The 57,671-nt window shown below is 66.1% G+C and carries 36 protein-coding genes and 2 tRNA genes (1 of these 38 running past the window's edge); 14 read left to right on the top strand and 24 right to left on the bottom strand.

All coding sequences use genetic code 11. The features are described 5' to 3' along the window. Both GXY15_11415 and GXY15_11410 read left to right on the top strand, forming a co-directional pair. Positions 1–440, top strand: the 3' portion of a protein-coding gene (locus GXY15_11415) for an ABC transporter permease subunit (GenBank protein NLV41820.1). Its footprint begins 439 nt before the window's first position; 440 of the gene's 879 nt are visible here — the last part of the coding sequence; its start codon lies beyond the left edge, outside the window; its stop codon occupies positions 438–440. Between the two features lies 1 nt (position 441). Continuing rightward, complete coding sequence (locus GXY15_11410; GenBank protein NLV41819.1) at positions 442–1,818, top strand: hypothetical protein; 1,377 nt, start codon at positions 442–444, stop codon at positions 1,816–1,818. Positions 1,819–1,822: 4 nt separating this feature from the next. On the opposite strand, the gene pbpC is transcribed toward GXY15_11410, so the two are convergent. The 5 genes from pbpC to GXY15_11385 form a co-directional block, all read right to left on the bottom strand. Beyond that, positions 1,823–4,123 carry a penicillin-binding protein 1C gene (gene pbpC, locus GXY15_11405; protein ID NLV41818.1) on the bottom strand — a complete coding sequence of 767 codons (2,301 nt, stop codon included), beginning with the start codon at positions 4,121–4,123 and terminating at the stop codon, positions 1,823–1,825. Beyond that, the gene (locus GXY15_11400) at positions 4,120–9,948 is read right to left on the bottom strand and encodes a hypothetical protein (GenBank protein NLV41817.1); all 5,829 of its coding nucleotides are present in this window, start codon (positions 9,946–9,948) and stop codon (positions 4,120–4,122) included. Before GXY15_11400 ends, pbpC begins: the two co-directional genes overlap by 4 nt. Positions 9,949–10,159: 211 nt before the next feature. Then, positions 10,160–10,915, bottom strand: coding sequence for an HAD family phosphatase (locus tag GXY15_11395; protein NLV41816.1), 756 nt, complete (start codon positions 10,913–10,915; stop codon positions 10,160–10,162). 23 nt (positions 10,916–10,938) lie between these two features. Then, positions 10,939–11,013, bottom strand: a tRNA-Arg gene (locus tag GXY15_11390). A gap of 48 nt (positions 11,014–11,061) precedes the next feature. Further along, positions 11,062–12,384, bottom strand: coding sequence for a 3-deoxy-7-phosphoheptulonate synthase (locus GXY15_11385; protein ID NLV41815.1), 1,323 nt, complete (start codon positions 12,382–12,384; stop codon positions 11,062–11,064). A gap of 182 nt (positions 12,385–12,566) precedes the next feature. Here GXY15_11385 and GXY15_11380 point away from each other — a divergent pair. The 5 genes from GXY15_11380 to GXY15_11360 all read left to right on the top strand — a co-directional run bounded on the left by GXY15_11380 (position 12,567) and on the right by GXY15_11360 (position 18,013). After that, positions 12,567–12,642 (top strand) — tRNA-Asn (locus tag GXY15_11380). A gap of 234 nt (positions 12,643–12,876) precedes the next feature. Further along, the gene (locus tag GXY15_11375) at positions 12,877–13,476 is read left to right on the top strand and encodes a transcriptional regulator (protein ID NLV41814.1); all 600 of its coding nucleotides are present in this window, start codon (positions 12,877–12,879) and stop codon (positions 13,474–13,476) included. A gap of 35 nt (positions 13,477–13,511) precedes the next feature. Then, positions 13,512–14,387, top strand: a complete 876-nt coding sequence (locus GXY15_11370) for a nucleotidyl transferase AbiEii/AbiGii toxin family protein (protein ID NLV41813.1) — start codon at positions 13,512–13,514, stop codon at positions 14,385–14,387. A 290-nt stretch (positions 14,388–14,677) separates the two neighbouring features. Then, on the top strand, positions 14,678–16,027 hold the full coding sequence (locus GXY15_11365) for a hypothetical protein (GenBank protein NLV41812.1): 1,350 nt from the start codon (positions 14,678–14,680) through the stop codon (positions 16,025–16,027). A 210-nt stretch (positions 16,028–16,237) separates the two neighbouring features. Further along, the gene (locus GXY15_11360; protein ID NLV41811.1) at positions 16,238–18,013 is read left to right on the top strand and encodes a hypothetical protein; all 1,776 of its coding nucleotides are present in this window, start codon (positions 16,238–16,240) and stop codon (positions 18,011–18,013) included. Between the two features lie 23 nt (positions 18,014–18,036). Here the strand turns inward: GXY15_11360 and GXY15_11355 are convergent, their stop codons facing one another. Further along, positions 18,037–18,828, bottom strand: a complete 792-nt coding sequence (locus tag GXY15_11355; protein ID NLV41810.1) for a DUF1080 domain-containing protein — start codon at positions 18,826–18,828, stop codon at positions 18,037–18,039. Between the two features lie 59 nt (positions 18,829–18,887). After that, positions 18,888–19,679, bottom strand: a complete 792-nt coding sequence (locus GXY15_11350) for a TSUP family transporter (GenBank protein ID NLV41809.1) — start codon at positions 19,677–19,679, stop codon at positions 18,888–18,890. A 288-nt stretch (positions 19,680–19,967) separates the two neighbouring features. Between GXY15_11350 and GXY15_11345 the strand changes: the two genes are divergently transcribed. Beyond that, positions 19,968–20,981, top strand: a complete 1,014-nt coding sequence (locus GXY15_11345; protein ID NLV41808.1) for a DUF1559 domain-containing protein — start codon at positions 19,968–19,970, stop codon at positions 20,979–20,981. 27 nt (positions 20,982–21,008) lie between these two features. On the opposite strand, the gene GXY15_11340 is transcribed toward GXY15_11345, so the two are convergent. The 4 genes from GXY15_11340 to GXY15_11325 form a co-directional block, all read right to left on the bottom strand. Beyond that, the gene (locus GXY15_11340; protein NLV41807.1) at positions 21,009–23,438 is read right to left on the bottom strand and encodes a hypothetical protein; all 2,430 of its coding nucleotides are present in this window, start codon (positions 23,436–23,438) and stop codon (positions 21,009–21,011) included. Beyond that, positions 23,435–24,766, bottom strand: coding sequence for a DUF1501 domain-containing protein (locus GXY15_11335; GenBank protein NLV41806.1), 1,332 nt, complete (start codon positions 24,764–24,766; stop codon positions 23,435–23,437). The genes GXY15_11340 and GXY15_11335 overlap by 4 nt, the downstream gene beginning before the upstream one ends. Positions 24,767–24,791: 25 nt before the next feature. Continuing rightward, complete coding sequence (locus tag GXY15_11330) at positions 24,792–26,249, bottom strand: DUF1553 domain-containing protein (GenBank protein ID NLV41805.1); 1,458 nt, start codon at positions 26,247–26,249, stop codon at positions 24,792–24,794. Between the two features lie 172 nt (positions 26,250–26,421). Next, positions 26,422–28,548 carry a hypothetical protein gene (locus GXY15_11325; protein NLV41804.1) on the bottom strand — a complete coding sequence of 709 codons (2,127 nt, stop codon included), beginning with the start codon at positions 28,546–28,548 and terminating at the stop codon, positions 26,422–26,424. Positions 28,549–29,264: 716 nt separating this feature from the next. On the opposite strand from GXY15_11325, the gene GXY15_11320 reads away from it, so the two are divergent. Next, on the top strand, positions 29,265–30,257 hold the full coding sequence (locus GXY15_11320; GenBank protein NLV41803.1) for a deoxyguanosinetriphosphate triphosphohydrolase: 993 nt from the start codon (positions 29,265–29,267) through the stop codon (positions 30,255–30,257). Between the two features lie 67 nt (positions 30,258–30,324). Here GXY15_11320 and GXY15_11315 read toward each other — a convergent pair whose 3' ends face one another. From GXY15_11315 to GXY15_11265, 11 genes are all read right to left on the bottom strand, one after another. Then, entirely contained in the window at positions 30,325–31,614 is a 1,290-nt protein-coding gene (locus GXY15_11315; GenBank protein NLV41802.1) for a diphosphate--fructose-6-phosphate 1-phosphotransferase, read from the bottom strand. Positions 31,615–31,672: 58 nt separating this feature from the next. After that, the gene (locus GXY15_11310; GenBank protein ID NLV41801.1) at positions 31,673–32,332 is read right to left on the bottom strand and encodes a tetratricopeptide repeat protein; all 660 of its coding nucleotides are present in this window, start codon (positions 32,330–32,332) and stop codon (positions 31,673–31,675) included. A 13-nt stretch (positions 32,333–32,345) separates the two neighbouring features. Continuing rightward, on the bottom strand, positions 32,346–33,596 hold the full coding sequence (locus GXY15_11305; GenBank protein ID NLV41800.1) for a DUF2088 domain-containing protein: 1,251 nt from the start codon (positions 33,594–33,596) through the stop codon (positions 32,346–32,348). 26 nt (positions 33,597–33,622) lie between these two features. Beyond that, complete coding sequence (locus tag GXY15_11300) at positions 33,623–34,774, bottom strand: 4-phosphoerythronate dehydrogenase (protein NLV41799.1); 1,152 nt, start codon at positions 34,772–34,774, stop codon at positions 33,623–33,625. Positions 34,775–34,780: 6 nt separating this feature from the next. Further along, positions 34,781–35,686, bottom strand: a complete 906-nt coding sequence (locus tag GXY15_11295; protein NLV41798.1) for an HAD family hydrolase — start codon at positions 35,684–35,686, stop codon at positions 34,781–34,783. Between the two features lie 53 nt (positions 35,687–35,739). After that, the gene (locus tag GXY15_11290; protein ID NLV41797.1) at positions 35,740–36,570 is read right to left on the bottom strand and encodes an SDR family oxidoreductase; all 831 of its coding nucleotides are present in this window, start codon (positions 36,568–36,570) and stop codon (positions 35,740–35,742) included. A gap of 141 nt (positions 36,571–36,711) precedes the next feature. Continuing rightward, the gene (locus GXY15_11285) at positions 36,712–37,587 is read right to left on the bottom strand and encodes a DUF1559 domain-containing protein (GenBank protein NLV41796.1); all 876 of its coding nucleotides are present in this window, start codon (positions 37,585–37,587) and stop codon (positions 36,712–36,714) included. Between the two features lie 186 nt (positions 37,588–37,773). Continuing rightward, positions 37,774–39,663, bottom strand: a complete 1,890-nt coding sequence (locus tag GXY15_11280; protein NLV41795.1) for a right-handed parallel beta-helix repeat-containing protein — start codon at positions 39,661–39,663, stop codon at positions 37,774–37,776. A gap of 235 nt (positions 39,664–39,898) precedes the next feature. Further along, positions 39,899–42,742: a family 78 glycoside hydrolase catalytic domain gene (locus GXY15_11275; protein ID NLV41794.1), complete on the bottom strand. Its 2,844-nt coding sequence runs from the start codon at positions 42,740–42,742 to the stop codon at positions 39,899–39,901. A gap of 25 nt (positions 42,743–42,767) precedes the next feature. Next, on the bottom strand, positions 42,768–43,823 hold the full coding sequence (locus GXY15_11270) for an exo-alpha-sialidase (GenBank protein NLV41793.1): 1,056 nt from the start codon (positions 43,821–43,823) through the stop codon (positions 42,768–42,770). 141 nt (positions 43,824–43,964) lie between these two features. Continuing rightward, positions 43,965–45,335: a c-type cytochrome gene (locus GXY15_11265; protein ID NLV41792.1), complete on the bottom strand. Its 1,371-nt coding sequence runs from the start codon at positions 45,333–45,335 to the stop codon at positions 43,965–43,967. Between the two features lie 220 nt (positions 45,336–45,555). Between GXY15_11265 and GXY15_11260 the strand changes: the two genes are divergently transcribed. Then, on the top strand, positions 45,556–45,942 hold the full coding sequence (locus tag GXY15_11260) for a reactive intermediate/imine deaminase (GenBank protein NLV41791.1): 387 nt from the start codon (positions 45,556–45,558) through the stop codon (positions 45,940–45,942). A gap of 82 nt (positions 45,943–46,024) precedes the next feature. Further along, positions 46,025–47,194 carry a tetratricopeptide repeat protein gene (locus GXY15_11255; protein NLV41790.1) on the top strand — a complete coding sequence of 390 codons (1,170 nt, stop codon included), beginning with the start codon at positions 46,025–46,027 and terminating at the stop codon, positions 47,192–47,194. A gap of 8 nt (positions 47,195–47,202) precedes the next feature. Here the strand turns inward: GXY15_11255 and GXY15_11250 are convergent, their stop codons facing one another. Next, positions 47,203–48,582 (bottom strand): hypothetical protein, encoded by a 1,380-nt coding sequence (locus GXY15_11250; GenBank protein NLV41789.1) that lies wholly within the window; start codon positions 48,580–48,582, stop codon positions 47,203–47,205. 165 nt (positions 48,583–48,747) lie between these two features. Then, positions 48,748–50,301: an alginate export family protein gene (locus GXY15_11245; GenBank protein ID NLV41788.1), complete on the bottom strand. Its 1,554-nt coding sequence runs from the start codon at positions 50,299–50,301 to the stop codon at positions 48,748–48,750. A gap of 342 nt (positions 50,302–50,643) precedes the next feature. Here GXY15_11245 and GXY15_11240 point away from each other — a divergent pair, with 342 nt between their 5' ends. The 3 genes from GXY15_11240 (at position 50,644) to GXY15_11230 (ending at position 57,370) form a co-directional block, all read left to right on the top strand. Beyond that, on the top strand, positions 50,644–54,024 hold the full coding sequence (locus tag GXY15_11240; GenBank protein ID NLV41787.1) for an isoleucine--tRNA ligase: 3,381 nt from the start codon (positions 50,644–50,646) through the stop codon (positions 54,022–54,024). Positions 54,025–54,066: 42 nt separating this feature from the next. Further along, positions 54,067–55,767, top strand: coding sequence for an arginine--tRNA ligase (argS, locus tag GXY15_11235; protein NLV41786.1), 1,701 nt, complete (start codon positions 54,067–54,069; stop codon positions 55,765–55,767). Positions 55,768–55,831: 64 nt separating this feature from the next. Then, a complete protein-coding gene (locus GXY15_11230) occupies positions 55,832–57,370 on the top strand; it encodes a cellulase family glycosylhydrolase (GenBank protein NLV41785.1) in 1,539 nt (512 codons plus the stop codon). The last annotated feature ends 301 nt before the right edge of the window (positions 57,371–57,671 follow it).

The following is a 57,671-nucleotide window of genomic DNA, read 5'->3' as shown; positions in this document are numbered from 1 at the left end:
TCGCCAGCGCGACGCTTGCCAATTTGAAGATGACCGACCGGAACAACCTGGTCCTGCTGGCCCATTACCTTGGCGTTACCGCCGCCGCCCTGGCGGCCTATGGCGCGCTGGCGGTTTTCCTGGGCGCGTTCACGAAGCGGCCCATCGTCTACGGACTCCTGCTGCTCTACGGCTGGCAGAAAATCGCCACGGTGATCCCCGGCCTCGTGGACTTCCTGACCATCAAGAAGTATGTGGACGCCCTGTACCCCGTGCTGGCCACGCAGCGCGGCGTGGTGGAGGTGCAGACGGCCCTGGGCAGCTTCCAGAAGCAGGTGTTCATGGTCAGCGCGTCGCGGGCCGGGCTGGTCCTGGCCTGCGTGACGGCGGCCTTCCTGGTTGCCAGCATTATCGCGGTGCGGCGCAGGGAATACGTCTCCAACCGCGTCGCGGGGTCCTGACATGGCCCGCCGCCCCCCCATCAACCGCGCCGTGCGCCGGAACCTGCTGTTGCTGTGCCTGATTCCCCTCGCACTGGGGGGGCTTATCGCGGCGCTCGCCCTGTCCACCTCCGGGCCACCCGAGGCCATCCTCGGGGAGGAGGAATACACCCGCATTTCCGCGGAGCGGCTGCTGCCGGAGAACGGGGTCTACGCGCTCATGGAATTGGACGCCGCCGCGAGGGCGCTCGGGGATGTCCCCCCGTGCCTTCCGCAGGGGGAGGGCAAGGTCCAGATTCCCCAGCCCTTTGGACAGCCCGGTTCGTGGGAGGAGCGAATCCGGGTGTCGGCCTATGCCCGCGCCACCAGTTTCTGCGCAGACGACGACCCGGCGCTGGTTGCGTTTCTTGTGTCCGCGGAGGAGGTACTCGCCCGCCTTCCCGGCGTGCTGGAGAGTCCGGTGTATCTTGCCCCGCGTTCGGGGGGGGTCCGCGAGGAGAACACGGACGTTCGCATGTCCTATGGCAAGGCGGCCGCCCTCCTGGACATGCTGGTCCTGTTTCACGCCCACCGGGACGAGGGGCCGGACCGCTTTCTTGACCTCGCCGGGAGCCATCTCGCCCTCTCCCGCCGCGAGGCGGCCTCCTGCTCGATCGTTGGAACCGAGCCCCGCTATGACATTCAGATCACCCGGGAGCAGTTTTCCAGCTGGGGAGTCCGCACCGGCCCGCTGCGCCTTCTGCCGATTGTGGCGCGGCTGCGCGCCGGAAAGCCCGGCGAGCTGGAGCGGATCCAGGCCCTGCTGGACGGAGAGCGGGCCAAAGCCCAGGAGGACCGCCTGGCGGTGCTGCGGTCCTATTGCATGGCCGTGGACGACACGCTGCGGTATGTCGCCCCGGGAGACACCCCCTTTGACGTGCGGATCCGCCGCATGTTCTTTGACCGGCAGTGGCGGAAGGAGTCGGCATTCCTGCGGGAGCACCTGGAGACCATCCGGAGCATGCTGGCGGGGCCCTTCCCCCCGTTCGCAACCTTCATCCGCGAGAAGGGGCCGTTCGCGCGGTACCGCGGATGGCCGCCGCTTCTCAGCGTGCTGCGCAGCCAGGTGGAATGCGAGGCTTGGACGGACGCCGTGTGGCTGGCCGTGGCCGTGGAGCGTTACCGGGCGGAGAAGGGCGCGCCTCCGGCAGTCCTGGAGGACCTCGCGCCTGCGTATGTGCCGGAAATCCCGCGAAACCCCGTGGACGACTCGCCCTGGAAGTACGCGGTCATGCCGGACGGCTCCTATGTCATAGAGCCGATGGACCGGTACCAGTTCCGCGCCACCAACCCCTCCCGCCTGGTGGACATGCCGGGGGACGCCCCGCCCCCCGAAGAGGCCGCCGCGCCCGCGCAGTAGGGAACTACCCCCCGGTGACGTGGATGACGGACTTGGCCGTGTCGCCGGCGGGGGTCATGCAGGTGATCAGGCTGGTCCCCGCCGCGAGGTCCATGACCAGCGGGCTGCCGGGGCTGGATTCGCCGAGGTACTTCCCGTTCACATACCAGTGGAGGGGCGTGGCCTCCTGATGCGAGGCCTTCAGGGGAACCCGGTCGCCGCCCGGTGTGCCGGACAGGACAAACTCGGCGCGGTCCGCCGGGGAGGTGATGGCCAGCAGGCGGCGGACCCCCTCCCCGCCGTCCCCTTCGGCGGACGGGGCGCGGCGCGGCAGGCGCGCCAGGTCCCAGCGCACGGGAGAGGCGGGCCAGCATTCGATCCCCCCTTCCCTGCCGTCCAGGGCGGGCTGGTGCACGGCGCAGCGGCGGTGGAGATACTGCCCGCGCGGCAGGAGGACGGAGCGGGTGGCCGCGCAGCAGGGCGACGCGGGCAGGCCGGAGTCGGCGCAGACGGACACCGGGACAAGTTCGCCCGCGGCGTCGGGCCAGGCGGCGGTGTTTTTCGCCGGAAGGCCCCGGAAGACGCGCGCGGCCAGGGGCAGGGCGGCCTGGGCGCCCACGAGGTCCGGCGCTGCCTTGGCATCGTTGTTGCCCATCCACACGGCGACCAGGTAGTGGGCGTTGAACACGGCCGCCCACGCGTCGTGGAATCCGGCGGAGGTGCCGGTCTTCCAGCAGACGCGCGCGGGGGCCATGCCGGTGGACACCAGATTTCCGCCGAGTTCCCCGGGAAGGGGCTGCTCCAGCATGTCCCACAGGGCCAGCGCGGTGCCCCGCGAGATGAGCGGTTCCGCCCCCTCCCCCGCTGTCTTCCGCCGCCAGGTCAGGGGGCGGGCGTCGCCCAGCCGCGCGAGGGCCAGATACGCCCCCGCCAGGGACTCCAGCGTCACCTCGGCCCCACCCAGCACGAGGCCCAGGCCGTAGTCGTCCGGTCCGCGGGTGAGGGTGGTCATGCCCGCGCGGCGAAGGAAGGCCAGCAGTTCCCTCGTGCCGACGCGGTCCAGGGTCTGCACCGCCGGGATGTTGAGCGAGAGGCGCAGGGCCTCCTTCGCGGAGACAAGCCCGTTCATGCCGCCGTCGAAGTTCGAGGGCCGGTACTGGCCGAAGTCCAGGTCGTCGTCCAGCAGCATCTCGCTGGCGTAGAGGAGGTTTTTCTCCATGGCGAGGGCATAGGCGAAGGGCTTCAGCGTGGAGCCCGGCGACCGCGGGCGGGCGCAGAGGTCCACCTGTCCCGCGATGCGGTCGTTGAAGAACCCCGCCGAGCCCACGCGCGCGAGCATCGTGCCCCCGGCCACGTCGGCGACGATCACCGCCCCGTTCGTGATCCGGCCGTCAAAGCGGAGGAGGTGCTTGGCGACGGCGGCCTCGGCCTCGGCCTGGATGGCCGCGTCCAGCGTGGTCTCCACCCTGCCCTTCTGAAGGGCCTCCTCGGCCACCTGCGCGGCGAGGTGCGGGGCGAGCCGGGGAAAGTCGTGCCACGAGGCGCCCAGCGGCGCACCCAGCGCCTCCTCCGCCTCGGCGGCGGTGATGACCCCGGCCGCCGCCATGAGCCGCAGCACCTGGTTGCGCCGCAGGAGCGCGCGGTCGGGACGCGTGAGGGGGTCGTAGCCCGTGGGCGATTTCGGCAGGCCCGCCAGCAGCGCCGCCTCCGGGAGGCTGAGTTCCGCGGCGGGCTTTCCGAACCACCGGCGCGCGGCCGCCTCCACGCCTACCAGGTTGCGCCCGTAGGGGGCGTTGTTGAGATAGGCCTCCAGGATGCCGCGCTTCGAAGCGGCGCGCTCGAGGCGCAGGGCCGTGAGCGCCTGGACTGTCTTGGCGGTCCAGGACCGCGGGTGCTTCTCCGCGTTCTTGACGACCTGCATGGTCAGGGTGGACGCGCCGGAGGCGATGCGGCCCCGGGTCAGGTTCAGCCAGGCCGCCCGCGCGACGGCGTGCGGGTCCACGCCGGGATGCGACCAGAACCGCTTGTCCTCGGCGGCCAGCGTGGCCTCGACCACGCGGGAGCTGATCTGGTCGAGGGTCCGTGGAAAACGCCACTGCCCTTCCGCGTCCAGGAAACCGTGGAGCTGGCGCCCGGAGCGGTCCGTCATCTCCGCGCCCGGGGGCACGCGCAGCAGGACCTCCGCCGGGACCGGCGGCAACAGCCGCGCCGCCCCCCGCAGGCAGGCGGACGGCCAGGCCAGCGCGGCCCCGCCGGCTGCCGCCGCGAGCAGGAGGACGCAAAGCGCGGCGCGCTTCCGCCCGGACAGGAGCCGGAGGCGGTTCATTGGATGGTTACGGTCTTGTCCAGCGTCACGGCGCGGATTTCGGGGTTGTACATGCACTCGCCCTGGAGGGCGGGCTGGCGGAACGTGCCCGGCGTCACGGCGCGCACGACGTAGTAGAAGTGGTGGGTGCCCGCCTTCAGCTTTTCGAAGGCGACCACCAGCCGGTCGTCGCGGGCCTCCAGATACTGGGGCTGGACGCCCTCCTCCTTTTCGCGGCGGGCCTCCTCCGCCTCCGCGTCGCCGTTCCAGTCCTCCTCCGGATTCTCGGACTGGTCCTGCGCCTTGGTCTCCGCAATCTTGCCCATCTTGACCAGGGCGTTTCGGTCCAGCCGCGGATTCGCGATCTCCAGTCCGGCGGGGAGAATGTCGGAGAGGATGACGTTCTCCCGATCGGAAGGCACCTGGATGGCGAGGTCCACGAGATAGCTTCCCCCGTGGGTGAGCGGGGCGTCGGCTGCCAGAAGCGCGCCTTCCGCAGTGGAGACCGTGCGCGACAGCGTCATCCCCTCCGCCACCGGTTCAGTCCGGGGCAGTGTCGGAAGGCCCATGCAGGTGTGCGCGACATACAGGGGAGTTGCACCTGTGTTGGCCACGGTAAACGTCTTGCCCGGCCCCTTCGCCGCACCCTGCCAGGAACCGCCGGCCTGCACGTTCCCCACCCCGTCCGGGCCGGTGATGGTCCCCGCAGCGGCGGTCAAGTCCGTCGAGGCCCTCGAAAGGCAGGCATTGAGGGCGGTGATGACAAAGGCGGCCTCCTGCGTGGAGTAGTAGACGAGATTCTGGTCTATCCATTCCACGAGTCGGTTCACCAGCGGCTGGATTTCCGTGTCGGGCATGCCCGCCTGAACCGCCGCGAGCGCCTTCACCGAGACCTCGCGGATTTCGGAGTTAAGGTCGCCGGACCGCCAGGTGTCGGTGTAGGGTTTGGCCGGGGCCGTCTTGATGTATTCGGCGACCCGCGCGGGGTCGTTGGTGTTGCGCGCCAACGCGGCGGCCAGCAGCCATCTTCCGGATTCCGGCATGGTGACGCGGTCAAACCGCGAAATGGCCTCCACTGCGTCCAGTTGCCCGTCCAGCGCGAGCACATACAGCGCATAGGCGCGGGTGTAGAGGTCCCCGAACTCATAGCCGCCGTTGAAGTGCCCGTTCATCACCTTCCGGAGATAGTCCTGAAGAGAACGGAACGGCTTCTCGGGAACTTCCGCCGCGTTTTCAAGACGGGCGAGGGTGAGGAAGTGGGCGGCGTAAACCGACCCGTACACATAGGTCTCGCTGGACCCGGACCAGTAGCCCAGTCCACCGGACGGGGTCTGCATGCCCAGAAGCCGGGAGACTCCGGCGGCCACGTATCCGTTCAGCATCTCCAGGGTGACTTTGTTCGCCCCGGGAAGCACCCCCTCAAAGAGTTCTGTGTGGTGGCGCAGCAGCAGCAGGGGCATGGCGCCGGAGGTGGTCTGTTCCACGCATCCATAGGGGTAGTGAATCAGATAGGCCAGATTCCGCTGCAGCCGGTGGAGCGGGTTGGCGGACACCTTCAGCGTGTGCTCCAGGGTGTGGTCCCCGGCGAGCTGGGTGTTTTCAAAGGACCGGGTTTCGCCGGGATTCACGACATATTGTTTGACCTCCGACTGCCACGCGGCGGGGGCGCGCACGGGGATGGGGGCATCCTGGGCGAGGCGCTCCAGGGGGGCGCCTCCCGCCGCCGGGAGGATGTCGGCCTCCCAAAGGATGCGGCCCTGGCCCATGGCGGAGGCGGAGAACTCGAAGCGGTCCGACGCGGTGGCGCCGGGCGCCAGGGTCAGGGTTTTCTCCCCCGCCCCGGACAGGGTGCCCTCGGAGCGCCAGCGGATGACGGCCTGGCAGGGCTCCTGGGTGGTGTTGATCACCGAGGCCCCGCAGGCGAAGGTGTCGCCGGGCAGGGCAAAACGCGGCATGCTGGTCTGGAGGATGTAGGGCCGCCGGACGAAGATGCTGCCCGCCGTGGAACCGGTGGAACCGGGGGTCGCCGCCACGGCGACGAGGCGGAGCTGGCCGTTGAACTCGGGCAGGTCAAACCCGACGGTGGCGAGGCCGTTCGCGTCCGTGCGCACGGCACCGGACCACAGGGCGACGGGCTTGATCCAGTTGTCGCCGATCTGCGGCGCGCCTCCCAGGCGTTTGAGGATGGCGTCGCCGCCCACGTTGGCGGGGGTGAAGTCGTAGGCCACCTTGTCGTAGTAGTGGGCGTAGTTGAAGCGCGGCAGGCGCGGGCGCTGGAAAAAGGTGAAGGGGTCGGGGTTGGCGAACTCCAGAATGTTGTGGATGCCCTCGTCCACGGCCGCCAGGGTCACCTCGGAGGAAACAGGGACGCCCTTCGCGTCCTTTGTCTCCACGGTGAACTCCACATGCTGGGCGGGCCGCACCTCCGTCGGGAGGTTCGGCAGGGCCACCTCAATGCGGTTGGACGCGTCGCTCACCTTCAGCTCCGCCATGGCAAAGCTGCTGAACGGGTGCGCCTGCGCCGGGTTCGGGTCCGATTTGCGGACCACCGTGACCTCCAGCCAGGCGTTGGGGAAATGGTCGCGTGTGACCACGAAGGAAAGCAGCGCCTCGCCGTTGACCACGGGGACCACCTTCGCGTCGCGGAACCGGTCGTTCTGCACAGCGACAAAGGCCACGCCGTCATAGGGCGCCTGGATGTGCAGCTCGCAGGCGTCGCCGGGGGTGTGGACCTCCTTGTTCACCGAGAGGCGGATGAGGCTGGGGCTCGACGGGGCGTTCAGTTCCAACCGGTCCCAGCGGCTGAGGAAGGTGGCCGAGGCGTACAGGGGTGTTTCCTTGGAGACCACCCGCACCCGGAACCGCCCCCACTCTTCGCTGACGGGAAAACTTGTCGTCCCCCTGCCCGCCGTCAGGGGCACCTCGTTGGTCTGAACCGCCCGGAAGACCTTGACATACCAGGGCTCGTTGCGTCCAACGTACCGACGCACGTTGTAGACCCAGTCCTCCGACTCCAGCACAACGGAGACCGTGGCGAGTTCCGCGGGCTGCTGGTCTGCCTTGACGGCGGCCACGGAGACCTCCACGGTGCCGGTGTCTCCGGGGACGGATGCGAGTGCCACGCCCAGCGCCACCGGCGCGGGGAAGACGAGGGCCTGGGCGCTGCCGCGCACCTCCCTGCCCCCCATTTCATAGACCGATCCGAGGATGGTGGCCTCCAGGGGCATGGTGATGTTCTCGCGGCCCTTGTAGGTGTAGGAGAAGGCCGCCACCCCCTCGGGGTCCGTGGTTTTCTGGCCCAGTTTCTCCAGAATGGGGTCCATGACGGAGTCGTTGGTGAACGAAAACCCCGGCCACTGGTCGGGTTTAAACATGCCGGGGCGCAGGAGGACGAAGCCCTCGGCGTTGCGTCCCGCAGCGGGGCCGCCAAACAGGTTCTCGGCCGTGACCTTGATCTCCACGGGGGTGTCGGGGGTGATCAGCGGCGCGCCGACGGCGACGGTGGCCTTCATCCGGTTGGGCACAAACTCCTCCAGCGTGAAGACCGCCGTGCCGCAGGGGGCGTCCGCCCCGGGCACCCTCAGCTCCGCCGTATATTTTCCGGTGAGGTGGGACTTTTCCGTGACGATGTCCAGCCCGCCGGTGCCCAATTCGGACAGGGTGACCGGGGTGGACTGGATCACGCGCCCCTTGGGGTTCTGGAGCTGGAACAGCAGGGGGACGTTTGCGGCGGCCTCGGTGAACCGTGTCCGCACGATCCACCGGGCATGGACTGTCTCCCCGGGACGGTAGAGGTTCCGGTCGCAGTGGAGGAAGGCGTCGTAGCCGTCATAGTCGAAGGGGGTGAGGCCCGCCGACACCTGCGGCGTGTCCTGCTCGCGGTGCTCCAGCTTGAGGAAGGTGGCGTCCTTCGGTGTTTCCACCACGGCCACCACGGGGGTTCCCAGGCGGCTTTCCAAGGCGGAGAAATGCGCAATCCCGTCGCGGTCTGTCACGAGGGCGGCCATCTGCTGCGATTTGGACGACCAGACGGACACCGTCGCCCCGGCCACGGGGGCGAGCGTGTGCAGGTCGTGGACGAAGACCAGCACCTCGTCGTCCTTCCAGTGGCCCACCACGCCGAGATCGGTCCAGAGGACCATCTGCGTGTTCGCCCAGTCCGACGGCTGGGTGGAGAGGGTGAACACGCCGCGCCGGTCCGCGGGCAGAAGGGCGGCGATGTCCACAGGCACCCGCTGCATGACGTCCGGGTTCTCGGGAACGGCGATCTTCCTGGTGTTGAGAAGCTCGGCGAGCGTTTCATTCACGTAGGATCCGGTGGGGGTGTCCCCAAGCTCGTTCACGGCGCGGGCGATGTTGGAGGGGAAAACCCGGTGAACCGAAACCTCCGCCTCGGAGACATTCAGCGCGTTCAGCGCCAGGGGGCCGAAGACGTTGTTGGGAATGTAGCATTTTCCGCCGAAATCAAAGCCCGCAAAGGTGAATTTCGGCATCTCTTCCGTGACAAGGGTGACGGGATTGCCGAGCGTCCGGGTGCCGTCCGCGCTCTTGAGGCCCTCGGGGATGGTGAGGGTGTACACCATTCCGGTTTTGAACTGGGCCGACACGGCGACCGCGCCGCGCCCCCTGGCGGTGACGGTGATGTCGGCAACCTCCGGGGAGATGGTCAGCGACTGCTTGAGGGTCTCCAAGTCCGGAGGGGCGTTGAAGACGATCTGATGATAGGGGCCCCGGGCTCCGTTGTTTTCCCAGCTGTTCCAGTTGACGTTGAGGCTCTTGGTCTCTTGCGCCTCAGGCTCGGGCTGGTCCCATGTGGACGGAACGCGCTGAACGGTCTTGGAGAAGTCCTTTACCAACTTGTTGCCGTTTTCTCCGGGAACGGGCGCCTTTACGGTGACGCGCACAACACTGTCCGGCTCCAGAACGGAAATATCTGGAAACACCACATACCTGCCCCCGTATCCCGCGTTCAGTTGAAACGGCACCTGCGCGCCCGTTGCCTCCACGGTGAGCGTAAGGGCGCCCTTCAAGGCCTCAAGGTCCAGGGCTCGCGAAAAGGACAACTCGAGAAATTCCGCCTCCCGCCGTGTTATCCAGTTTACCGCCTCTGCTTTGATCCAGGGGTCCGGAATGGATCCGGACAGGACGTTCGCGAAGACTGCGGAGAGTTCGGAGGGGAGACTGTCTTTGGCTTTGCAGGCCATGGATACGGGGAAGGTTGTGGATTCGGGGAAAATGAGAAGCACGCTTCTGTCGGAACCGTTCCCGTCAGCAAATTGCGAGGTGATGGGTGACTGGGCCGCATCAATAAGCTCCAGGGTGAAATGCTCGAGGAACATCTGCCTGGAAACCGGAAGGAGCACCTTGTAGACGATGCGCCCCTCCTCAAGCACGGGGGTGCCGTCCAGAGAAATCCTTGGGAGGTCGAATCCCAGGGCGAAGTAGAACCCGTTGGGCGCTTCCGAAAACGTCGTCCCGTCGGCAGCCAGAAGCGTCGGCGACGGGGTGATCCGCAGGTAGGCAATATCTTTTAGTCTGGAGCTGTTGAACTGCGCGACCAGGGCGTTCCCCGACGTGAATGCCTTCGATGGGGCAATCTCCGGCTCGACAGTCATAAGACTCACAGGCGACGTGTTCTCAGGGAGCGCGGCGAGGTCCTTGTTGAAATAGAAGACGATGGTGTCCGTGAACGGCAGTTCGGACACGGGATAAACCCCCGTAATCCGGAGCGCGGACGGCGATGCTGCCGGCGTGTCCTGCGCCAATGACGGCGCGGACAGCAGCATGGCGAAAGCCAGGGCGGTTGGCAGGAGAGAACGTGTCAGGCGGGCGGCGTGGCGGTTCATGGACGGAACCCCTTCGAGTTGCTTGCCGTGGACCCCGGTGGGCGCACGCCCCTCGGGGCCACACCAAGATTATTCACGAACGGGGGAAAGAGTTCCAGAAAGGACGGAATTGGCTGCGGAAGTCAGACCGGTCAGACGGGTCCGACAGGTCGGACAAGTCGGACAGGTCGGACGTGTGCGGCGGGCGGGAACGGAGCCCCCCGAAACGAGGTCAGCCCATCCGGAGTTCGGGGCGCTCCAGAATGTCCAGAATCCCGGCGAGATCGTTGTGGGGGGAGACGTAGTCGGCCGCCTCGCGGAGTTGGGGGACGGCGTTGGCCGGGCAGGCGAAGAAGCCGACGGCCTCGCGGATGGACCAGTCGCCCATGGTGTCGCCGATGCCGGCGGCCTCGTCGCGGGCGATGCCGAGGCCGTCGAGCAGGAGTTTGATCGCCCCGCCCTTGGTGACGCCCGCGAGGTCTATGTTGAGGTAGTAGCGCGACGGCGAGATGTGGACGTTGAGTCCGGGGATGGCGGCGACCAGCGCCTGCACCCGCCGGGTGACGTCGGGGAAGATGTCCGGGTCTTCGCAGAAGAGGGACATCTGCGACTCCTTGCCGAACTGGTAGACCAGCTCGGGATACGCGGGGAAGACCTCGTCCTGGATGGCGGCGCGGAGTGCTTGGAGCTTGCGGATCTGGTCCGGCTGGATGGACGGGACGAAGAGGGACCGGTTGTCGCGGAGCGAGTAGAGCACGGCGCCGCCCTCGCAGATGGCGGGGAGCCGGATGTCCAGAATCTTCAGCAGCACCTCGACATAGGGCTGGGGGCGGCCGGTGCAGAGGGTCAGGGGGGGCAGCTGCCCCTCCCCCGCCGCCGCCGCACGGCACACGCGGACGAAGCGGCCGAACAGGGCCTCGTCCCAGGCCATGGACTCCTCGGGGGAGATGCAGCCGTCTATGTCGGAGAGGATGATTTTTACGGGCATGGGGGGACTCCGCAGGGGAAAAATGGTGCCCCGAACAAGAATCGAACTTGTGTCTAGCGCTTAGGAGGCGCTCGTTCTATCCACTGAACTATCGGGGCGACGGAATGGGCGAAAGGATACGCGATTGCGGGGGGGCTTGGCAAGTGTCAGCGCATGAAACGGGCAATCAGGAAGGCCATTTCAAGCGCCTGCGCCCCGTTCATGCGGGGGTCGCAGGCGGTCTGGTAACGGAGGCCCAGGTCCTCCTTCTCCACGCCGCCGGAGCCGCCGAGGCACTCCGTGACCGCCTCTCCCGTCATCTCGAAATGCACGCCTCCGAGCCGGGTGCCCACGGCCTCGTGGGCCTCGAAGGTCTGCTCGAGCTCGGCGAAAATGTCGGACATGCGGCGGGTCTTCCGTCCGTCGCCGGCGGGGCGCGTGTTGCCGTGCATGGGGTCGCAGCTCCACACCACCTGCCGCCGCGTGGCGGAGACGGCCTGAAGCAGGGGCGGCAGGCCGGACGCGGCGCGCTCCGCGCCGAACCGGGTGATGAGCGTCACCCGTCCGGGCTCCCGGTCCGGGTCCAGCACGTTGAGGATGCCCAGCAGGCGCTCGACATCGGTGCCGGGCCCCACCTTGACGCCCACGGGGTTGCGCACGCCGCGCAGATACTCCACATGGGCGCTGTCGGGCTGGGCCGTCCGGTAGCCGAGCCACAGAAAATGCGCGCTGCTGTTGAGCCAGCTTTCCCCCTCCCGGCGGGTCATGGCCTCCTCGTAGGGGAGCAGCAGCGCCTCATGGGAGGTGTGCATCGAGACCCGCTGAAGGGTCTCCGCAGCCCCGCCCACGGTCTCCATGAACGTGACGGCGTCGCGGATGGCGTCCACCACGCGGCGGTACTCGACGGAGTTCCGGCTCTGCTCGATGAACCCCAAATCCCACTGCTCCGGGTGGTGCAGGTCGGCGAAGCCGCCCTCGATGAGGGCGCGCAGGAAGTTCAGGCTGGCGGCGGAGTGGTAATAGCCGTCCAGGAGCCGGGCCGGATCGGCCCGGCGGGCCTCCGGCGCCGGGGTCACATCGTTGACCAGGTCGCCCCGGTACACGGGCAGGGCCGCGCCGTTCACGGTCTCGGTGTCGGCGCTGCGCGGTTTGGCATACTGCCCCGCGATGCGCCCGATGCGGATGACGGGCCGCCGGGTGGCGTAGGTGAGCACCAGGCTCATCTGAAGCAGCACCTGGAACTTGGCGGTGAGCGATTCCCGCGTGCAGTCGGCGAAGCGCTCGGCGCAGTCGCCGCCGTGCAGCACAAAACGGCGCCCCTCCGCGGCCAGGGCCAGCTCGGCGCGCAGCCGCTCCACCTCGCCCATCGCGACCAGCGGCGGTTTGGTGGACAGTTCCTTCACCGCGCGGTCGAGGGCGGCGGGATCGTCATACGCGGGCTGCTGCGCCGCCGCATGCGACCGCCAGGAAGTGGGGCTCCAATCGGGCATATTCTGGACTTTCTCGAATAACCGGTTTTGGTCGCTCCGGTCGTGCAAGGGCTTTCATTGCAGCAGGGAGACCGTGCCCAAGGGTAGCACAATCCTTCCCCGGAGCGCACTTCCGGCGCTCAAGCAACGGCCGAAAAGTTGAAGCATGCGGCGTTTGTCTGCTATTATCTTTGGACAATTCTTCCGCGATAGCTCAGTTGGTAGAGCGGGTGGCTGTTAACCACTAGGTCGCAGGTTCGAGTCCTGCTCGCGGAGCCAGAAATGTTTGCCGCCTTACGGCGGTTCGGATACGCCAGCGCGAAGGCCCGAGACCTTGTGTCTCGGGCCTTTGTCGTAAAGGCGGTTATGGCTGTTCTTGCGCGCCCCTTCCCCCATCCCCACGAGACATCGGGTCGGATTAGACAAACTGCTGCGAACTGGTCAAGAGCCTCATTTCTTACAATACCGCCGGACTTGACAGCAAGTCCAGTGATTAAGTAAAATCATGGTGCTATGACAACGCCCCTTGAAAAGCTCCTGCATCTGGCCGAGGCGAAAGGGCTGATTCGCGCCCGGGATCTGGCCGGACACGGAATCCCGCGCCAGTGTCTGTCGGTCGCATGCGGGCGCGGGCTGCTTGAACGTCTGGACCGGGGCCTCTACTCCCTTCCCGGCGCGGTCCAAACGGAACACCGCAGCCTGGTCGAAGTCTGCGCACTTGTGCCGCACGGGGTGATTTGCCTTCTTTCGGCGCTCCAGTTTCACGGCATGACCACCCAGAGTCCTTTTGAGGTCTGGCTTGCCATCGGCGAGTCCAAGGAGATCCCCCGGATCAGCCTTGTTCGGCTGCGCATCGCCCGCTTCTCCGCCGACTCGCTGAAGGACGGCGTGGAACGCCATGAGGTGAACGGGGCGGAGCTCCGGGTGTTTTCGGCCGCAAAAACCGTCGCGGACAGCTTCAAATACCGCAACAAGATCGGCGTGGATGTGGCCGCCGAAGCGCTAAGGGATTATCTGCGCCAGCGCAAGGGCACCATTGACGATCTCACGAGACACGCCAGGGTCTGCCGTGTCGAGCGTGTCATGCAGCCCTACCTGGAGGCGCTGCTTTGAGCACGCCCCGGTCTCATTCGATCCAGGCGAGACTGTTGAACTATTCGCGTGAACGCCGGGTGAACCACAGCCACACCCTGGTGCGGTATGGGGTCGAACGCCTGATGTACCGTCTCTCGCGTTCGTCCCACGCGGACAGGTTTGTTCTAAAGGGCGCGGTCCTGTTCTTTCTTTGGATGGGAGACGGGCACCGCCCCACACGGGATCTGGACCTGCTTGGTCTCGGCGATCTTTCGGCCGAAACCCTGCGAGGCATCTTCGAGGAGGCGTGCGCCGTGCCCGTCGAAGACGACGGAACCCAGTTCCTCAGTGCCGGAATCGAGATCGAGGAAATCCGGGAGACCGAGAACTATCAGGGACTGCGGGTCACGATTCCCGGACAGCTCGGAAACATTCAGCTGCGCGTCTCAGTGGATGTCGGATTCGGAGACGCCGTTGTGCCCGACCCACAGAAGGTTGCCTATCCTGTCCTGCTCGACCTCCCACATCCCGAAATGCATGCGTACCCCAGAGAGGCGGTTGTGGCGGAAAAGGTTGACGCCATGATCCTTCTTGGACTTCAGAACAGCCGCATGAAGGACTACTACGACCTGTGGGCGCTCGCGCGGGAGTTTCCGTTCGAGGCTGCCGCACTGGCCCGGGCCCTCGACGCCACTCTCAAACGGCGTGGCCGCGACCTGCCGCCGCGGCTGCCGTCCGGGCTTGAGGATGAGTTTGCCGCCAACCCAGCCAAGCAGACGCAGTGGAAGGCATTTCTGCGGCGCACGATTCCCGGCAAAACGGACCTTGACCTCGGGGAGGTTGTCTCGTCCCTTCGCGGGTTTCTCGCACCGGTCCTGGACTCCGTCCTCTCCGGCCATTCGCCCCGCCTCCATTGGACGCCAGGGCAGGGCTGGACGGAGACTGCATGACGGGAAACGGGGGTTACGAACTCCACGCCTGACGTTGCGTGTCCTTGTACGCGGCTTCCCTGATCGCCGGAGAAGGCATTGTGAGACCGGGGCCGGGGTGAGAGCGAGGGTGCTTCAGGCCCTGCGCGCAATGACGTGCCTACTCTTGAGTCTGTCCATGACGGTTTCTATCTGGCGTTTGGGGGCCATGTCCTCTTGAAACGGACCCTTTTGCAGGCTATACTCGCAGCGGCATACGCTTTGTTTGTCGCGCACTCTGCGCGCATGACAGCAAGGAGAGGAGTTTCGGAATGAGCATGCGGATTACGCGCCGGCAGGCGCTGGGAGTCATGGGGGGGGGCGCGCTGGCCCTGATGGCGGGGGGATGCCAAACTGCGGGACGCGGGGGGCGCGGCGGCGCGTGGTTCCGCGGCAACCTGCACATGCACACCTATTGGTCGGACGGCCGCGCCTTCCCGGAGCAGGCCGTTGACATCTACAAAAAGCTGGGCTACAACTTCCTCTCCCTGAGCGAACACAATGTTTTCGCGGACGACCCGAACCACTGGAAAAACGTCGAGAAGGAAGAATCCAAATGGCCGCCGGACGTCACGCCGCCCGTTTATGACGCGTACCTCCGCGACTACCCCCAGGAAGCCGAGACCCGGCAGTCCGGGGGCAAGACACAGGTGCGCCTGAAGACCTACGACGAGATGCGCAAGCGCTCCGAGGTTCCCGGAGAGTTTCTCCTGATGCCGGGCGTTGAAATGACCTCCGCCCGGGACGGGGTCAATGTCCACCTGAATTACATCAACCTGCCCGACGTGCTCCCCTTTGTGAAAGGCGGGCCGCTGGTCAAGGATTTCAAGGACAGCGGCCTCGACGAGACTGCGGTGATCCGCCAAACGGCCCGGGAGGCGGCTGCCATGGCCGCCGCGATGAAACGCCCCCACCTGCTGATGCTGAACCATCCGCAGTGGATTTACTGGGATGTTCAGCCCCGCTTCCTGATCGAGAACCCGGAGGTCCGGTTCTTCGAGGTCTGCAACGGCGGCTCCTCCTTCGCCCCGCATCCCGACGCCCAAAACGTGACGCTCGACTCCTTCTGGGATGCGGTCAACGCCTTCCGCTCGGTTCAGGGCGCGCCGCTGCTCTTTGGCGCCGGCTCCGATGACACGCACTATTACATCAACCGCACCCCGAACCAGCGCGTTGCCGATGCCTGGGTCATGGTGCGCGCGAACGAACTCAGCGCCGATGCCCTGCTGAAGGCCATGCACGCCGGCGATTTCTACGCCTCGACCGGCGTGTCATTGGATGACATCACGTTCAAGCCCCGCCGCCGGATCCTGCGCGTCAGCGTCCAGGCGGAGCCCGGCGTGAACTACCGCATCCGCTTCATCGCCACCAAGCGCGGCTTCGACCAGACTGTCCGGACCGTGGATGCCCCCGCCGTGAAAGGCCACACGGCGCGCACCATCCCCGTGTATTCCCCCGAAATCGGCCAAACAGTGGATATCGTGGAAGGCGTCGAGGCCTCCTACCGCATGGCGCACGACGACCTCTATGTCCGCGCGAAAATCGAATCGAGCGTGAACAGCGACTATAAATGCCATTTTCACCCCGAAGTCAAGGTCGCCTGGACCCAGCCCCACGCCTGAGCCAGACGATGAATCCCGCAGTTGAGGGGTGAGGTCTCCCCCAAGCCCGGAAAGAAATTGAGCGGACAGGTCGGGGTCGGCTACGCTGTGAACTCCGCGCCGGGCGGCGCGGGAACCTGGGAGGTCAATGCGATGGGTACGCGTGCCGGTGTGTGTGCTGGGACTCTTCTTCTTCTCTTTGTTTTGTTCCCTGCGGCGTTCGCCGCGCCCGTGGAAATCGGCGGGGTCGTCTATGACGTGGTGGACGAGGGGGAGCCGTTCGTGGAGATGACCGCGGCGCCGGGCAGGGACTGGGCGGCGCCGAAACCGTCCCGGGCGGAGTCCGGCGCGGGGCTGATCGCCTTCCAAACAGACGATCCGGGGGAGTATGTGCCCGACCGGGTGCCGAAGAAGGAGGAACGGGTGAAGGGGCTGGAGGCGGTTGTGACGCCCGGCGAGACCACCGCGGTATGGGTCGGGGTCCACGCGGTGAGGGACTTTCAGAAACTTTGCGCGGCGGTGGACACCAAGGACACGCCGGTGTCGGTGGAACTGCGGCACCTGCACTGCTGGCCGCAGCGGACCGGCTGGAAGTCCCGCCGGTGGACCATTGTGCCGGAGCTGCTGCTCCCCTTCTCCGGCGGAAACCGCACGGTTCCGGTGAAGGACGGGGTGCTGAAAGAGGAGCCTTTTGACCTCAAGAAAGGCGCCACGGCGGGCATCTGGCTGACGGTGTCGGCGCGCGCGGACGCGGCCCCAGGCCGTCACAAGGGCTCGCTTTCCCTGGGCGGAGTGGGGGGAAAGGCGCTGGTGCTTCCCCTCACGCTGGAGATACTCCCCTTCCGCCTGACGCATCCGGAGGATAAGCACTGGCTGTTGTACTGCGATGAGGGACGCTGGAGTTCGATGAGCGAGGAGCAGGTCATGGGCGACCTGCGGGACTTTGCCGCCCACGGGTTCAACGGCCTGGTGTCCGTGCCTTTCGGCGACCTGGACTTGTCGGGAATGGCGGACGGGCGCATCACGTTTGACGACACGCCCTACCGCACGCTGGTCGAGCGCTGCCAGACTGTCGGCATGACGGGGCCGCACGTGTGCTCCTTCAGCGGAATCCCCGCGCGGGTGCGCGAGGGGCTGGGCCTGGAATGCGACCTGTCGAAGGACGTCTGGCCGGAGGCGCTTAAAAAGGGCGTGACGGACGCGGCGCGGGTGATTGTCGAGACGACGAAGGACGCCGGGGCGCCGTGGTATTTCTACGGGGTGGACGAGCCCACGGGGGACAACACCTTCGCCATCCAGGAGTACCAGTGCTGGCACGCCGCCGGGGCGCTTACCTACGCCACCTTCTTCAACATCAACTTCCTGGAGAAGGCTGCGGAGTTCCTCACCGCCCCCTGTTTTGTCTCCGGACTGGTTTCGGAGGAGGCGCGGGCGCGGGAGGCCCGCGAGGCGTGCGAAAAGAGCGGCGCAGAGTTCTGGTGGTACGGCACGGGCTGCTACTCCAACCCGTACCCGCAGGAGTCCGGCCTGTTCTTCAACCGCTACGGGGCGGGGCTGTTCTTCTGGAAGACGGGCGCCAAGAGCCAGGTGACCTGGACCTTCAGCCGCCCGCACGCGGATCCCTTCAACGACTTCGACGGCGCGCCGGAGAACGATTCCGAGCCGAAGGACCAGACAACGGTCTACCCGCACCTGCTGCGTCCCAACGACTGGAGCAGCTATCAGGGCTCGATCCCGACAGTGGCGTGGGAGGCCCTGCGCGAGGGGTACAACGACTACCTGTACCTGCACACGCTGGCGGAGGCGGTAAGGACCGCCCGCGCCGGCGGAAGCCCCCGCCTTCAGAAGCGCGCGGACCGGGCGGAAAAAGAGATCGCCGCGCTGGTGGAGGCCCTTCCCTTCCACAACCCCATGAGCCGGCAACCCCGCGAAGACGAAGTCCTCCGCACCTCCACGCTGCAGAAGATCCGGCGCGCGGCGGCGGAGCACATCGCCGCACTTCAATAACAGTTCGGGCGCCGCGCAGGAGCCTACTTCTTGAGTTCCATGATCTCGATTCTGCGGAACTCGACGGGATGGCTTTCTGACTGGAGGGAGATGGTGCCGCCGGTCAGGATCTTCGGCGCGCCGGCGTCCAACAGCGCCTTGGCGTCCTTGTCGGAGGGGTCGAGCTGCGGCTCGCTGTACGCCAGGACCGTCTCGCCGTCAATAATGTGGCGGATGTTGCCGCCCTTGACCTCGATTTCCACCGTCACCCACTGGTCGCCGTGGTAGGTCTTCGAGGTGGAATCGGTGCAGTGGGCGGTGTGCAGCGCGCCGTTCATCACCACATTCGTCCCAGGCGTGCAGAGGTTGACCGTGTGGCGCTCGCCGGTGCCCTTGCCCCCGAGAAGCTGCACCTCGATGGACGCGGGGAAGTCCTGGTTGAGGCCCATGGTTTTCGGATCCTGCCCGCAGATCATGACGCCGCTGTTGCGGAAGGCCCAACCGGCCCCGCCCTCCACCTGCTCGCCGGTGAACCGGTATTCCACGCGCAGGCGGTAGTCCGTGAAGGGGGTCTTGTAAAACAGGTGGCCGAACTTCTCATCGAAGGCTTTGTACTGGTCGTAGCAGACCTTGATGACCCCGTCCTCCACGCGGAAGGTGTCGCCGTGGTTCTCGCCCAGGGGATACCCCTTGATTTTGGGCGTCCATCCCTCCAGGTCCTTCCCGTTGAACAGCGGCACATATTCCCCGCCGCCCTCTTCGGCATGGGCGGGGACGAGACAGGCAATGCACACGGCGGCAAGCGTTGCGGCAAGAATGAACGGTCTGCACGGCATGAAACGACCCTTTCCTGTTGGGAATCCAGTGTACACCAAGCGGGGCGGCGGGGTGCGTCTCACACGAGCCCCGACCCCAGCGCGACGGCGATGGCCACCAGAAGCCCCCCGGTCAGGGTCTGCACCGTTCCCATGGTCACCGCGTGAAGGTGGCGCTTGCCGAGCAGGACGCCCGCGAAGGCGCTCAGAGCCGCCACAAGGATCAGGGGCCATTCGCCGGGGGCGATGGGGCTGCCCTCCCCCGCCGCCAGAAACACCCAGGCGTAGACCGCGATGCGGACGGCATCCACCAGGAAGCCGATCACCGCGTTGGTGCCCACAAAAGCCCCGGTGGAAACGCCCACCTTCACGAGGAAGGCGGAGCGCAGAGCCCCCTGGTGTCCGGAGAACCCGCCAAAGAACCCCGAAAGCAGGCCGCCCAAGACAAGATACTTGCGGTCGAAGCGAAGCGCGCGCAGCCGGGGCAGAAGCTCAAACACGGCGAAGAACACCATGAGCCCCGCCATGGCCAGTTTGAGCGGTGTGACCACCGCCTCGCGCGGTCCGACACTGTACCGGACGATCTCGCCGAAATGGGAAACATACCCCATGGCGGCCGCGCCGGCGGCAGCCGCCGCGATGGCCGGCAGCCCGAAGCGAAGGACCAGTCCCCGGTCCGCCCTGGCGCCGACCAGTGCCAGTTTGAACACGTTATTGGCCCCGTGCACGAGGGCCGTCGCCGCGATGGCGGTCTCCGGGGGGAAGACGAGCGCGAACACCGGCAGAAGCACGGTGCCCAGCCCGAACCCGGAATACAGGGTGACGCCGGAGGTGAGCAGCGACACAAGGCAGACCACCAAGTACGCGGTCATGCGCGCCTCCTTTTCATTTGGAGCAGCCTCCATAACATCCCCTGCCCAGGCCGCATTCCCGGTGAAGAGGGCGCGCAAGCGGCCCCTTGCGGACGTTCGCCGTTGGCTTGAAGACGGCGCGAAGCCCCCTTCTGCCCGGCGATTCGGGAAGTCCTGGGACGGGGGTGTTGACAATTCCAAGCAGGAGGTCTATTCTATTGTGAAAACACACGGATCCTCGTCCGCAGTTTCCGTCTCATGGGAGGCGGGGATTCCGTCGGGGTAATGTGTGCCAGGAGGAGCACTATTATGCGAAGGACCGGTTTTACCCTGATCGAACTTCTTGTTGTCATCGCAATCATTGGAATTCTTGCGGCCATTCTTCTGCCGGCACTGGCGCGGGCGCGCGAGGCGGCGCGGCGCTCCAGCTGCCAAAACAACCTTAAGCAGTGGGGCATCATTTTCAAAATGTATGCCAACGAGGCAAAGGGCGGCTCCTTTCCACCGGTGGCGTCGTGGCCCTATGTCGCCTTTGCCGCCGACCCCTTTTCCACGTACCCTGAGTACCTGACAGACGTGGCGATTCTGATCTGCCCGTCGGATTCCCACGGCACGGTGGACATGCTGTACTGCTGCGACAATCCCGGCGACCAGACCTGGCACAGCAACTTTCTGGACCGCACCTATCAGAAGGGGGAAACGTGGATCCAGGCGCGGGCGTTCATGATGCAGGAGAGTTACGCCTATCTTGGGTGGGTGTTTGACCGCATGGACAGCCGCCCGGAATATGAGGCGCTGCTGAGCGCGTGCGCGCCGGCGTTTGCAAGCGCCGTGCCGGCGGCCTTTCCCGACATTGACCCGGCCCTTGTCTCGCGGGCCCTCGCCGAAAATGTTCCGGTGCAGCTTGCCCAGCTTTTCGAGTTCCTTCTCCCCAAACTTCTCCCGTCACTGCTTAACCCGGCAAACCGGCAGCTGGAGTCGCCCGCCCGGCAGGCCATGGATGACGACTACGAGGTGACGCCGCCGGCCGGCAACGGGGGCCAGACCACCATCCACCGCATCCGCGAGGGGATTGAGCGGTTCCTGATCACGGACATCAACAATCCGGGGGCCAGCGCCATGGCGCAGAGCACCCTGCCGATCATGGGCGACCTGATCGGTTCCGGGGCGGGCCTCAGCGTGTTCAACCACCTGCCGGGCGGGTGCAACGTCCTTTACATGGACGGGCACTGCGAGTTTGTTCGCTATCCAGGCACCGCGCCCGTCACGCCGGCCGTGGCGAACCTTCTCGGCCTGCTCGCGGCGGGCTTCGACGTGAGTTGAGGCCGCCAGACCGGACGGGCGCGCCTGCTACGACGCGTTGACAGCGGCGCCGCCGGGAGAGGCTGGCTGCGGTTCCACGACACGGATGGAGATTGCGGGAAGTACCCCCAGGAGTACTTCCCGCATTTCCTCTTTGCCCGCCTTGGTCTTGGTGTTCACCGTGGCCACGGCCTCCACAATGAGGTTCTCCTCATACCCGTTCGGGAGCGCGGCGCCCGCCAGGGATATCCGGAACCGGAATCCCCGTGGTGTCCGCTCGAATCCTTCCAGAGAGACCCCTTCTGGAGGCGCGTTGAGCTGGAGGCGCGTCTCCTGCGGAGGGAAGCCCCTGGGACAGAGCACTTCGACTTCGCACTTTCCTCCGGAACACAGGGAGACGGGTTCTCCGGCGGAAAGGCGCACCCGGCCGGGGAGGACTTTTCCGCGAACAGTTCCAACGAGGGTCTGCGCCGGAACCAGATGCCGGTAGAGAAAAGCCTGCATGACATCATCAGCGGGCCGGACGGGACGGCAGACGCGCGTTTCCCCAGACACCGCGCACCCCTCCAGTGTGAGCGGGAAAACGTCCCTGATGCCGCGCGCGGGCGCGGAAAGGGTCATGCGCACGGAATCGCAGCCTTGGGGAATGCGTCCGCCGGTCACCTGGAAGCCCGGCGGCGCGCCTGTCAGAGACACGTCAATCGGCCCGGCGAAGCCCTCGCGGCGCAGAGCGTGCACCGTGAAGACCGCGTCGCGGCCGGGGGGGATGGTAAGGGAGGACGGGGTCATGAACAGGGCGAAGTCAGGCGCCGGGGCGCTGATGCGGAGTCGGTAGGCGTGGTCCGTGCCCCCGTGACGGCGGGCGTCCGTCACCTCGACCCAGTAGTCGCCGTCCGTTGGGAGAACAGCCTCCAGAAATGGATCCGCGCCCTGTGTGAGTGTTCCCAGCCCCACATGGAGCTCCCCGCGCTTCTCCATGACATCGTCGTTAAACGCAATAGTGTCGCCGGCTTCGTTGCGCAGACGAATCAGGGCGTCCAGGGGCGACTGGAGGTTTCGGGCCGTGACCTCCACCACCACCGCCTCCCCGGCGTGTCCCCCTATCCTGAAGAGATCAGCATCACCCGGAAAGCCGATGCGTCCGTTCACTGTCACGGGAAGTTCTGCGGACTGCGCGCCGCCCACCGTGTCATTCGGTTCGGTTTCCAGCAATTCGGGGAGCGCCCCCACCTGATAGCAAATGCTGTTGGCGGGCCCGGTGGGGAAGGGAGGCGCAACGGCGAGAATGTCCCCCGGCTGACCGGCGGTGTCATAGGAAAGGGTGGGTGCGCCGCCGAGATTCCAGCCTGAGAGGGTCGCCGTGGCCTGTTCCCCCAGGCGCCCTCCGAGGGGAAAGGCCGCCGTGACACAGGGGAGCTCCCCCAGCGCGAGACGGTAGACAAAATCCTCGCGGCCCCGGTAGACGGCGTCCCGGATTTCCAGAACATACTCGCCGTCCTTCGGCAGGACATGGTGCAGCACGGGGTCTGCGGCGTCCCGGAAATCGTCCGCATAGGCCAATTCCGTGCCGTCCGGGCCAAACAGGCGCAGGGTGGGCTGGAACCAGCCCGGCACGGCGTCCGCCATGAAGGGCAGCAGGGCGCGGGCGGACACCATCGCGACGAGCCGCTGTCCGGCGGCGCCGCGGAAGCGGACCTGGTCCACATCGCCCGGCATGACCTGGCCGTTCACCACCACCGGTGTTTCCAGGGGCGGCTCCTCCGGAAGCGGGAACGGCAGGTTGGGATCGTTGGGTTCCCCCTCGCCCGCTTCGGGCAGGGTTCCGATCTGGAACCGCACGGGGTTGGAGATGCCGGCCGCCGTCACCACGCGAAGTTCGCGTTCCCCCGGCTCCGCGTTCTGGGCGACGGCAACGGCCACCAGGATCATCTCTCCGATTTGCGCGTTCGGTTGACGCCGGCGGAAGTTCGCGACCTCAAGATGCAGATGAAGCAGCTCCTTGAGGCTCTTGTCCGCGATGTTCTCGAACAGCGGATGGGGCGGCAGCCCCCCCTCCCCTGTCTGTTCCGTGATGACCTGAGGGGGGGCGGGGGCCTTCCCGCGCCAGGCAAGCTGGTTGCGGAGTCGGCGGGCCACGGGGTCTTCCGGGGGCATGCGGTCCAGATGCCTCGACAGGGCGGCGTTCATCTGCCGCGTCAGTTCCCGCCGCTGTTCCGCCTTCAAGTTCCTGATGGTGCGGTAGTGGGTCACCACCGCGGCCCCGACACCAGTCCCAGTGACATGCACCTCCGACGCCCCCTGAAGGTACTGTCCGCCGAGGAGCACATTGAAGGTCTCCCCCCGCTGGCCGCCGGCCGGGAAGGCGTAGCCCAAACGGGGCATGGGCCGCGTTGTTTGCGCCCGGGAGGCCGGGGACAGCAGGATGACCACCAGGAGAACGCAGCATGCGGACAGGCATCTCGTCGCGGTCTGGATCATGCTTTCACAATTTCCTTGAGCAGTCCCCCCCGTTTTTCGCCGGGCCCCGGCGCGGGCAGCACGTTCACCTCGATCCCCTTGCTGTTGGGCAGCGGCCCGTCCGGGTTGATCCCCAGCAGGGTGTACAGGGTGCCGATGAGGTCCGCGGGGTAAACCGGCCTTTCGGCGACCTCCTCGCCGTGCGCGTCCGACGCCCCCACCACGGCACCCCCGCGAAACCCTCCCCCTGCGACAACGGAGCAGAAGCAGTCGCCAAAATGGCCGCGCCCGCCGTTCCAGGGGGCCTCCCAGAGCACCTTGGGCGTCCGGCCAAACTCGCCGCCCCACCAGACGATGGTGCTCTCCAGCAGTCCTCTCTGGTGCAGGTCTTCCAGCAGGGCTGACATCCCCCGGTCCAGTTCGGGGAGTTTTCGTTTCATGGTCTCGAAGTGCTGCTTGTGCGTGTCCCATCCCTTGTAGTTGATGGTGACATAGGGCACGCCCCGCTCCACCAGGCGGCGTGCCGTCAGGCAGGACTGGCCGAAGGTGTTCTTTCCGTAGCGTTCGCGGACCTCATCCCCCTCCGTGGAAAGGTCGAAGAGGCTGCGCGCCTCGCCGAACATGAGGCCGTAGGCGTTTTCCTCGCTGCGGTCCAGGGCCTGGAAGGCGGGACTGTCCGGGTGGGCGCGGCCGAGCGTGTCCAGCGCGTGCAGAAAGTTTCTGCGGCTCCGCTGCCGGTCGTCCGAGATCCCCTCGGCCACAATGCCCTCCACGGCGAAGGGGGTTTTGGCGGGATCGCCCCCGGTGGCAAAGGGCTTGTAGCGCTGGCCCAGAAAGCCCGCCTCGGAGAAGCGTCCCTGGAGTTCCGTCAGGACAATGTAGGGCGGAACAATGCCGCTGTAACCGTGGTCGTAGCCCTTAAAGAGCGAGACAACGGCCCCGGCGGAGGGGAAAACAAGGCGGCCGGGCGCGCACCCGGTTTGCACCATGTAGGACGCCGTTTCGTGCGCATTGATGCGGTGGGTCATGCTGCGGAGGATGGCGTACTTGTCCGCGTGCCGGGCCAGCATCGGGAGCGCGGCGTTGATCTGAATGCCGGGGACATTGGTCTCGATGACCTGGTCCAGGGGGCCGCAGTAGTCGCGCCCCGCGTCCGGCTTCGGGTCGAAGGTGTCCAGATGGGACGGGCCGCCCCACATCCATATCTGGATGACGGCCTTGGCGCGCGGGGGCGCGGGGGCGGCGTGCGTCGGGCGATGACCCGCCGCCGCCAAGGCCGCCGTCCCCAGCAGGCACCGTTTGAGCGCCGTGCGGCGGGGGATGCTCCGGTCCGCTCCTTCAGCTTCCATGCATTTTCTGGCTCCGCGGATTGGGCTAATGCCGGTAAAGAAACTCTTTGGTGTTCACCAGGGCCCAGACCAAATCCTCCAACGCCTCCCGTCTTGAGAGCCCGGTCTCTTCCGCATGGGCGAGGGCGGCCGTCTGCTCTTCCGGTGTGGGGGGACGGGAGAGGATTTCGAGATAGGCCTGGCGCACGGCCTGGGCTGGCTTCTCGCGCGGCCTTCCGGACACCCTGCCGATCAGGGGCGCGGAGGCGAGACGGCGGCGCAGGGTGCTGGAGTTCAGCAGATGAAGGCGCTGGGCTTCCGTGGGCTCATTGTTGCGCTCCGAGAGGAGGCCCGTGTCCCGTGAAGGGCGGCCAAACAGCTCCAAGAACGGCGAGGAGACACTTCCATCTGCCAGGGAGACGGCGGGACGGTATTTCGGAATGTAGGTAAACGGTTCCGGGACGGCGCTCATATAATCCTCGCCCGGGCCGAGGAGGGTGCTGAACAGGTCGGCCAGCACTTCCGCGTCCAGACGCCGGGTTCCATAGCAGGCGAACCGGGCCTCGGCCTCCGGGTGGGGCGCTGCGGGGATGCAGGACTGCTGGTAGGTGGCGGAGTTCAGGATGACGCGCAGGAGGTGGCGGAGGTCATACCCGGAGGCGGTGAGCTGGCTTTCAAGATACGCGAGGAGCGCGGGGTTTACCGGAGGGTTGTCAGTCCGGAGGTCGTCAGCCTCATGGACAATGCCCCGGCCCAGGAGCCAGAACCAGACCCGGTTGGCCGCGGCCCGCGCGAACCACGGGTTGCCCGGTGCGGTCAGCCAGTCGGCGAAGACCCGGCGCGGGTCCATTTCCGGGGGAATCTCCACGGGCGCGCCGTCGGGGAAGACGGCGGCAATCGGTGTGGACCGGGCCGGGTCCGGCATCACAATTTCCTCTTTCCACTCGGCGGAGGGCTTGAAGACAAGGGCGGAGAAGAAGGCGGCGCACCCCTTCCGCTGGTCTTCGGCCCAGGAATCGGTCCGCGTTCCCATGAACGTGAGCGCGGCGGCCGCGGCGAGCCCCTCTGGCTTCCGGTTTTCCACGGCCCGGTAGAAGTTCACCGGGGGCACCCGAAAATTGCTCCCGCTGGAGGCGAGGAGTGTCCGTGCGAACTCATCGTAGGGCAGGTTGTCCCGGAGGGCGGCGCGGACCCATTCATGGTAGGCCTGGGCGCCGTTTGGCCAGAGGTTGATGGGGAACTCCGCCTTGACGCGGAGGATGTCGCACCATTTCATGGCCCAGTAGTCGGCGTATTCCGGCCGCTGCAGGAGGGCGTCAATCAGCGCGGCCCGCTTTCCGGGTTCTTTGGAGGAAAGGAAGGCAGTCACCTCCCTGGGATCGGGGCGGATTCCCAGGATGTCCAGATGGACCCGGCGGAAGAATACCGCGTCCGAACAGGGCAGCGCCGGGGTGATCCCGTGGGCGGAAAGGTCATCCCGGACAAAGCGGTCCAGCTCCGTCACGGTCTCCCGGGACCGTGCACTCTCAAAGGGGGACCGGGGCTGCGCATTCCCCCATGACGCGCAGGCAAGCCCGAGGAGGGCAAAGATGAGTCCCCAATGCGGTTTTGCTGTTGCGCTCATGCGTCCAAACCCATTGCGTCTTTCCACCGTGCTGAAAACCGGATGCCGCTGGTTAAACACCGGAGCCTCCGGGCGGTTCCACGCCCCAAGAAGCATTTTCTCCGCTACCTTCCTCCGCAGTGAACGAGATGCTGTCCGTGGGTCCGGAAACGGCGCAGAAGTGGCGGAGAATCACCTCGGCAAAAGCGCCGCCGCAGCCCTCAAAGTAGTCCTGTCCTCCTTTGAAAGCCTTGCGCACGGGGCGGGTCGGGGCGGGAATGTAGTGAGACTGGCCGTAAGGCCCCTCCTCCAGCACCGGTGACACCGCCCGGAGCATTTCCAGCGCCCGGTCCCGCCGCCCCCACCGGCTGAAAGCCTCGGCCACCTGCGCGGGCCAGGCGGTGTAGGATCCCGTGAACCCGTGGTCGGCGCGGAGCGAGTTGCCCGGCCAGCCGCTTTCCCACGAGGCCATGACCTCCGGGCGGGAAAGGGTGTCCCCGGCGGAGGGGTCCTCAATGGACAGGGCGCGGAGCCACTGGCCGGTCCACAGTTCGCGGTCCACGGAATCCATCATGCGCCCGCGGAGCCCCGGCGGGACGTCCTCCGCCATGCACGCGGCGACGGTCATGAAGTCCACGACGGAGCGCACCTCCTGCCGGCGTCCGTCCGGCATGAGGCAACTGAACCAGCCGTTGGCGTCGCTGCACAGGGAAAGCACGCGCCCCGCCAGCCCCCCCGCCTCCTCCTCAAGACGCGCGGCATCCTCCCCCCTGCCCCGCTCCCTCAGCATGCCCGCAAGCGTGCGCATCATCCACACGTTCGCGGCGTTGAACGATGGCACAACGTTCGTGTAGGTGGGCACGGTCTCCAGGAGGTTGTCCTTGGTGCCGTAGTCCGCCATGCCGAAGGGGTTGTCGGCGAGTTTCTTCCAGTGGGTGGCGAGGGATTCGAGGTGCTCCAGAATGGTCCGTCCGCCGACACGCTCCTCCAAGAACGCCCAGTCATCGTTCAAGCGCATGTAGGTCGTGAGCAACTGGAAAAGCGCGTAGTCGTTGGCGCTGTACCACGGCCCCACGCCTTTCAGCGTGAGGAAGTCCACGGCATAGCACGAATGAATGTCCGCAGCCAGGAAGAGCCGGAGCTGTTCCTTCAGTCCTGCCGGGTCCAGCAGCGCCCAGAGGGTGCCGTAGAACTGCGTGTCCCAGAAGTAGGTGAGCGTCGGGGCGTAGAACGGCGAGGCGGTCACAAAAACCCTGGGGTACTTCTCCGAAAGGCCGGTCCGCTCCATGCACAGCCAGCTCAGCACGCTGCCGTAATACACACGGTGGAGCGCCCGGTCGTCCGTAGCCAACAGGGGAAGATGCCCGCTGTACCTCCCGTTTCCCGGGGTGAAGGCGTCCTTGAAGCGCGTTTCCCATCCGGTCCGGGCCGTCTCCTGCTGGTCGTTGAATCCGTTCAGCCAACTGTGCGCCCGATGGAGCGTTTCCGCCCGGTCTGCGCCGAAGGCTACAGTGATCCGCACGGTGAGGTTGCCGCCGGGGGCCAGCCGCTCCTCCCAATGGAGACAGTCCTCCGCGTCCATGGAGCGCGGGGATGGCGTCATAACCATGGCGGTCACGGCGGGGGACTTGCTGTCGGCCCAAGTGACCGCGTCCTCCCCGTCCGGAACAGCGCGGTGGTCCTGTGCCTTGTCGTCCGGCCTCGGGGGCGCCCAGGCCCAGGTTCCTTCCTGGCGCCGGACAATGATTCGGGAGCTGAGGGAGATTACTGCGGCTGCGTCCGTGTCCGTGGGGTTTTCCACGGCGAAGGTCAGCAGGAGCCCGGCGTCTGAATCCGCCATGCGCGTGGTGGTGCGGACCTTGAGGGCGCCCGCAGCCCCCTCTCTCCGGATTTCATACGCCCGCCATTGGGAGGTTTCGGCGGCCACCGGCGCGCCGTTGACCGAAAGCGCCAGCGCCTCGCCGCCCTGCGACAGCGGGGGGAAGGTGGCCACCGTGACCGAAAGCACATTTCTTCCGGCGGCCACCGCCCCGTGCAGATTGGCCAATGCGGGCATGTGCTCCAAGGTCGCGCAGGTCTGAACACTTCCGCCGAGTTCATCCAGCGAGGCCGGGAACGGGAGGACGTCCTCTCCCCGGGCGGGCATCACCCAGAGGAGCGTCGCAACGACCGCCAAAAGACGCAGAGGTGTGTGTGTCACGGCTTGTTCTCCTGGGGGGGTGCCCGTGTGCCGCCGCATGCTTTTTGGGGAGGACAGGCATTCTTCTCCAACCCGCTTTTAGAAGCCTAGCATACTTAGGGCAATCGCGCTAAAATCCCCCCCCCTTCCTGAAAAAGCGTTTTTTTCGTTCCCTGTTCCTTGCCCTCTTGAACGCTGAAAGCGTTGCCGAATATAGCCCAGGCCAGGCCGCCGCCCGAAGGGCCAGGCCTGCCCTGGGGTGCCCGGACAGAAAGAATCATGTCCCAACGGGGCAGCCGAAATGGGGACGGGTACCCAAAGACAAGGCCGGCGGGACGCCAGCGGTACGGAAAGACCTGCCGGGCCTGGCTTCTTACCGCCGACGTCCCGCCGGCCTTGTCTTCTTCCCGGCGCGTCAATTTCGGCTGCCCTTTCAGGGCAAGTCTTTAGGGTGCATCCTCCCCAGGGCAGGCCTGGCCCTTCGGGCGGCGGCCTGGCCTGGGCTATATTCGGATGTCCCGCTGGGACAACAAAGACAGAATCACATAACCAAGGACCGTCCATACCGGGGACAGGCACTTCTTGAGGGGCATTTCAGTGCGATTACCCTGCTAGCATGCGCGGCCGTCCCATGTTCCACAAGGGGGGCGTGCTATACTTTTGGGGACTGCGGGGGCGCGTCAGGAGTCTTCACCGTGACGGAAACCATCCGAGAGCAACTGGAGAAGCGGGAGTCCATGACCCTGTGCCCCGGGGCGGCGCGGGCGGCCGAAACCCGCGGGCGGGAGCATCCGGAGACGGAGGACCCGCACCGGACCGCATTCCAGCGGGACCGGGACCGCATCCTGCACACGAAGGCTTTCCGGCGTCTGAAGCGGAAGACGCAGGTCTTTCTCGCCCCCGCCGGGGACCATTACCGGACCCGTCTGACACACACGCTGGAGGTCTCCCAGATCGCGCGCAGCATCTCGCGGGCCCTGTTTCTGAACGAGGATCTCACGGAGGCCATCGCGCTGGGCCACGACCTTGGCCACACGCCCTTTGGACATGCGGGGGAGCGCGTGCTGGACCGCGCGCTGGAGGGCGGTTTTCGCCACTACGAGCAGAGCCTGCGGGTGGTGCAGAAGCTGGAGAAGCGGCGCTCCGGGCCGGGGCTCAACCTGACATGGGAGGTGCGGGACGGCATTGTGAACCACTCCCGGGGCAAGGGCCTGCTCTATGGAAAGCCCCGAGGCGCGGAGGGGCCCGCCACACTGGAGGGGCTGGTGGTGGCCATCGCGGACGCCATCGGCTACATCAGCCACGACATAGACGACGCCCTGCGCGCGGAGGTGCTGCGGCCGGAGGACCTGCCCCGCGACGCCGTGGGGGTTCTGGGAAAGACCACGTCCGAACGCATCAACACGATGGTGGTCGGGGTGATCCACGGAAGCGCGGACGGGACCGTGGGCATTGTGCCGGAGGTGCGGGACGCCATGCTGACCCTGCGCACCTATCTGTATTCCACGGTGTACCCCTGCGCGGCCATAGACACGGAGATCAAGAAGGCGGAGCAGATGCTTGAAACGCTCCATGCGCACCTGTTGGCGCACCCGCTTCCGGACATACTGGAGGCGGATCCGGCGGACTCCCTGGCCCGCCGCACGGCGGATTTCGTGGCGGGCATGACGGACGAGTACGCCATGCAGCTCTACCGCGAGCTCATTCTCCCCTCCCCTTGGCGGGGCTGACTCCCACGCTAAACACACAACGGGCCGGGACCCGCCCCGTGCGGCGTCCCGGCCCTTGGTGTTTCGGTCATTTCTTGCGGAGGGCCTGCGGGAGGTACTCGGGGAGTTTCTTGTCCGCGAAGACGGGGGCCAGCCGCGCGAAGCGCTGGCGGCCGTTCACCACGGGGACGCTCGCCCAGTCCTCGCCGATGAGGGGTTTCGCGTAACGGACAAAGTCGTCCGTGACGTCCGTTTTGGACGGCGAAATCCACGCCTCGGGGAAAGTCCGCTCGGAGTTGGCGACCAGCTCCAGGGGGGCCTTGTCGTAGCGCACGTTGTAGATGGGGCCGGGTTCGCGCAGGATGGTGGACATCCAGCCATTCTCGCCGGAAACGGCAATCAGCACGGCCTGCTGGCCCACCTTGTAGGCCTCGTCCAGGTCCACCACGGAGGCGTAGGCCGCCGTGCTGCGCTGGTCGGTGCCGGAGACCTGCCCGCGGGCCTTGCCGGGCACCGGCAGCTTGTTCGCGTTGAGCAGGTTGACCACCTTCTGGGCGGCGGTGATCTGCGTCGCGCCGAAGTTCGTGTGGCCGAAGCTGTCCCGCACATCGCCGAGCTCGCCCACGTCAAAGCCCTCGCTCACCACGACCACGCAGCGGCCGTCGCGCAGGAGCTGCCGGTTGACGTTGTCGCAGAGCTCCTCCGCGGAGACCTTCGACTCGGCCATGTAGATCTGGAGGGGCATCTCGCGCTTCGGGTCGGCCAGCCGCGCCGCGGCGGGGATGTAGCCGATCTTGCGGCCCATGGCCTGAAGCACCAGCACGGGGTCCGCCGGGCAGGAGCCCCGGTTCTCCTCGTCGGCGTTCTGCACGATGCCCATCCAGTACCGCGCCACGCTGCCGTAGCCCGGCGTGTGGTCAATGAGCTTGAACTCCGCGTCGCCCACGTCGTTGTCAATGGTCTTGGGCACGCCGACGGCGACGAGGTCGAGGCCCTGCTCCCTGGCCAGCACGGCGATCTTGTGCGCCGTGTCCATGGAGTCGTTTCCGCCGTTGTAGAAGAAATAGCCGATGTCGTGGGCCTTGAAGACCTCCATGACCCGGGCGAAATCCTCCTGCTGGTCCTTCTTGAGCTTGTAGCGGCAGGTGCCCACGGCGCCGGCGGCGGGGGTGTACCGGAGCAGGGCGATCTCCTCGTCGCTCTGCGCCGACAGGTTCAGCAGCTCCTCGCGGAGCACGCCCTCAATGCCGTGCCATCCGCCGTACACCGTGCCGAAGGTGTCCGGGAACATCCCGCACGCCTCCACCACGCCGCGCAGGGAGCTGTTGATCACGGGGCTGGGTCCGCCCGACTGGGCCACAATCACATTCTTCGGCATGCGGTCTCTCCCTATGTGTGCTTCATTTCGGGCGGCGGACGGGGCGTCCGTGTCCTTCCTATCTGCCGGGCTCCTCGAGCCAGGTCATGACAAATCCGCGGTCCCCGTCCAGGATGCGCTGTTTCAGCTCCAGAGCGGGCTTGTAGTCGGGGTATTTTCCCAGAAGCGCGTTGAACGCCACAAGGCCGGCGCTGTCCCCCCGGTGCAGATAGACGGTCAGGGCGTGCATCAGCTCCTCCCGGGGCTTGGGGCGGTTTTCCGCGCGGGCCTCGAAGCCCGCCAGGCCGCGCGCATACGCCTCGCCGGCCTCGTCGCGGCGGCCCAGTTTCTCCAGCACAATCCCGCGCATGACGTGGGCCTCCGGATGGTCGTCCCACTGCTGCGCGACGTCGGAATAGGCTGCGGCAGCCTCCTCCAGCTTCCCGGACTGGGCGAGAATGACGGCGCGGGTGAGCGCGGCGTCCCCGTAGCCCGCGTCCTCCTTCAGGGCGGCGTCCACCAGCGTCAGGGCGCGCCCGAAATCCTTGGCGGCCGCGGCCGCGGCGGCGTCGCGGTGAAGTTCCAGGGCGCGGGTCTTGGGCACATAGACGGGCTCGCGGCCCGTTTCCGCGTAGCATCCCGCCAGCGCCAGGGGCGGCAGCGCAAGGGCGGCCGCCGCGCAAAGACGCAGGGCCTTGCGCGTCCGGGAATGGCCAGCTGTTTTCAGGGGGAGTGTCATGGGGGTCCGTCGCCTATTTCAGGCGGTAGAGAATCTCGCCGGCGTCCGGCACGAGTAACAGCCCCTCGTCCTCGCGGTCGCGCCAGTCGTCGGGGTTGATGCTGTCCGGGTCACGGTAGTTGAGGTTGATGGCGCGGCATTCCGCCTCGGGAATGGACGTGGCCAGGGTGACGGTGACGCGGGGCTTCTCGACGCCGTCCTCGTAGGTGCCCATGCCCCGGACGTGGGTGGAATGGGCGAGGATGCCGCCCGGAATGTCCGTGAAACGGTCCATCTGCTTCACGAAGTAGTCGCGGACATGGTAGCCAATCCGCGCGATGAGTTTTCCGTGGGTGACGCTGACCTCGTGGATGTGCTTTCCGTAGATGATCAGCTCGCCGCCGTCGGCGACCACGGGCTCCAGCTTGTACATGCACTTTCCGGCGACCCAAATCTCGTCGTACATGGGCGGGGCCATGGCCAGCACGCTCTTGAAGGGCCGGTCCTTGTAGACGATGTGCGTCTTCGCGCTCAGGTCCGCGGCGCGGTCCCAGGCCTCCTCCGGCGTGCCGAAGAAGACGGCCTTGGTGTCCTTCTTCACCTGCGTCAGGCAGAAGCACCGCTTCTCCACGGGGATCATGGCGGCCGCGCGGTCCACCACCGCGCGCACGGGCGTGTGCTTGGTGCCGTTGATGGCGTAGTTGGTGATGAGGGCGCCCAGCCAGTGGAAGAGGTTCAGGATGTCCTCCCCCGCAACGCCGGGGTAGAAGTATTTGTTGCCGCCGCTGAACCCGACCACCTCATGCGGGAAGACCGGCCCCACGATGCACACGAGGTCGTAGTCCAGCACGCGGCGGTTGAGGGTGACCTCCGCCCCCCGCCGGAGCAGGCCGCCGGAGAGTTCGGCGATGTCGTCCTCTGTGAAAGCCCCCACCCGGGTCAGCGCCTCAGGGTTCTTCCAGTCGTGGTTGAAGATGCCGATGTCGCCGAATTTCCCCGCGCGCTCCTCCGGTGTGATGCCGAGCAGTGTGTGGATCATGGCGTCCGTCATGGGCGGGTGGGTGCCCAGGGCGATGAGGTAGTCCATCTTCTTCGCCCGGCCGTGGACCGCGTCGTGCAGTGCGCGGAAGACAAGGGGCATGGGCATGCTGCGGGTCTGGTCGGGGATGATGAACAGCACCGACTTGCCGTCGAGGGCCAGGGTGCCGCAGGCCTCGGCGACAAAGGCGCGGATTTCGTCCGCACTCAAGTACCCCTGTTCTGCGATCTTTTCAAGCACCGCCATGGGTGTTCTCCCTCATGGGCCGACCGTCACTTCGCCGCATTGGTCACGGCGAAGCCGAGGCCCCCCAGCTTTCCTGCCATCCCGGCGTCGGGCACGGCCATTTGGACCCGCGTGTTGAAGAATTCGCGGCGGCGCGGGTATTCCTTGCGGAGACGGTCAAACCAGGCCGCCTGGGCCTCCCTCCCCTCCTGTGCCAGAATGCCGCGCATCCGCGCATCGTCTGCCGAAATGTCGTAGACCGCATTGACCGCCCCGAACAGCGCCCCGGGTACGCGGGGGTCCACCGTCAGCTCCGGGCAGTCGGGGGGCGGCAGGAGCGGCATCGGATCCCATTCGGGGAGCAGCCCCCGGGCGCGGCAGAGCGCCTCGTAGACTTGGCGGGTGCCGTTGACTTTGCCGTCGAAGGAGTATCCGGCGATGTGGGGCGTGGCGATGGCCGCCGCCGCCACGAGCTCGAGATCGGGGGCGGGCTCCCCCTCCCACACGTCCAGAACGGCGGCGCGCACGCGGCCGTCCGCCAGGGCGGCCTTGAGGGCCGCGTTGTCCACCACCGGCCCGCGCGATGAATTGAGCACGATGACGCCGGGCTTCATGGCCGCGAGGAGGCGCTTGTCACAGAGATGGAAGGTCGGGTGTGCCCCCGCCTTTTCCAGCGGCACGTGGAAAGTGATGATGTCACAGGCGAGGATGTCGGACAGGGGGCGGAAAGCGTCGCCGCCCTCCCGTTCCTGGCGGGGCGGGTCGTTCAGCACGCAGGTCATGCCGAGGGCGGAGGCTTTGGCCGCGACTTTCGTCCCGACATTGCCGACGCCAACGACGCCCAGGCTCATGGAGGACAGGTCCAGCCCGAGGCGCTGCTCGAGGGTGAGCAGGGCGGCGGTGATGTAGTCCCCGACACTGTTGGCGTTGCAGCCCGGGGCGCTGCTGAAGGCCACGCCGTTCGCCGCGAGCCACGCCTTGTCCACATGATCCTCGCCGATGGTGCAGGTGCCGACAAAGCGGACGGGGGTGCCTTCGAGCAGGTCCGCGTTCACCTTGGTGATGCTGCGCACCACGAGGGCGTCCACGTCCGCCAGCATGCCGCGGCAGATGGCGCGTCCGTGGGCGGTGACCACCCCGCCCAGGGTGCCAAAGGCCTCGCGCCCGTAGGGGACGTTCTCGTCAACCAGAATGCGCATGGCGGGTCAGTGGCTCCGCTTCCACGGCGGGACTTCGGGAAGGTACTTGTCAAACTCGGCGATGAGGGACGCCTCGTAGTCGCCGGCGTAGGTGCCCGCGAAGAAGCGGCCGAGCCCCTCGTCGTACAGTCGCTTCCAGGAGGCCTCCTCGTCGCCCGGATTGATGGGGAAGAAGAGGGCGTCGTTCTTGCGGGCCGCCTTGAGGTCGCCGTTGGCGTCGCCGATCATGAGAATCTTCGTCTTGTCGTAGCGGCCTTCGGACGCGTGCTGGATGTGCTCGCCCTTCGTGCCGACCTCCTGGCCGTTGATGGCGAAAACGTACTTCGCCATGTCCTGCTCGGCCCACTCGCGCTCGAGGGCCTCGCCGGGCGTCTGGGAGCAGACCATCATGTCGGCGGCGCCCATCGCCTTTTCCAGGCACTCGCGGACATAGGGGAACGGCGGCAGGCCGCCCTGCACGATGTCCTCCACCGAGCGGTTGACCGCCAGCGACCACTCCAGGGCGGTGTGCATGTCCGGCTCGTCCCCGGCGGAGTGGGCGGCGCAGTAGGCCTTGAGCGCCGGATTGCCCAGCTTGGTCTCGTTCTCCACCCAGCGGCGAAGGTTGGGCATGGCGGGCAGGGCGATGCCGCGGGCCATCGGGGCGTCCCACTCGGCCAGCAGGTCAACCGTCATGAGCAGGGCCGGAAAGCGGTTGACGCCGCGCCATTTGGAGTAGAGGTTCACAAACTCGGCGGCGGCGCGGGCGTACTTGGAAACGGCCTGAAGCCCCCAGTGCTTGATGATGTTGGGGATGAAGCACTCCTTGTGTTTGATTTCCATGGTGTCGAACGCGCACCCGTCGGAGTCTATGGCGATGAGAAACTCATTCCGGGGCTTCCACTCCTTCAACGCGGCAACAGGATCACTCATGTCAGCACCTTTCTTAAGGGGTTGCGGCTGTTCTTGCGGGTCGGCGGCAAAACTCAGACGCCCGAGAAGGCGGAAAATCCGCCGTCCACGGGCAGAACAATTCCGGTGACAAAGCGCGACGCGTCGCTGGCGAGCCAGACCGCCGCGCCGACCAGGTCTTCCGGCGCGCCGTAATGGCCCATGGGGGTGTGCGCCATGATGGTCTCGCCGCGCGGCGTGGGCTTGCCGGTCTCCTTGTCCACGAGGAGGAACCGGTTCTGGTCGGTCAGGAAAAAGCCCGGGGCGATGGCGTTCACCCGGAGCTTCTGGTTGTATTCCTGCGCCAGATGGACGGCCAGCCACTGGGTGAAATTGCTCACCGCCGCCTTGGCAGCGCTGTACCCGGGAATCCGGGTCAGGGGGCGGAAGGCGTTCATGGACGAGATGTTGATGATGACCGCGCCGTCGGCGTTGTCGCGCATGGCCTGGAGGAACACCTGGGAGGGAACAATGGTCCCGCCCACAAGATTGAGGTCGAAAACCTTGCGCAGGGCGTCCTCGGGCAGGTCGAAGAAGCTCTGCTCGGCGGAGGTGGTGGCCCCCTTCATGTTCCCGCCGACGCCGTTGACCAGGATGTCCACGCGCCCAAAGTCGCGGACCACCGCATCCCGGCAGGCCTCGATGGTGGCCCGGTCAAACACGTTCAACAGGTAGCCCTTCGCCGTGCCGCCGGCGCCGGTGACGCGCTTCGCGCAGGCGTCCGCCATGTCGGGAAGCAGGTCGGCCACGGCGACCGTGGCGCCCGCCCCGGCCAGTCCCTCGGCGATTGCGCCGCCCAAAACCCCGCCCCCGCCGGTCACGACGGCCACTTTGCCTTTCAATGAGAACAGTTCCAGCGTGTCCATGGGATTCTCCAGTTCCTTTCCCGACGTGTCTCGTGGATGGATGGAAATGGTAGCACACGCCCCCCCCGTGTTCCAAAAGCGCAATGAAAACGCCGTCCGGCGGTGGACGCCGGACGGCGGGGAAACGCGGAGTGGAGGAACCTAGAAGAGGAACGACAGGTACATGCCCAGCCGGTCAATGGGGAACTCGCTGGGCCAGCGCAGGAACTCGCAGTGGCCGTCCATGTACAGCACGTTTCCGCCCCCGGGCACGTGGTTGTAGGTGGTCGGCGCCCCGTAGACCGCCGTCTCGTCCCACATGACGGCCAGCTCGCTGGCGGCCTTGGCCGCCGCGCCGGGGTTGTTGATGTCCGTGATCAGGAAGCGCTCAATCCCAATGCGCAGCCGGGGCGCCGGACCAAAGTCTGCCAGTTTTTGGTCGGGCCGTATCTTTCCGCCCTGCGTCAGCACGATTGGAATGGCCGCCTGCAACAGTTCCGGGGCAATAAAGTTCAGGAGCTGGGTGAAGTTGCCCTCATTGATTGTGGTGATGTCCTGGGGAATCGGAACGCCGGGAATGGTGAGGTTCTGAACGCTGAACGCCCACCCGAGGTAGTAGTAGCTCCCCCGCGCCAGCGCGCACGGCCGCACCGGCTTCTCCAGGACGTTGTCCTCATGAAACGCCCGGCGCACGGTGTCCGCGTCGCTGTCCGACGGGCACACGAGGACGTTAACATCGCTCAGATACTCGGGGTACACCATCGGGCCGTCAAAGGAGGCGTCCCTCGCCCAGTGCGCCGAATTGGCCGGGTCTTTCCCGTCGCAGTTGAAAATCTTCATGGGCGGGAACGTGTCCCGGGCCTCGTTGGCGTACATGTTGAAGACCAGACCCATCTGTTTGAGGTTGTTCTGGCAGGAGGAGCGCCGGGCCGCCTCGCGCGCCCGCGCCAGCGCGGGCAACAGGATGGCCGCCAGAATGCCGATAATGGCGATCACAACCAGCAGCTCGATCAGGGTAAACCCGCCTCTTCTTCTCATGGCGCGAATCCTTTCGTTTCGAAACCAGAACCGAAAAGGGCCTGAACAGGACGTCCCGTCTGTGAGAAATATACCACTTCATGACGAAAATCAGCAGACGTGGGGGAGGCATCGGGGATGTTGCCGCGGCCCGCGCGCCGGATGCAGAATCCGCAGGCGCGCATCAAGCCGGGATCCCTCCGAGCATTATTCCTTCCGCTGCAACCCGATCTTTTCGAAAGGAATGCGCTCAAAACCCGGAATCTGCCGGAACACCTCCGAATCGTCCCGCAATTCAAAATTCATGGCGGCGGCATCCACAAACCCCGGGTCCGTCTCTGTCGTGAAATTGTTCTCCTGCTCCCAGTCGCCGTCCAGCAGCATGGGGCACCGCACCACGACATTTCTTGCCGAATAGTTGGTCCGCTTCTCGCCGTGGAAATCTAGGAAGCCGGCCAATTCAGGATAGCGTTCCTTGTAGGGTGTCCGGGATATGTCCACGTCTTTCAGCAGCCACTCCTTCCACAGGTCGCCGTTGATCCATTCGGCCCAGGCGGCATCATCCCATCGCACATGGCGCATGGCGGCCTTGCAGTCCACAAAAATGTTGTTGAAAACCCGGTTGTTGTGGCCGCCGTGGACGAAAACAGCGCCGAAGTTCCCGCCCGCCGCGCGGAGGAACACGTTGCCGTGCACCGTCTGCCCGCCTGAACCGTCGTCGAAGTACACGGCGCAGCTGCCATGGGACCGGGGGCCGCCCGTGTCCCGCCAGAAATTGTACCGGAGGATGGTTCCCCTTTCCGATGGGTTGCGCCCCATGTAAAAGGCGCCGCAATCGTCGGATTCCTGGCAGATGTCGAATACTTCGTTGAACTCGATGATGTGGTCGTTGCCGCCGAGGCCGATGGCCTGGTGGGGCGCGCTGTGGATGCGGTTGTGCGCAAGCCGCACGCCCACCCCGCCCATGTGCACGTTGTAGGCGTGGGTGCGCTTCCTCCGGCCCGGATTCCAGATGTCGTTGTTCTCGGCGACATGGCCGCAGGGCGTGAGCGTCTTGCGGTCGCCCCCCTCCATGACCAGTCCGCCCGTGCCTGTGTCCGACAGGTCGCACGCCGCGACGAAATGGTTGGCGCCGCCCCTCACCACCACCCCGTCGAGCCCGGTGTTGCGCACCACGCAGGCCTCAACACGGACATTCGCACCGCCTTCCACCTGAATGGCGGACCCGGCGCAGCAGGACACGGTCAATCCAGACAGGGTGATATTGGCGGCGTCCCGGACCTGAACAACAGGCTCCTTTAGCAGCGAAAGTACCGTGTTGTCACCGGTGGCGGGAGTCGGCGGCCAGAAATACAGGCGCCCATGCTCCCGGTCAATGTAATACTCCCCGGGGGTGTCCAGTTCCTCCAGCAGGTTCAGGGCGCAGAAGCGGCGTTCCGCCTTGTTCCCGGAGCCGATGCCGTAGACATGGGGGCTGGAAAGCGTGATCCGGTGCTGTGCCGGGTCAAGCGACTTGACAGCGATGATTTCGCTGGCCCAGTCAAAGCACCAGTAGCCATAGAGCCAGACGGCGGGGGCGGTCGCCCAGCGGGCCGGGCGGTCCCCGGAATACTCAAACGTGCCCGTGTCCTGGGATTCATGATTGCGCCACGGCGCCGGACCGCTGTCCACCACTTTTGCCACCGTCGCCCACTCCCCGCCATTGGGCCAGCGCGCCAGCGCCATGCGCGACCCGTTGAAGAACAGCTCAGGCAGGGCGGGCGGCGTCGAGAAAGCGTTTGGGAACACGCCAAGGTCTGCGATCCCCTGCGGGGGCAGGTCCACCCAAAGTATCGAAGCGCGCGCGGCCGGATCAATGCGCTTCAACACGGCATCGTCCGTCACCTGTGTGAACGCCTCACGCGGCAGTGTCTTGCCGCCGATAATGGACGGGGTTTCACCCGGGACGGCCCGATAGATGACGGGTCCTTCCGGGGAGCCCCCATCGCGGGATTCCAGAACAAACGGCGCCGTCTGCTCGTACACCCCGCCGTGGATCCATATCGTTGCGCCCTCCGCCGCCGATTCGGGATTCTGCGCGCGCGCTTCACGGAGCATGTCCCTGGCCCCTGCAAGGGAAGCCAGCGGCGCTTCCGCCGAACCCGGGCCGTCATCCCGGCCCTGCGGGGACACATGCAGCTCGACGGCAGCGCCGGGGAGATGAAAAAGCAGCAGGATGAACATTGAAGAAACCAGTGTCTTCACGGGCGGAAGCCTCCTCCTCGCATGCTCGCATGCCTTGTTGTGCAGGGGCGCGCCGGCGCCGGGAAAGAACGTGGAAAGCGAACGGCGACTATTCGCCGGCGATGAAGACCGGCGCGCCCGGCTCCACACGCTGGAACAGTTCGATCACGTCGTCGTTCAGGAGTCGCACGCAGCCGTGGGACGCGGGGGTGCCGATGAGCGCCTCGCCGTTGGTCCCGTGGATGTAGATGTGGCGCGCCTTGGAGTCCACCGCCCTCCCCTGCGCGTCCTTTCCGAGGTTGAGGCCGGCTTCCGTGCCTTCCAGCCACAGAATCCGCGTAAGCACAAGGTCTTCCTCGGTCTTGTCGCCCGGCAGCCAGCGCTTTGATGTGGCGGCGCGGGACTGGAAGATGCGGCCCCACGGGGCGCCGTCGCCGAGCTTTTCGGCTATCTGGTGCCATCCCGAGGGGGTCATGCCGCTGCCCTCAAGAAATCCCACACCGGCTTTGGCGGTGGAGCAGTCCGCCGTCCAGACGGGCGCGCCGGCCGTGATGAGCCACAGGCGCTGCAGGGGAACCGACACCAGGATGCCCGTCCCCTCCCCCACCTTTTCACTCCAGCCGCACTGCGCCATCAGGCGGTCCAGTTCGGGCTCCGGGTTGACAGGGCTGAGAGATCGGCGTTCGCGGCTCGTCACGTTGTCCCCTTCCGACTCATGGGGAAGACCGGTGGGAAGGTCCACGAGATACCCCCTTTCAGGAAAATGACGCACTGTGATGGTCCGGCCTTCCGGCAGGGGCGCCTTCAGGAAGAACTCGGGAAGCCCCGCCAATGCCGGCGGGGCAATCCGGACGCGTTTCCAACCGGGTTCGACCGGGGACAGCCCGGCCACCCTTTCGGGCCAGAGGAACAGGGGGCTGCTGCTCCACGGGTGGCACCAGCTCATGTTTTTCTTGTCGTTGGGGCTCCAGGCCTCGAGGCAGGCGGTGGCCCCGTGGCGCAGCATTTCCCGCCAGGACCGTTGGTCGTTGGAGGCGAGCAGCTCGTAGCCCAGTTCCGGCACCCCGTTGTTGAAGCAGGCCTCGATGACATAGGGGGCCATGTACACCCCGCAGGCCAGGCGCTTCCGGCGGATGAAGTCCAGCATGGCCACCTTGTCGGCCCCGGCATGCAGCCCGAAGGCCAGCGGAACCGCATTGGCATGCAGTGAGCTGTGCTTGGAGCCGGGCGCATCAAGGTAAAGGCCTGTCGCGGGATCAGCGAGGCGCGCGGCAAACCCCGCCGCCACCCGGTCCGCGCGGCGGTCGAAGTCCGCGGCATCCGTCCCAAGAAGTCGCGCAAGTTCCGCCGCAGAACGCAGGGCGCCGTAGTAGAAGCCGTTGACCACGGCGTTGGCTTTTGCCTCGCCGTAGTCGTAGTCGAAGTCATCCCGCATTTCGGCGGGCCAGTCAATGAGCACCCACTTCTCCTGGGGGCGTGTAACACCCTCCACAAGCCCGTCGGCGTTCTCAAACCGCCGGAAATAGTCAAAAAGCGGCGCAAACGACCGGCTCATGAGGTCCCGGGTGAACGCCTCATCACCGGTGTTCTTACAAAACTGAAGGAGCATCAGGGGATACTGGAGGGAATACTCGGTGATCTCCTGCATGAAACTCCCCGGCGCCACGGCCATCATTCCAGGGCAAATCTGCTGGGAGAGGACGAAGTCGTGGAGGGCCTTGCGGGTCAGGGTGGGGTCCGCCGTGAGCCAGAAATGGGACCGGGAGGTGATGACCGCGTCCCCGAGATACTGCCCTTTTTCCCGCGTGGGACAGTCCAAAAACCCGCCCTGGGAACCCATGACCACCCCGTTGCGGCAGATGTCCCAGACCTGCTCCAGTTCCCTGTCCGCGCATTCGAAGGCGCTGCGGGACGGGTCAAAGGGGTGGTGGCGGACCTCCACCCAGACCTCGGGCGTGCCGGGCGCATCAAGAAGCTCCAAATAGCGGAAGCCCCGGTAGTCGAAGAATTCCACCAGGTCATCGCCGCCCGAGAGGGTGACCGTTTCCTCATACTTGCTGCTGGCGCGCATGTCGAAGCGCACCTCTTTGGGGCCGGACAGCTCTTCGCCGTGGTGGACGACCACCCGCTGTCCGGGTTCCCCTTGGAGCCTCAGACGGGTATGTCCGACGATTTCGGCGCCGAAATCATAGAACCATCGCCCCTTTGGAAGGGCTTCGGACGTTTTCGGCAGGACCTTCCGGGTTTCGAGGGGCGGGGTGAGCTGGCGGACGAAGACGTGGTCCTGGGGATCGTTCACCGGGGCGCTCCAGGCGCTGTCATCAAACCCCGCCTCCCGCCATCCCGCCGGAACAAGGCGCATGTCAATGTTCTCCAGGAACTGCGTCTTGTAGCCGATGGTCTCGCCGGTGGGAAAGGCCTCCAGGGGGAAGCACTTCCAGGATTCATCGGAGACGATGCTTTGGGAGACGGCGCCGGCCGCGTCCAGCAGGTCACACTGGAGCCGCAGCCCGGACCGGTTGTCGCCGCTGTCCCACACACGGTTGCGAAGCCCCTGATAGTAGAGGTGCACCGCCAGCACATTTGCCCCCGGCCGCAAGAAGGGGGTGACATCGGCCTCCAGGCAGGGATGGGCGAGGGGATAGCCGGACTCCGGCCCCTGAAAGACCTTTTCCCCATTGAGGAAGACGATGGCGTAGTCGTCCGCCGTGAAGGTGATCCGCGCCGCGGCAGGCAGCCCGTCCAGCAAGAACTCCCTCCGCAGAAGGGTGTGCAGGTTTTGGGGCCCTTTGGGATCAGAGGGCTTTTCCCCTTCCTTCTTGTAGTGGTCCATCACGGGGTGGCCGACGGCCCGGGGATCGCGTATCCACTGGGCCTGGGGGCTGAAGAGTTCCGGAGGGGCCGCGATGGACATCCACGCCCCGAGGGCCGCGCAAAGAAACGTTGCAGTCATGGGTGATCCTGTTGTGAGCCGCGGCCTATTCCAGCGCGGACAGCGGGATGTGCCACACGCGCACCAGGTCCCGGTTGTAGGTGTAACTGACGCCGACACCCTCCTTCGTGCGGATGATCGCCGGATAGGAGTACTCGCTGTCGGGATCGGGGTCGTTTTCCAAGTGCGCGATGGCGGAAAAGGTTTTCCCATTGTCCGTGGAGACCGCCAAATCCAAGGGTGTCCGGGGGCCCCAGTTCTTGTCCACCGGGTTGTAGACGAGGAGCAGGCGGCCATCCTCCAGCAGGAGCGCGTCCAGTCCGCTGTTGTTGTTCGGGAGGCGGGTCGCATGCACGGGCGACCAGGTTTTTCCGTAGTCCTCCGAGTCGGCGCGCCACACCCTGCCGGCGGCGGTTCGCAGGAGGGCGTGCACCTTTCCGGGGGAGGATTCCCACAGGGTGGGCTGGATGGCCCCCTCCCCCTTCAAGGTGGCTTTGTCTATCGCAAAGTCGGCGGACCGGGTCCAAGTGGCACCGTTATCCTCCGACCGGTCCACAAAGGGCTTCCAACCGCCGTGCTCCGTGGAGGCGGGGGCCAGCCAGGAGCCGTCTGAAAGGATGATGGGCTTGTTCTTGACGGGGCCGCGTCCGCCCGCATCGCCGGCGACCAGCTCGCGGGGCTCGGACCAGGTGGTACCGTTGTCCCCCGTGGTCATGCAGTAGGTGCGCCAGAAGGGGATTTCCGGCCCCACCTTGAAGAACAGATGCGTCTTTCCCTGGGCGTCGGTGAAAAGCACGGGGTTCCAGTGGGCCGAGTCCTCGATCTTGGCGGTCTTCACCGGGGCGGTCCACGCCCCGCTCACGCGGCGCGCGGTCCAAATGGCCACATCGTCGTCCTTTTCCTTGGTTCCGCCGAACCAGGCGGCGATGAAGGTGCCGTCCTGGGTGCGGGCGACCGTGGACGCATGGCACTGGGGAAAGGGCCGGTCCGCGCCGAAGGCGAATTCAACAAACCCGCCCGCCTGGACCGTTTTACTCTCGAAGTCCTCTGAGGAGAGGCACACCCGTTTTGCCGTTCCGCTTGTGGCGCACGCCGACAGCATGCCCGCCAGGCCAACCAGTCCGATGCTCACAGCCAGTCGCATGAAGTGTTCTCCTTTGGGCGCGTGGTGAGGCGCGCCGCGCCGCCGTGCCCGGGGCGCGTGCGGCGGCGTGGCAGAATGTCTGCCGGGGCGCGCTCTTGGTTACTGAAGTTTCTTCCCGTCGTGCTCGCCGGTCAGGGATTCGAGGAAGGCGACGATCAGGTCGCGGTCCCGCGCGGACAGCGTGGTGCCCGACTGGTACTTGGCCATGGTTTCCACGGCTTTTCCGAGGTCCGATGTGGACCCGTCATGGAAGTACGGATGGGTCACCTCGATGTTGCGCAGCGTGGGCACCTTCAGCCGGAATCGGTCGGCCTCATTCTTGGTCGCGTTGAACCGGCCAAAATCGGGGGTGTGGGGGTTGCCGCGGTCCGCGTAGTAATCGCGCCGGAGGCCCATGACCTCGAAACTTGCCCCGCCGAGGATGACGCCACTGTGGCAGGTTGCGCAGCCAAGCTCCTTGAAAACCTGGTATCCCTGCTTCTGCTCCGCGGACAGGGCACCCTGATCGCCCCGGAGATACTTGTCAAAGGCGGCCGGCGTGAGCAGGGTGCGCTCGTATTCCGCAATCGCGTTGACGAGGGTCTCCTTCTTGTAGCCTTCCGGATACACGGCGGTGAAGGCCTGGGTGAACTCGGCATCCTGCGAGAGCTTCCCCGCGATTTCCTCCCAGTTCGAGGCCATCTCAATGGGGTTGTTCGGCGGGCCGTCGGCCTGCTCTTCCAGGTTTGCCGCCCGGCCGTCCCAGAACTGCATGATGTTGAAGGCGGAGTTGAAGACGGTGGGGGCGTTGATGTCGCCGACCTGTCCGGCGACACCGGTGGAGAACTGGGCCTGATCGGTGCCCCCCTTGGCCAGGTCATGGCAGGAAGCGCAGGAAATGGTGTTGTCCTTGGAGAGGCGGCCGTCATTGTAGAGTTTGTCGCCGAGAGCCACCTTGGCGGGATTGGTCTCGATCTTTTCGGGAAGCGGCCGGACGGCCTGCTTCAGCAGTTCCGGCTCGACCCCGGCCACCGCGTAGCGTTTGGCCCGCTCCGCCTGGATCCAGGCGAAAATCGCCTCCTTCTCGGCGGCGCTCAGGAGGTGGTTCCAGTGCATGATGAGGTACTGGGCCGGCGGCATGCTGTTCCGCTCGGTGGTGTATTCAATCTTGGCCAGGGTGGCCTCGGACACTGTTCCCGGGGTCAGCTCGAGGATTTCCCGCGTCATGTTGACGTGTTTTGCCCCCGTGGCCACGTCATGAGCCATCAGCTGCTTGGCCACGGGAAGCATGGCATAGAACGGCATGGGGGCATCCAGGGAGTGGCAAACAACGCATTTTTCCGCCAGAATCGCCGCGACGTCGCCCAGCGGGGGCTGGGAAATGTATCCGGTAAGCTGGTTGGCGGGCAAATGCACAAACAGGTTATATACCGGCAACGCCAGGCCAAGGATGACCAGAACGAACAGTGCCAGCGCGATTTTCTTTTTCATGACCCGTCCTTTTGTTTCCGGGCGCCGCACCGGCGCATTCCGGACCGTCTCCATTATCGGTTGGCCTATGATACAATAATTTCCATTCAAATGAAACCTTCGGAAGGCGGTGCGGGCGGGTTGTCGCCCTGACCGCGCCCGGGTTCGTTAGGTTAGCACGACTTTGGCCCCCCGGTTGGGGCGCGGCTGGCGTCTCCGCCGGGGAATGAAAGGGTTCCGCATGGAAAAAGAGTGCATTTTCGCCAAGAACGGCCCCCCCGCAGCCGGACCGTATTCCCATGCGGTGGCCGCCGGCCCCTTCCTGTATGTCTCGGGGCAGGGGCCCATGCGGCCCGATGGGAGCGGGGTTCTCCGGGGCAGTCTGGAAGAGGAGGCCCGGCAGACCTTCGAGAACCTGAAGGCGGTGCTGGAGGACGCCGGCAGCTCGCTGGACCGGGTGGTGAAGGTCAATGTCTACCTGGCGGACATGGAGATGTTTGCCCGGTTCAACGCCGTCTACAAGGAATATTTCACCGACAGCTTCCCCGCCCGGACCTGCATTCAGGCCGGCGGCCTGCCCTTGGACATCCAGGTGGAAATCGAGGCGGTGGCCCTGCGTGATGCGTAGGCGCCCTTTCCCCCTTCCACTTCTGGCCGCGACTGCGGCGCTGGTTCTCGTATTCTGCTTTTCTGCGGCGTCCCAGTCCGCGGTGGACCTGAACAACGCGGGGACGGAGTCCTACAACCGGGGCGACTTCCTGCGGGCAACCACGCTGCTGGAAACGGCCCTGGACATTGCCCCGGAGAATCCGGTTGTCCGCCGCAACCTGTGCAACGCGCGGCAAAGTCTCGCGGATCAGCACGCGAAGCAGGGGGATGTGCGCACAGCCGTCCGGCTGGCCGAGGCGGCCATTGCGGCCGACCCGGACAACGCATCCCCGCTGATCCAGACGGGGGCCTACTACCTCCGGCTGGACGATGTGGGCAAGGCCATAGACCGTCTGGAGAAGGCCATTGTGACGAGGCCGGGCGATCTGGACGCCCATGACCTGCTGGGGCAGGCCTATTACCGCGACAACGACCTCTCCTCCGCGCGCGCCCAGTGGGACTATGTGCTGGAGATGGACCCGGCGCGCCCCTCGCTGCGGGAACGCTATGACAAGGCGTTCCGCGAGGAGGCCGTGGAGTCCGACTTCAACAAGTGGAAATCCCGGCATTTCCGGGTGAGTTACCCCGACGACATTCCGGACCGGCTCCGCGGCCGGGTGGTCTCCATTCTGGACAAGGCCTATGTGGATGTCGGCCGCGCGCTGGGAGGGGTTTTCCCCCCGCCGCCGATCCAGACCATCCTTTACACGGCGGCGCAGTTTTCCGAGGCCACGCAGCTCGGCGGGCATGTGGGGGCGGTTTATGACGGCAAGATCCGGGCGCCGATGACCGACCCTTCAGGCAACTGGCTCCCGGACGAGGAACTCCGGCGGCGGCTGGCGCATGAGTACGTTCATGTGGTGGTGCGGAACATCACGGGGGACAAGGTGCCCTGGTGGGTGAACGAGGGGATCGCGGAGACCCTGTCACACCCCCTGGACCAGCAGGACAGGGAGCGGCTGCTCGAGCTTTTCGCGAACGGGCGCGACTTCCGGCTTTCCTCCCTTTCCTCCCCCCAACTCGCGGGCAAGCTCTCCCCGGACCGCCTGAAGGAGGCCTATTTGCAGGCCCATGCCACCATGGAACTCCTCATCACACGCCACGGCAAAGGGAAGGTAAATCTTCTGTTGACGCGTTTCTCGTCCGGGGACACGGAAGACCAGGCCCTGCGCCAGATATACCGGAAGAGCGTGGCTGTTCTGGAGGAGGATGTCCGGGCGGCCTATCGCTGAGGAGGTCCTCAGCCCGCCGAACCGGTAATCTCCACGGGATTGGCGTACACCCAGGGAACCCACTCGTCCAGAATGCGCAACTCCGCCTCCACGCGGTACTTGCCGGGGAGTTCGGGGACAAACTCCATGGAGGCCCCCTCGGTCCGGTACACCTCCTCGCCGTGCCGCTTCACGATGAACCGGCACACATGCGGGGAGGCCCCCACAAGTTTGAGGCCGGGGGACAGCGGGATGCTCTCCCCCATGACGGCCTGGGCGTCCGCGGTCTTGGCCATCCACACGAACCCCGTGCTGTCGGCGATCATGTCGAAACCGACAAACGCGCGGCCGTCCATGATCGCGCCGAGGATTTCCTCCTCTGTCAGGTCTTTTGCAAGGACGTGGGTGCACACATGGCGGGTCATCCGCTCGTAGGGGTCAATCTGGAGGCGGAACGCCTCCTTCCCGGGCTCCAGGGGGCCGCAGAACAGCCGCAGCAGGCCCCGGGTGAGGAAATTGAGCGGGTAGGTCTTGATGTCCTCCCCCTCGGCGTGCCGCAGGCGGAGCGAGCCGTCCGCCTGGTAGATGCCGTAGACGCCGACGTTCTGGTGGGTGTCGTTGCCGCCGAACCCGCCGATGTCGCGGGAGATGTTCAGCTCGTCCCAGGTGTTCATGACCTGAACCGGGGGGTCAAAGGAGAGCCGGAAGCACTGGTCCGGGTAGGCGCGCAGGTTCACCAGCACGTTGGTGACAAGCCGCAGGAGGCGCTTGCCCTTCAGCTCTTCCATGAAATCCGGGTGGATATTGTAGATTTCCATGGCGGAAATCTGGGAAAGGTGCCACGGCCGCTTCTGCTCGGCGTGGATGATGAAGACCGTTCCCCCGGCCTCCTCGATCTTCGCCGCAAGCGCCTCCGGCTCGTCCTTGCAGCTGAGGACCGTGCCCTCCGGCAGGCCGACGGGCATGAACCCGTCCTGCATTTCAAAGCCCTGCATGAACAGCACGCCGTCGTGGATGCCCTTCCACTGGAGCCCGTAGAGGTTGTTGTCCCCCTCCTGGCAGTGGTCGCTCATGATGATGAAGTCGCGGCCCGTGTCCTTCATCGTCTTGAGGATGTGCTCAAAGGGGACCTCGCTGTCGTGGGAAATCTCCGAGTGGTTGTGGATGGCCCCCTTGTACTCGTTCCACCCGGTGAAAAAGGGGACGGGAATGCGGTTTTGCCGGATGGTCTTCCAGGCCGCCTCCTGCTTGGGAAAGGCCACAAAGCGGTTGTACAGCGCGCCGCGGAAAACAAGGAACAGCGCGAGCACCACGATGAACACCACAAGCAGGACTCCGCGGAACACCCACTTGAACGCCGTTCTGAAGATGCCCCCGCCGCCGGTTGTGCCCTGGGTGGAATGTGTCACGAATACAGCCTTTCATTGTGTCTTCATGTGGGGTCGCTTCGACGCGTTCCGGCCGAGGCGGCGACAGTATACCGCTTCCGGAGCGCCAAAGTCCCCCGAAAGAACAACGGGAGCCGGCCCGGTATTTCGGGCGGCTCCCGGAGGAGGGTCGGGGGAGTCGGGGAACTAGAACTTAAGGACGGCCATCCAGAAAACATAACCGGCGTTGGTGTCGTCGGTACCGGCGGTGATTTCCGTCCCGTTGAACTGGGAGAAGGCGCCCCGGGTCAGGCCGTCGCCCGCGAGGAGGTAGTTGCCGTAGAAGAGGAACCACAGGTCCGCAGAATACTGGTAGCGGATCCAGGCGGCCACTTCCCAGCCCAGGTCGTCGCTGCCGTCCTCGGTCCAGAAACTGAGCATCGGCGCGACGGGCACATAGGTGTCCCCGATTTTCCATGAGACGGGCGGATCAAACGCCGCGACGGCCCAGTCTTTGGCGACATGCGCGTGGAGGCGCACCTTTTCGGTCGCCTGGAGTTCCACGCCAAGCTGTATCTGGGCGACGTTGGACAGCCAGCCGTTGTCGTTGATGGTGGGCATGTAGTTCAGGTCCGAGAAGAGGCGGTTGAACGAGGTGCTCGCATCCGGCCGGTAGAACGGGTTGAGCCACTCCCCGAAGGAGATGTCGCGCTCGTCGTGTCCCTGGAAATAGACGCCCATGACGTAGGGACGGGGCGCCCATTTCACGTCCTTGAAGGTGTATCCGACGTTGAGCTCGGCGCCCCAGTTGCCGTAGTCCGCGTCCTGGTCGCCGTAGAGGCCGCCCACGGGCAGGAAGGTGGCGCCCAGGTGCTCCGCGTCTCCGAACTGGTAGGCCAGTTCGAGGCTGTAGTCGAAGCCGCCGGACTTGCCGAACAGGTGGGTTCCCAGGGTGTGCAGGCGCGTGGCGCCGTAGTCGTCCATCCCGCGCAGGTCCTCAAACCATTCCCCGATCTGGGTCAGGTTCGTGGTTTCCACGTGGCTGGCGTCGCGCAGGAAATACCAGTAGGCGGACATGGACAGGGGCTCCCATCCGTTGTAGGTGCCGTACACGCCGTAGAAGTCCGTGTCGCCGTCCTGCTCCGTCTGGTACCGGTCCGCCATTTTGGAGGCGAAAAAGTCAACGCTCACATCGTCCGCCGGCGTCCAAGTGAGGCGAACCGCGTCGTGGGAGGAGAACTGGGAGGGGGTGAGCATGTCGGAAACGAGGAAGCCCTTCCCAAACTTTATCGCCTGCCGTCCGATACGGAGCCTGAGAGGGGCGTCGAACAGTTGCCGGATCTCCACATACCCCTGGTTGAGCATGACGTCGTCCGTGGAATCCCCCCGGGCGTCGGCCCCGGTGAGATAGTTGGAGCGCGTGTCCTCGCCCCAGATGGAGAAATCGTAGAACTCCACAAAGGCGCTGACGTTGTCCGAGAAGTCCGCCTTCACGTTGAGCAGGAGCGCATGCTCATACCGGGACCAGTCGGGGCCGTCGCTGTCCCACTTGAAAATGGAAGTGGCCAGCTGCGAGCCGATCGGGCGCCATCCGAGCGCGGCGGCGGGGATGCGCTCCCCGCGCGGCGCAAAGGTGTTCATGTAGTAGCGGCCCCGGATGCGCAGCTCCCCGCCGATCTCCACCTGGGTGAGTTCGGCCCATGCCTGCGACGACACCATGAGCACCGCGCCGATGACGGCGGCAACGCGCGCACCGCCCAAGAAGACATTTCCCAACCTCCGCATTTTGACCGTTCCTTTCCCTTGACAATTACTACCGGTTTACAAGCCCAGTCCGGCGCGGCCAACTGGGCACCGCAACGCGCCCACTCCGCAGCCAGACACTGAAAGCAGACTGTTCGCGGAGTCTACCACACTTTCTTGCATTATTTGTAGTTTCTTGCAAACTTGAAAAAAGGAGGGAAAAACCGCGAAAATACACCTTCTTCGGGCAGTCGGAACACGGTGCCGCCGCGTGTCCGGAAACTGCCTTGGCGGCCGTCCCCCCTTTCTTGACCCGTGGTGCTGGAACATCCGGACGGCGTTTTCCAGGAAGGTTGCACAATGAGCAGACCCGTCTTCGACCCGGTCCCGCCGGATTTCTCGTTTGCCGGTTCCGAAAGGGACATTTCCCGGTTTTGGAAGGACGGCGACATTTATGCGAAAAGCCTGGCGCGCCGCAGGAATGGGAAGCCGTTCGTCTTCTATGAAGGCCCCCCCACCGCGAACGGCATGCCGCATCCCGGGCACTGCCTGACGCGGACCATCAAGGACATCTTTCCCCGGTACAAGACGATGGATGGCCGGTATTGCGAGCGGAAGGCCGGCTGGGACACCCACGGGCTGCCCGTGGAGATCGAGGTGTGCAAGGAGCTGGGGATCATGGACGGCGGCAAGGCCGCCATCGAGGACTACGGCGTCGAGAAGTTTAACCGCGCCTGCGTGGAGTCCGTTTTCAGGTACCAGAAGGAGTGGGAGAACCTGACCGACCGGATCGGGTTCTGGGTCAACCTGGACGAGGCCTACGTCACCTTCCACCAGTCCTATGTGGAGAGCGTCTGGTGGTCCCTCAAGCAGCTCTTCGACCGGGGGCTCCTCTACCAGGGCCACAAGGTGGTCTGGTGGTGGGCCCAGGGCGGCACGGCCCTGTCCGCGGGCGAGGTCGGCGAGGGCTACCGCGATGTGGACGATCCCGCCATCACGGTGCGTCTGCCGCTGACCCCGGAATCGGCCGCCCGCCTGGGTGTGCCGGAGGAAACCAGCCTGCTCGTATGGACGACCACCCCGTGGACCCTGTCCAGCAACTGCGCCGCCTGCGTGGGAACCGACATCGAGTATTGCCTCGTGCGCGACCCGGAGACCGGCGGGTGCTTCATTATGGCGAAAGCCCTCGCCGCCAAGTACTTCGGCGATGACGCCGTCCCCGAGAAGGTCTTCCCCGGAAGCGCCCTGCTGGGCCTGAAATACGAGCCCCTGTTTGCCTATGACCTGCCGAAAGACCCGGCAACGGGCCGCGAAGCCGTCCGGTACTGGGAGGTCATCGCCGGGGATTTCGTGGACCTGGAAACGGGAACCGGGATCGTGCACATGGCCCCGGCCTTCGGCGAGGACGACTACCGGGTCTGCCGCGAGCAGGGCATCGGCTTCCTGTGTTTTGTCCGCCCGGACGGGACCTTCGATGAGCGGGTGACCGACACCGACCCCTTTGACGGGTCCCTGATTGCGGGCCGCTTCTGCAAGGAGGCGGACAAGAGCATCACCCGGGTGCTCAAGGAGCGGGGGCTGCTCCTGAAGCACGAGCAGTACCGCCACTCCTATCCCTTCTGCCCGCGCGCGGAAAATGACCCGCTCATCCAGTACGCGCGCAAGAGCTGGTTCATCCGCACCTCGGAGTTCCGCGACCGGTTCCTGGCAAACAACGCCCAGATCAACTGGCAGCCGGGCCACATCCGGGACGGCCGTTTCGGGAACTTCCTGGAGAACAACGTGGACTGGGCGCTGTCCCGGGAGCGGTTCTGGGGCACCCCCCTGCCGATCTGGGTCTGCGAGAAGACCGGCCACATGGAATGCGTCGCGTCGTATGCGGAATTGCTCGCCAAGCCGGGGGTCGCGGGGGTGGACGTCTGGGAGTCGGCGAAACAGGCCGACCCGGCGCTGCGCGACGACCTGCGCGTCCACAAGCCCTACATTGACGCGGTCACCTACCAGAGCCCGAAGGACCCCTCGGCGCGCATGCGGCGCGTCACCGAGGTGATTGACGTATGGTACGACGCGGGGTCCATGCCCTTCGCGCAGTGGGGCTATCCTCACGTTCCCGGATCGGAGGCCCTGCTCGCCGGCCATTTCCCGGCGGACTTCATCAGCGAGGGGCTGGACCAGACGCGCGGGTGGTTCTACGCCATGCTCGCCATCAGCACGCTGATCTTCGGCGGGGACCGGACGCCCTGGCCGCACCCCTACAAGAACTGCATCTGCCTGGGACTGGTCCACGGCGAGGACGGCCTGAAACTGTCCAAACGCCTGAAGAACTACAAGGATCCGAATGAGCTGTTCGACCAGTACAGCGCCGACGCCCTGCGATGGAGCCTGATCTCCAAGAACCCGCCGACCACGGGCATCCGCATGACGGAGCGCAACGTGGAGGAGGCCCAGCGGGAAATGCTCATCCGCTGGCACAATGTCTACTCCTTCTTCGTGATCTACGCGAACCTCGACGGCTTCTCGCCGTCCGACGCTCCCGCCGAATTCCTGGCCGCCCTCGGCTGTGATCCGGCGGCAATCGCCCCCCCCGCCGCTCCGGCGGACCGACCCGCGTTCCGTCCCGCCGCCGAACGCTGCGAACTGGACCAGTGGATTCTCAACGAGCTGGCGCGCACGGTGCTCGAGGTGCGCTCCGCGCTGGACCAGTACGAGACCTACCCCGCCGCCCGCGCGCTCTCGTCGTTCCTGGACGGCCTGTCCAACTGGTATGTGCGGCGGAGCCGTTCGCGTTTCTGGGCGGGTGCGTGGAGCGCGGACAAGACGGACGCCTACTGGACCCTCTACGAGTGCCTGGTGAAGTTCGCCCAGCTTATGGCCCCCTTCACGCCGTTCTACGCCGAGGCGACGTGGCGCAACCTGGCCGCGCCCCTGCCCGGGGCGCCGGAGAGCGTTCACATGTCGGACTTCCCCCGCGCGAGCGCGGAGGGCATTGACTGGGAGATGATCACGGACATGGCGCTCACCCGCGAGGCGGTCACGCTCGGGCTGAACGCCCGCCGGACGGCCAACCTCAAGGTGCGGCAGCCCCTCGGGCGCTGCGAGATCGTGCTCTCCGACGCGTCGCGCCGCCATGCCGTTGAGACCCACCGGGACTTGATCCTGGAGGAGCTGAACATCAAGGAGCTGGCCTTCGCGGAGAACCCCGACGAGTATGTGACCTACCTGGTCAAGCCGAATTTCAAGGTGCTGGGACCCAAGCATGGCCCCAATGTGAAGAAGATCGGCCAGCTTCTCTCCGCAGGGTCCGGCGCCGCGTTCTTCGCGCAGATGCGCGACACGGGCCGCATCACGCTTTCCCTCGACGGGCAGGCGGTGGAGCTCGGCCCGGATGATGTCGAGGTGCGGCTTCAGCCCCGGGAGGGCTTCTCCGCCGCCCAGGGCGCCGCGATGGTGGTGGTGCTGTCCACGGAAATCACCGAGGAACTCCGGCACGAGGGCTGGGTGCGCGATTTCGTGCGCGTGGTCCAGGACATGCGCAAGGAGATGAATGTAGCCTACGACGCGCGGATCACGCTGGAGTTGAGCCCGCAGACGCCGGAACTCGCCGAAGTGCTCCGCCGGTTTGAGGGGACCATCTCCGAGACGGTGCTCGCGCGGGAGATTCTCTTCGCGGACCAGCCCGGCGAGGGCGCCCGCATGGCCGAAACCGAAGGGGGCAGCGTGTCCGTTCTGGTCAGCCTCTGAGCCTGCCGGCGGCCCGCCGCCTCCCATGAAAGGAAGTGTCCCGTGAGCCTGTTTTCCTCCATCACCGATGCGGTGCTTGCCGCCTATCCCGCCCTGCAGCCCGGCGACGTCGTCCCCGCTTCCCCGCCCAACCGGGAGGTGGGCGACGTGGCGGTTCCCCTGTTCCTGGCGGCCAAGCGCCTGGGCGGCAATCCCGCCGCGCTGGCCCGGGAGGCTGCGGAAAAGGTCGTGTTCGGCCCGGAGGTCACGTCTGCGGCGGCGGCGGGGCCCTACCTTAACCTGCGGCTGGACCGGTCGCGGGTGGGCGCGGGCGTGGTGGCGGAAGTGCTGGAGAACGGGGACCGCTACGGCAGCGGGAACACCGGCGCCGGGCGCCGGGTGCTCATCGAGCACACGAGCATCAACCCCAACGCGAGCCCCCATGTCGGGCGCGGCCGCTGCGCCATGATCGGCGACAGTCTGGCGCGGCTCCTCCGCTTCGAGGGGAACGATGTGGAGGTGCACTACTACGTCAACGACATGGGCCGGCAGATCGGCCTGCTGGTCATGATTGCGGACGAGATTAAGGGGCTGGACTTTGACGGCATTCTGGACGCCTATGTCCGGGCGAACGCCCGGGCCGAATCGGACCCCGCGTTCGCCGAAAAGGGCTACGCGCTGCTTTCGGACATGGAGGAGGGCGACCCCCGGGCGCAGGCGCGGTTCCGCCAGGTGACCGACCTCTGCCTCCAGGGGCAGTTGGCGGTCCTCCACCGGGTCGGCGCGACCTACGACATTTTTGACCGGGAGTCGGCGTATGTGAACGACCCGCGCCTCGCCCAAATCGAGGAGGCGCTCCGCGCGAAGGGGGCCCTGTTCACGGATGAGGAGCAGCGGCTGGTCGTGGACCTTGCCCCCCTCGGGCATGCCCAGGAGGAGGGCCGCTATTTCGTCCTCCGGCGCGCCAACGGCAGCTCCATGTACGGCTACCGGGACCTGGCCTATTCGCTGGACAAGGAGGAAAAGGGCGCGGACGTCAATCTCATGGTGCTGGGCGAGGACCACAAGCTCTATGCCCAGCAGCTCGCCATGATTCTCCAGGCCGCCGGACACACCCCCCCCGAGGCGGTGTATTACTCCTACATCCTCCTCAAGGACGGCAAGATGTCCACCCGTCAGGGCAAGGTGGTGCTGCTCTCGCAGTTCCTGGACCAGGCGTCCGCGCTGGCGCGGGAGCGCGTGGCGGAGCAGTGCGCCGAGCTGTCCCCGGAGGAGCAGGACGCCATCGCGGAGACGGTCGCCGTGGCCGCCATCCGTTTCGCCGTGCTCCGCGTGAAACCGGGCAAGAACGTCACCTTCGACCTGGAGGCCGCCCTCTCCTTCCAGGGGGACACGGGCCCCTATGTGCAGTACTGCTGCGCGCGGATCAACTCCATCCTGCGCAAGGCGGGAGCGGAGTCGGGTGGCCGCTTTGACGCGGACGGCTTCGAGGCGGCCCACGACGCCGAGTGGGCCGTGGTGGGCAAGCTCATGGAGTTCCCGCAGGTGGTCCGCGACTGCCTCCAGCAGCGCGCCGTGGCCCCTGTCGCCGGGTATGCCCTGGACCTGACGCATCTCTTTTCGTCCTTCTACCGGGACTGCCCCGTGCTCAAGGCGGACACGCCCGCGGCGCTGCGCTCCCGCCTGGCCGTCTGCCGGGCCACGCTCCAGACGCTCACGAACGCCCTGCACCTCCTCGGCATCACCGCCCCGGAGCGCATGTAGGCCGGCGGGGGTGTAACAAAGCGGCGTTTTGCGCGGTCCTACCCTGTGTGAAGGAGACCGCATCTTGCCATCCTCCCGGTTCCTGGTGATCGTGTTTTTTGCCGCGACCCTGTGCGGGGCGGCTTTCCCCTCCTCTCCGGCGGTGTCCGTGGACGGGGACCGTCTGGTGGATCCGGAGGGGCGCACCGTATACCTGCGCGGCATGAATGTGGGCTCCAAGTCGCCCAAGAACCGGCACCTTTCCTGGCAGACCCCCGAAGACTTCCAGCGCCTCCGTTCGTGGGGCATGACCGCCGTCCGCTACATGATCTTCTGGTCCGCCGTGGAGCCCGCGCCGGGCGAATACGACGAGGAATACCTGCGCGGAGTGGACGAGCGGATCGCGTGGGCGCGCGAAGCGGGCCTGCATGTGATTTTGGACATGCACCAGGACCTCTACGGCCCCGCCATTCCCGGCGGCAACGGCATGCCCGCCTGGGCCACCCTGGACGATGGCCTCCCCCACCGCACCGTGGGAGGTGTGTGGAGCACGGCCTACTTCGTCAGTCCGAAGATTCACCGGGCCTTTGACCACTTCTGGCAGAACGCCCCCGGCCCCGACGGGGTGGGCATTCAGGACCGGTTCGCCCTCGCGTGGCGGCATGTGGCCGCGCGCTACCGGGACGAGCCGGCGGTCATCGGCTTTGACATGCTCAACGAGCCGTTCATCGGGTCCGACATCCGGCGGGTCGGGTGGGCGGTGTGGATGGCGCTGCCGGACATTCTGCGCGGCGCGGACCTGCCGCGGAATCCTCTGGCCTTCTTCGAGAGCTTGAAAGAAGACCCCTACCCCTCCTGGTTATTGGAGCTTGCTGAAGACCCGGTCCGCTATGAGCGGTTCCTGGCCGCCGTGACCCCGGCCATGCAGGCCTTCGAGCGGGAACACCTGCTGCCCATGTACCAGCGCGTGCGCCGGGCGGTCCGGGAGGTCCATCCCACGGGCATCTTCTTCCTGGAGCCGTGCGTGGTCGCCAATGTCGGCGCGGTGTCCGCCCTGGAGCCCCTCACGGACGACCAGGGCATGCGGGATCCCTTCCAGGCGTACATGCCCCACTTCTACGACATCGTGCTGGACACCCCCCTTGCCCACGCCCCGAGCCGGGCGCGGCTGGAGATCATGATGCGTAACCGCGCCGCCGAGGCGCATCGGATGGGAATGCCCCTGCTGGTGGGGGAATGGGGCGCCTTCTACGGGAACGACCGGTGTGCCGACGCGGCCGCGCTCATGACGGGCCTGCTGGCCGCAAACACCTGCGGGGAGTTCTACTGGGAATACCATCGGGGCATGGAGAAGACGGCGTATCTGCCCTCCCTGAACCGCCCCTCCCCCCTGCGGGTGGGCGGGTTTCCGGTGGCGGTTCGGATGGCGGAGCCCGGGGGGGCAATGCACGTTCAGTGGACCGAGGAGAAGACCCCGGCGCCCGCCTCGGAATTCCACCTTCCGGACGGCTGGGTCCTGGAGGAGGAGGCCTCCGGCGGAAAATGGGGGGGCGCCGGCACGGTGTCCGTTCCCGGGGCGGAAAAGACGGGCGTGAGGGAAGTCACCCTTCGGCCTGCCCCGTAGGAAATCAGACGCCCAGCACCCGGACCACGCGCAGCGCGGCAATCTCGTTTCCGCCACGACTCCCCCCGTCACTGCGAGCGCAGCGCGGCAATCTCGTTCCCTCCATACCTTCCGCCAACGCCCTGCCTGCAAGCGATTGCTTCCCTTCGTTCGCAATGACGGAAACGCACACGTCATTGCGAAGGAGCGAAGCGACTGCGGCAATCTCGTCCCGCCCCGGCTCCGGCTCCCTCCATCGCCCAAACCACGCGCCCCCTGGGATCGCCAAGCTCCAGCTTGGCCTCTTAGGTTCTTCCGCGCG

Source organism: Candidatus Hydrogenedentota bacterium (genome assembly GCA_012730045.1).
In the GTDB taxonomy this organism is placed as follows: domain Bacteria; phylum Hydrogenedentota; class Hydrogenedentia; order Hydrogenedentales; family CAITNO01; genus JAAYBR01.
The sequence above is the reverse complement of the archived record's forward strand: the minus strand, read 5'-3'. Positions and strand labels throughout refer to the sequence as shown.

Excerpts from the sequence above, each read along its gene's own strand:
- GXY15_11410 (NLV41819.1), top strand. The coding sequence starts at position 442 with ATGGCCCGCCGCCCCCCCATCAACCGCGCCGTGCGCCGGAACCTGCTG.
- pbpC (NLV41818.1), bottom strand. The coding sequence starts at position 4,123 with ATGAACCGCCTCCGGCTCCTGTCCGGGCGGAAGCGCGCCGCGCTTTGC.
- GXY15_11400 (NLV41817.1), bottom strand. The coding sequence starts at position 9,948 with ATGAACCGCCACGCCGCCCGCCTGACACGTTCTCTCCTGCCAACCGCC.
- GXY15_11395 (NLV41816.1), bottom strand. The coding sequence starts at position 10,915 with ATGCCCGTAAAAATCATCCTCTCCGACATAGACGGCTGCATCTCCCCC.
- GXY15_11385 (NLV41815.1), bottom strand. The coding sequence starts at position 12,384 with ATGCCCGATTGGAGCCCCACTTCCTGGCGGTCGCATGCGGCGGCGCAG.
- GXY15_11375 (NLV41814.1), top strand. The coding sequence starts at position 12,877 with ATGACAACGCCCCTTGAAAAGCTCCTGCATCTGGCCGAGGCGAAAGGG.
- GXY15_11365 (NLV41812.1), top strand. The coding sequence starts at position 14,678 with ATGAGCATGCGGATTACGCGCCGGCAGGCGCTGGGAGTCATGGGGGGG.
- GXY15_11355 (NLV41810.1), bottom strand. The coding sequence starts at position 18,828 with ATGCCGTGCAGACCGTTCATTCTTGCCGCAACGCTTGCCGCCGTGTGC.
- GXY15_11350 (NLV41809.1), bottom strand. The coding sequence starts at position 19,679 with ATGACCGCGTACTTGGTGGTCTGCCTTGTGTCGCTGCTCACCTCCGGC.
- GXY15_11345 (NLV41808.1), top strand. The coding sequence starts at position 19,968 with ATGCGAAGGACCGGTTTTACCCTGATCGAACTTCTTGTTGTCATCGCA.
- GXY15_11340 (NLV41807.1), bottom strand. The coding sequence starts at position 23,438 with ATGATCCAGACCGCGACGAGATGCCTGTCCGCATGCTGCGTTCTCCTG.
- GXY15_11335 (NLV41806.1), bottom strand. The coding sequence starts at position 24,766 with ATGGAAGCTGAAGGAGCGGACCGGAGCATCCCCCGCCGCACGGCGCTC.
- GXY15_11320 (NLV41803.1), top strand. The coding sequence starts at position 29,265 with ATGACCCTGTGCCCCGGGGCGGCGCGGGCGGCCGAAACCCGCGGGCGG.
- GXY15_11315 (NLV41802.1), bottom strand. The coding sequence starts at position 31,614 with ATGCCGAAGAATGTGATTGTGGCCCAGTCGGGCGGACCCAGCCCCGTG.
- GXY15_11310 (NLV41801.1), bottom strand. The coding sequence starts at position 32,332 with ATGACACTCCCCCTGAAAACAGCTGGCCATTCCCGGACGCGCAAGGCC.
- GXY15_11305 (NLV41800.1), bottom strand. The coding sequence starts at position 33,596 with ATGGCGGTGCTTGAAAAGATCGCAGAACAGGGGTACTTGAGTGCGGAC.
- GXY15_11300 (NLV41799.1), bottom strand. The coding sequence starts at position 34,774 with ATGCGCATTCTGGTTGACGAGAACGTCCCCTACGGGCGCGAGGCCTTT.
- GXY15_11295 (NLV41798.1), bottom strand. The coding sequence starts at position 35,686 with ATGAGTGATCCTGTTGCCGCGTTGAAGGAGTGGAAGCCCCGGAATGAG.
- GXY15_11290 (NLV41797.1), bottom strand. The coding sequence starts at position 36,570 with ATGGACACGCTGGAACTGTTCTCATTGAAAGGCAAAGTGGCCGTCGTG.
- GXY15_11285 (NLV41796.1), bottom strand. The coding sequence starts at position 37,587 with ATGAGAAGAAGAGGCGGGTTTACCCTGATCGAGCTGCTGGTTGTGATC.
- GXY15_11280 (NLV41795.1), bottom strand. The coding sequence starts at position 39,663 with ATGCTCCGTGAAGCGCGCGCGCAGAATCCCGAATCGGCGGCGGAGGGC.
- GXY15_11275 (NLV41794.1), bottom strand. The coding sequence starts at position 42,742 with ATGACTGCAACGTTTCTTTGCGCGGCCCTCGGGGCGTGGATGTCCATC.
- GXY15_11270 (NLV41793.1), bottom strand. The coding sequence starts at position 43,823 with ATGCTGTCGGCGTGCGCCACAAGCGGAACGGCAAAACGGGTGTGCCTC.
- GXY15_11265 (NLV41792.1), bottom strand. The coding sequence starts at position 45,335 with ATGAAAAAGAAAATCGCGCTGGCACTGTTCGTTCTGGTCATCCTTGGC.
- GXY15_11260 (NLV41791.1), top strand. The coding sequence starts at position 45,556 with ATGGAAAAAGAGTGCATTTTCGCCAAGAACGGCCCCCCCGCAGCCGGA.
- GXY15_11240 (NLV41787.1), top strand. The coding sequence starts at position 50,644 with ATGAGCAGACCCGTCTTCGACCCGGTCCCGCCGGATTTCTCGTTTGCC.